Genomic DNA, 57,520 nt, shown 5'->3' on the forward strand with positions numbered 1-57,520 from the left:
GAACTCAGAAGTGAAACGCCGTAGCGCCGATGGTAGTGTGGGGTCTCCCCATGCGAGAGTAGGGAACTGCCAGGCATCAAATAAGTGGAAAGCCCTGTACTGACGTACAGGGCTTTTTGCTGTTTGTAATTTATGATATTTATCCGCTAGCAAACCGCGTCCGGTACCAGCGTCAGCTCGCTTTGCGCGATACCTAACATCTCACGTAATGTGTCGAGCACCAGATTGTGATCGTCACGTTGCGGTGCGCCGGAAACAGTCACCGTACCTATCTGGCAACCGCTGGTCAGGTAGAGTGGATAACTGCCGCCAAAGGCGGCATAGTCGCGTAAATTCAAGCCGTAGCGCTGCTCGAGCGTGGTTTTTCGAGACTGCAACATCAGCCCGGCAGCCCAGGAACTGATGCCAAGAAACGCTACCAGATTACGTTTACGCCGTACCCAGTCAATATTCTCGGCCGTTGCCCCAGGCATTAACGCACTGAACAGGCAAAGATGATTGACGCTAATGTCGATGGCCAGAGCAAATCCCTTGCGTGCGGCTTCACGGTACAATGTATTACCCAGCACCCAGGCATCGTTAGCATCAAAAGTGGAAAAGCGTAGCTGTGCCCGGTGGCTTTCACATAATGCTATCTGTTGGTCCAGCGTCATGATCCATTTCCTCTTATACGCGGTGGAGCTTTTTATCGCTGCTTAGTGTGGCCGCATCTTCCGGCACATGGTCGCATTTCTTCGGCAGGAAGAAGGTCATGGTACCGGCGATAATCAACGATCCCGCCAGTGCACAAACCGCCACGTTTTGCCCGTAAAAGTAGATCATCACGCCTACCAGATAAGGCCCGCAGAACCCGCCGAGGTTACCCAAACCGTTAATCACCCCACGCGCGCTGCCTGCCACTTCCGGTGCCGCAATACGACTCGGAATTGACCAGAACGGGCTGGTCGCCGCTTTCAGGAAGAAGCCGCACATCACCAGCGCAATATAAGCGGCGATGATATTCTCTTTCAGCACCACCGATGCCAGTAAGCAGCCGGCAAAGCAATAGAGTGAAATACGCACCAGGGCTCGACGTTTACCACTGCGGTCACTAAACAGAGAGATCACGTAGATACCGGCAAGGGTGGCGACAAAAGGCAAGATCGCCAGAACACCCACACCGGCCATATTGGCACCGGTGAGATTTTTGAGGATCGTCGGTAGCCAGAGGGTGTAGCCATAATCGCCGGTCTGGTAGAAGAAGTTGAGAATGACCAGCTTCATCAGCCCTGAATTGCGGAATACGGCTTTTACTGGCGCATTGCTTACCGGCTCTTCTGCCAAATGTGCCTGACGTTCGCGAGCCAGCGTGGTCACCAGATATTCACGTTCGCTCGCCGGGAGCCATTTGGCCTCTTCAGGACGATCGCTAATAAGAAACCACCACACTATCAGCACAACAAAGGAGAGCAATCCTTCGATAATAAACAGCCAGCGCCAGTCAAATGCTGCAATAATTGCGCCGGAAACGGGGGCGGTGAGCATACCGCCAAGAGGCGCAAACATCATGACAAAAGCATTTGCCCGACCTACTTCTTTTTCCGGGAACCAGTTACTGACCATGGTCAGCACCACTGGCAACATCCCGCCTTCGGCAACGCCGAGAATAAAGCGCAGCACCAGCAACTGATATTCATGGGTTACAAACCCGGTAGCGATAGACACAATGGCCCATGCCACTAATGACCAGGCAATAAAACGTTTCCCGCTACCGTTTACCGCAATTCGCCCTCCGGGAATTTGTAAAAACAGATAGCCGATAAAAAATATACCACTGGCAACACCGGCCATTTGACTGGTAATACCTAAATCCGTTTGCATACCACCGGGCAAGGCAAAACTAATATTTACCCTGTCCATAAAAGAAATAATGCAGGCAATAAGCATCGGGGCAATAATTCGCCACCAGCGTGTGCCGGGTATTTTATTATTCATATTTTTCTCTCTGTCGTAGAGGGTAGAAATAAGCTGAGTAAAAAATTACGCAATGATATTAGGCAAGGGGGCCTGCGCAAAATAAGCCTCGACGTTGGCATACACCACATCGCTCATTTTTTGTCTGGTTTCATGAGTCGCACTGGCAACGTGCGGTTGCAGTACCACGTTATCGAGAGCAATCAGAGCTGCCGGGACGTTGGGTTCATCTTCATATACGTCCAGTGCTGCGCCGCCGATAACACCTTTTTGTAACGCGCTAATCAGTGCGCTTTCATCCACCAGGGAACCGCGTGCAATATTGATTAACCACGCGTGTTTGGGCATCGCGCTCAATACCGTGGCATCAATAAGCTTCTGATTCTCAGCCCCGGCGGACGCGGCAATCACCAGAAAATCGCTTTCACGAGCAAGGGTATGCAGGTCGGCACACCACTGGTAGTCCAGCCCGGCGATCTTCTGGCGATCGTTATAAAGGATCTCCATGTCAAAGCCACTCGCCCGGCGTGCAATAGCCTGACCGATATTACCCATGCCAAAGATACCAATACGTTTGCTGCTTACCTGGGTTGCCAGCGCAGGGGCGGTGTTAAGCCAGCGCCCTTCACGGACAAATCTGTCGCCCTGGCATAGCTGACGGGCACCTGCCAGCAATAGCCCCATCGCCAGGTCGGCCACGCCCTGCGTCAGCACGCCGGAAGTGATAGTTACCGCGATATTGCGCGAACGGGTGTAATCGAGATCGACGGCATCGGTACCGACACCAAACAGGGCAATCAGCCCAACCTGCGGCAATGCCTGGAGAACATGGTTGCTGACACCAATGTCACCCCGAGTGACCACTGCCTGTATTGTTGATCCCACTTCTTGCAGGAACGCGTCGGCGTCTGGCTGCTCGTACAGGCGGTAGACCGTAAATGCAGTGGAGAGTTTGTCCAGCAGGCTGTCGAGGACGGGAGCAATCAGCAGTACGGTTTGGGTAGTTTGAGTATTCATAGAGTTACCTGTTTGAAAGTTTCAGTACGTCAGATACGTACTATCAAACGGGTTTTTGATTGGTAATTTTGAGATCTGCATCACGCTGAATCGTGTTAAAAAAGCCTGTTACCGTCTACGTGACCGGTACGAACAAAACCTCCCTCCGTGCCCGGCAGTTCTCGACATAAGCACAACAAAAAGCTAACAACTTCAGTCGGCTGGCGCAGCTTCAGATGCTTATCTTATCGTCAGGCGTCAAGGCCGATCGATTTTTTTATCGTTAACAGTTCGTTGATTTTTTTGATTATTATCTTTTTTCTCACTTTGCCTATTTTGTCGTGAGGGGTCAGAACACTCCCCCTTCGCTGGCCGATAATTCGCTCGTTCTCCCCTACGTGGGATCCAGCCATCACTATGCCGATGGAGGACTTTTATCCCGCTAAAGAGCGACTTCTGTAACACCCCCTCTTCAGGTGATCTATACCCTGTCTTTATCGGTATAAATCTGGTGCGCCAGCCCCATCATGCCGGGGTTGATCAATATGTAGATACCCCTGCACCGACTGGCAATAGCTGTCGCTAACTGCCAGAAAACCCACGAGATCCATTCCTGGCTCACACTAAAGGTAACCCCTATTCGTAACATGGATTTGAGTGATCTGTATCACAGTTTGCCGCTGCTAAAAACCGTGAGATAGACAGCACATCATTTGGGCAGGGAATAATCATGAAAGATCTTTTTAGTTTAAACGGCAAACGCATTTTAATTACCGGCTCAGGTCAGGGGATCGGTTTTGTTATGGCTCAGGGACTGGCGCAATATGGCGCGGAAATTATCATCAATGATATTTCAGCAGAACGTGCAGAACAGGCAGCAATGAAATTACGTGATGAAGGCGCAACAGTCTGGACCTCGGTATTTAATGTTACCGATGCCGAATCCGTTGAAAAAAACATAGCCGATATCGAAAATAATATTGGTACCATCGATGTGTTATTTAATAACGCCGGTATTCAGCGGCGTCACCCTTTTACAGAATTCCCGGTTGAAGAGTGGAATGCGGTGATTGCCGTCAATCAGACAGCGGTATTTTTGGTATCACAGGCGGTAGCAAAACGCATGGTGACACGCCAGCAGGGCAAAATCGTCAATATCTGTTCTATGCAAAGCGAACTGGGGCGCGACACCATCACCCCATACGCCGCGGCAAAAGGTGCGGTGAAAATGCTGACGCGAGGTATGTGCGTGGAGCTGGCACGGCACAATATTCAGGTGAACGGCATTGCTCCCGGCTATTTCCAGACGGCGATGACTCAGGCTCTGGTGGACGACAAGGCATTCACTGACTGGCTATGCAAACGTACACCAGCCGCACGCTGGGGCAACCCGCAGGAATTGGTGGGTGCGGCAGTGTTTCTCTCATCAAAAGCATCTGACTTCGTCAACGGGCATCTGTTGTTCGTCGACGGTGGCATGCTGGTAGCAGTGTAAGGAGTAGATGATGGCAGGTCAGTGCGTGATTTTAATGGGCGTCTCCGGCACCGGGAAATCGACGGTAGGGCTGGCGCTGGCACAAGCAATGCAGGCCAAATTTATCGACGGCGACGATCTGCATCCCCGGCAGAACATCCGCAAAATGGCATCGGGCCAGGCGTTGAATGATGACGATCGCCGGCCATGGCTTGAACACATTTCTGATGTCATTTTCAGCCTTGAGCAGAAAAATGAATCTGGTGTGCTGGTCTGCTCAGCGTTAAAAAAACGCTATCGCGACCAGTTACGCCAGGGCAACAACAATGTCCGTTTTCTCTGGCTGAAAGGGGATTACGACTGCGTACTGGACAGAATGCGCCAGCGGCAGGGGCACTTTATGCCCGAAGCGTTGCTGCAAAGTCAGTTCGCTGCACTGGAGCTGCCCGCAGACGATGAAGTGGACATCATTGCCGTTGATATCGCCGCGCCGGTCGCCACCCTTGTGTCGCAAAGCCTTTTACTGTTAAAAAACCATGTTAAGCAGGATGTTCTCTTATGATTATTGATACTTTATCTGCAGGTGCCGTTAACCCGATTTATCCGGCTATTATTCGCCAGACGTTACAGGCGATCCTCGACAAAGCGCCGCATACACTGGCCGCGGGAAAATACCCATTGCAGGGGGACGGCGTTTTCTTCTCCGTTGTTGAAGGGCATACGCGCCTGCTTGCAGAACAGCGCCCGGAGTTTCATCGTCAGTACATTGATATTCATATCGTGCTGACAGGTGAAGAGGTGATCGGTGCAGGGGTAACCGGCTTGCCGCTGGATCTGAGTGAGCCCTTTAATGTGGCAAATGACCTTGGCTTTTGCCATCAGATTGCCAGCGAGACGTTGATCCACCTTCAGCCAGAAGAACTGGCGATAGTCTTCCCGTTGGAGCTGCATCGCCCAATGTGTGCCCTGCAGACACCGGCAGCATTGCGCAAAATTGTGGTGAAAATCGACGCCGCTCTTCTTACTGCGTAATAGCGATCGTTTAAGGGCTGTAATTGGCACTTCTCGCCCCTTGGCTTTAATGGCCGGGGGCGTTTTTTTATAAATATATCTGCAAGAATACCTCGCGAATTTATCCGCCTGCTCCTGATGCTGCCCGTCCTATGGGGATGGACTCAGTTGCAAGTTTGCAGCAAGGATTAAACAAAGGCATAGGGCGTAAAGCGATTTGTTGAGGAGGGCGTTGGCGCTTAATCTTCTTATTTTACTGATTCTTGGTGCGACTCAGAATAGCCAAGGATCATTTCCGCCAGATCGTCTTCCACGGTATAAAAATAGCAGGCGGGAATTTGCATAACCGAAGCTAACCGGCAGGCCAGTTCAAAGTCCGGGGTATGAATACCACGCTCATATTGATTCATACGGGCACTGGCCGTTGCCTCATCTATCCCGGCAAGAATGCCTAACCGTTCCTGTGACAGACCAGCCTTTAAACGTGCGGCTTTTAAACGATGAGGGAGCATGAGGATCCTGATTTTTTGTGTGACTTGTCGAGATTCTCATCTGTGTGCCTTGAAAATATACTAAGTAATACTTAGTATTTGATGTATGTGTTTACTCGGAAACTTCACGGAGAAAGGTATGACACCACATCATGACTGGCATCAGGCAGATATTATCGCCGCCTTGCGTAAGAAAGGCACCACGTTGGCGGCGCTATCGCGTTCGGCGGGGCTCAGTTCTTCAACACTCGCCAATGTGCTTTCCCGTCCGTGGCCGAAAGGGGAATGGCTGGTGGCAATGGCACTAAACGTGCACCCTGCAAAAATCTGGCCCAGCCGTTATTTTGATGCTTCGGGAAGATTGCTTGATAGAAAGGCAAGAGCGGAAAAAGGGAGTGACTAGTGGTGCTTGATTATCGAGGCTGCGATGCCATTACTCCCAGTAAAGGATGCGCAACTTTGACAAAGCCTGCCTGAACAGCATAGATGATCTTCAACCCATTGAAATTAAGGCACTGAGTGAGAAACTAAACGTCAGCCAGCGGGCTTCGTCCTTTATCTCGACATATTCACCAGGTCAAATATCAATCAATATTGATGACAAATCACGCCTCCTGTATATAATGGATATAACTAATATATCCATTTGCTCAGCGAGGTGAATGATGGTAGCAAAAGCGAACACCGTAGGGCGTGAAAACCGATCTTATGAAATCAGAACACTAAGTGGAGATGAACTGCATAATTTAAACACGCATGCAGATTCTGAATATCTGGTTATCGATCTGGGAAAAGTTAAAGACCGTCGGGCAGATTTTAATAAAACAGTGCAAGTGGCGATGAGTGCAGCAATGAGCGCAGTGTTGGCCTCAATGCCGGAGTTTGCACCCAGGAAGAGAAAAGTCAAAGAAGCAAGCTTGCCTCAGGCTGTTAACGAGGCAACGGATGCAACTGACAAACAGGCTCGTGCGGCTCGAAATGCTCTCCGCCGTGAGCAACTTAATGCGCGCATCCTTACCGATTCCGTGTGGTTGACGGCTCGTGAATTATCAGAAAAAGCGAGTTTTAAAAATACTAATCCCAGTGCCGGACCAAACCGCTGGAAGGCTGCAGGCACTATTTTTGCGCTACAGTTGAATGGCAAAGACAAATATCCACAATACGCTTTGGATGAAGGATTTCGCCCGATCCCGGTCGTGAAGCAAGTCATCGCTCTGTTCGGTGAGAAGAAAACCCCCTGGGGTCTTGCCATCTGGTTTGGTTCTGAAAACAGTTGGTTGGCAGGGAAGAAGCCGAAAGATGTGCTGGCTACTATGCCTAAACAGGTATTGTTGGCCGCCCAGGCGGAAGTGGAGGGCGGAACGCATGGCTGATTCAGATGACAAGGATGTTGTCGTGCGCAAGTTGCCGGTCCTTAAGGCTGATTTTCAGGTGAATTTTACAATCTGGGCAGCGGGTAAGCCTATCTATCGGATACATTCAGCTAAATTTACTGCCACCGAATTCAACCCTGGCATCGGTGGTGCGCGATTTAGCCCCATGAGTAATGGTGTGTCAACCTTATATGGGGGAGTGAATAGCGGTGTGGCGGTGATGGAGACTATCTTCCATGACCTGCCTACTCTATCTGTCGATACGCCTTTTGATTTGGGGAAGTTAGAAGGTCTTGCCTATTCGGTAATGACTCCCCGTGATAATCTTTATCTTGTTGATCTCAATCCAAAGACATTGCGGAAAATGGGTGTGAAGAGAGCTGACCTTCTTGATTCGTCAGCAGACCAATATTTGTTCACCCGCGAATATTCTCTGGCAATACATCAGGCTTATCCCGCTGCGCAGGGCTTACAATGGTCTTCTAAACAACACGGTGATACGGCGTTGATGTTGTTTGGTGATCGAGTCAAAGCAGAACAACTTGAGGTCAACATCGAATCGCAATGGGTGTTGGAGTCAGAAAGCGTAATGGCAGTGATAGAAGATGAGGCAGACCAGCTTGGTGTGGTATTCCTGGAGCCACGAGGTGGCAAAGAACCCGATGATAACTAACTGTTCTAACAAGTTTTCCCCCGAATATCTCATGGGGCGGTGCCGCTATATCTCGATCCTGAATACTGTAATTATTACTAAATTCAAGCGCCCGATATAAACCCATCAGGCGCTCCCCCCTTTTATTAATTACTTGTTCACTGCTTATGCCATCTTGTCCGTTCCACTGCGCTTTGCCATTCCTGCCAGCGCAGTTGCAATCGCAGGTGACGTTGCGGGTCGGGCGTAAAGATAATATGTTCCGGCAGACAGGGTCGTAACTGTTCGCTATCAATGCCGAGTAGTGCCTTGCGCGCCAGTAGTGCGGCCCCCATGGCGGATAATTCGGGGATATCGCTGCGCATCACCGGGCAACCCAGCAGGTCAGCCTGATATTGCATCAGCCAGTCATTTTTGGTCGGGCCGCCGTCTACCATTAGCGCCTGCAGGTCAAAGTCGCCATATTGCCGCATAACGGTAATAACGTCGGCAATCTGGTAGGTAATGGACTCCAGCGCGGCACGGATAAGATGTGCCCGCCTGGTGCCCCGGCTTAAGCCGTGGATTAGACCGCGAGCGTTTTCATCCCACCAAGGGGCGCCAAGGCCGGTCAACGCCGGGACAAAATAGACGCCGAGGGTCGATTCCACCGAAGCCGGCAAGCTATTGAGTGCCTGCGTCAGTTCAGCTTCCGGCAGTTCACTTAATCCTGTGCTGTCCGCCATCCAGGCCACTGCATCCCCGGTATGGGGAATATTGCCTTCCAGACCATATACCAGCCGTTCGCCGTCGTGCCAGGCAACGGTGGTGGCCAGCGCGTTAACGTCACACAGTGCGGAATTGACCGGGACCATCACCGAGGAGCCGGTGCCATAGGTGGCTTTTACGCAGCCTTGCGCTCCCAGGCTATGGGCGAACAAGGCCGCATGCGAGTCACCAATCATCGCCATGATGGCAATACCGTCCGGAATGATCTCCAACCCTTTGGTATAACCAAACAGTCCGCTGGATGGACGGATATCCGGCAATGCCGCACGGGGGATCTGGAACAGTTCCAGCATCTCGCTGTCCCATTCACCGCGTTGCAGGTTCAGCAACTGGGTACGCGAGGCGTTGGAGTAATCACAGCAAAATGCTTCACCCTGCGTCAGATTCCACAGCAGCCAGCTATCTACGGTGCCCAGGCAAATCTCGCCCTGTTGCGCCAGAGCCTCGCCATTGGGTACCGACTGAAGCAGCCAGCGCATTTTAGATGCCGAAAACAGCGGGGTGACCGGCAGGCCGGTAGTCGCTTTGATCTGCCCTTCGCGGTGCTGTTGGCGTAGCGACTGGCAAAAATCCGCGGTTCGTGAACATTGCCAGGTTATCGCCGCGCCTAACGGCTGGCCACTGTTACGATACCAACCCACGGCGGTTTCCCGCTGATTACTGATTGCCAATGCCGCCACGCGATCTGCGCCGACGGCGTTAATCGCCTGGGTCAGCACCACCAGCGACGCCTCGAGCAGTTTTTCAGCCGACTGTTCTACCCAGCCTTGATGGGGGGTATCAATGGTCAGCGGACGGGAAAACCTGGCGACAATCTGTCCCTGGCTGTCAAATGCCACGGCTTTGGCGTTGGTGGTCCCTTCATCGAGCGCGATAATAATGTCTTTGTTAACAGACACGATGTTTCTCCCTCATGGGGTGGCCGCTACCCATTATTGATGCAGGTAGGTATTCACGCCGAGATAGCGGTTAAAGGCTTCTTGCAGCACCGCGGCGCTTGCCGAGTGGTTCATGGCCACATGGTGCTCAAAGCCGTTTTGGCAGATCCATGACAGCAGGTTTTCCAGATGCGGAACCTGGATCACGGCGCGGCAGCCAACGGTATCCAGCGGGTCGTCCACCGACTGGCCTTCGCCGACATAGGCTTTAATTTCGCCGGTCAGATCGTCGGTGCTGAGGCGGAAATAGGTCAGATCACCGCTTTTCATGCGCCCATGCACCGCCCCACAGGTATTTTCTTTGCCGACGGTGGTACCAATGATGTCGGCGGTGCCCATATGCGGATTTTCCAGGCTACTGGCGGCAAAGTTACCGCAGTGAAAAAGCACGCATTTGTTGCGATCGTCGCCGAAGTTGTTATTCCAGTCGGCAATCGACGCCGGGCTTAAGTTGCTGCTGGCCAGCGCAAACATCGACAGCGCACCCATCACGTCGACTTCGCAGGCGCTTGGCATCAGTTGGCCGGACATTACGCTCATAATGGAACAGACGTTGATGCCGAGGTTTTCCTGGAGTGATGTCCAGCACTGGATGGCGGTGGTGTCGATATCATTGGCAACCACCCATTCACTGATCACCACAAACAGTTTGGCCATGGTCACCAGTTTGTCGGCCGGAATGCCGCTGGTATCGGCGTTGGCCAGCAAAATGCGGTGTTTTTCATCGACGCGAATATCGTCATCACGCAGTTGTTTGATGCGGGTAAAGATCTCGGAGAGATCCAGGGTTTCCACCGCAATACCCAGGCGTTCAAGCAGTTTTTCACTGTAGCGGACGGTATTAAAACCGGCAGGGCGTGCGCCAATGGCACCGACCCGCACGCCGCGCATACTGCTGACCACACGGCAAATCTGCTCAAAACGTTTGAGGTCTTTTTCAAACACTTCGCCACTCAAGGCGCAAACGTGCTGGGTGGTGAGGGTGAAGGGAATGCCATATTGACGCAGGTTATTACACAGGGAGATTTTGCCGCAGAAGCTGTCGCGGCGGGTGGCCAGCCCCATTTTATTGAGATTATCTTCCTGAGCCTGCACCAGCACCGGCACATTCAGCCCGGAAATACGCAGGGTTTCTGCAATGGCTTTTTCATCGCCAAAGTTTGGCAGTAATACCACTACGCCGTGGATCTCGTCGCGATGCTGACGAAACAGTTCGGCACAGACTTTGGCATCCTGGCGGGTTTCCACGCCGCCCAGTTCGGTTTGCGTGTCGTTAAGCATAATGGTTTTAATACCGAGGCGGTCAAACAGAACCACCGCTTGTTCACGGGCTTCGGCAACCAGGTAGCTGGGGAAAAATCCGCGGTTGCCGATGATGACACCCATAGTCAGTTGTTGAGGAATTCGGGACATTGCTCTCTCTCCGGTAAGATGTTCGATTTATATTTTTTATTGTTGTGCGCGTAACAAGGCGATGGCGTTTTTCACTACGCCCTGGGCGTCAATTTCATGACGGGCTCGGGTTGCCGCGCGGTCGGCGGCAATAGCATATTGGCCATCGGCAATACCCAGTCTGCGCAGCGGAATGGCGCAGCCCGCTTCTGCCAGCACCTCGGCCACTAGGCTGCCGACCCCGCCGTTAATATTGTGTTCTTCTACACTGACCACCGCTTTGCAGCCCTGTAGTGCCGCCAGCAGTTGTGAGGTATTACAGGGACGAATAGACGGTACACTGATCACCGTAGCGTCAATATCGGCTTCTGCCAGGAGTGTGGCGGCGGCAACAATCTCGTGCACCGTCGACCCCATGGACACCAATGCCAGGTCACGCCCTTTGCGCAGCACATCAATATTGCCAGGCACAAAGCGATAGCTTTCGTCGTGCAGCTCCGGCAGGGCCTTACCGTCCAGGCGGATATACACCGGGCCAATATATTCCAGGGCGTAATCAATAATCTGACGGCATTCCAGCGGGCTGGAAGGGGCAAAAATCTGGATATTGCCAAAGCCGCGCAACACCGAAATATCGTCAATGCTATGGTGGGTACTGGCCAGCGGCCCATAGCTTGCCCCGGCGTTCAGGCCGAACAGTTTGACGTTGGTATTGTTGTAGCAAATATCGACTTTGATTTGTTCATTGGCGCGCGAAATCAGAAAAGGCGCAGCGTTACAGGTGACGGCAATTTTGCCGCCAATCGCCAATCCGGCAGCGGCGCCGACCAGGGTCTGTTCGGCAATACCGACGTTGACCAGTCGACCCGGAAATCTTTTCTCAAAGGGGGAAATCTTGGCGGTCGAAGTGGAGTCGGCCACCACCGGCACCAGATCCACGCCGCGGTCTACGGCATCAATAAATGCATTCACCATTACGGTGGCGAGATGTTCGCTGTTACTCATCTTTTAATTCCTCCAGCGCCAGTTCAATTTCTTCACCTTTGGGCACGCGGTGATGCCATTCCGGACGCCCTTGAATAAAGGAGACACCGGCACCTTTGGTGGTATTGGCGATAATGACCATCGGCTTGCCGTTTGGTGTTAATCCTTCGATGGTGGCGACCACATCGGCCATATCATTGCCACGACATTGCGTGACCTGCATACCAAAGGCGCGCCATTTCTCGTCCAGCGGATCGGTATTCATAATGTCTTTGGTTAAACCGGCCAGTTGCAGACCGTTTTTATCGTTAATGATGATCAGGTTATCGAGCTGATAATGGGCGGCCACCAACGCTGCTTCCCAGTTGCTGCCTTCGGCCAGTTCACCGTCGCCGGTGACGACAAATACCCGGCGCTTGCTGTTACTGCGTTTGGCCGCCAGCGCAATACCAACGGCAACCGGCAGACCGTGACCGAGCGCGCCGGTATTCAGCTCAATGCCGGGGGTTTTATGTTTTACCGGATGGCCGGGCAGGTGGGAGTCGGCATGCTGATAGGTGCTCAGCCAGTCGACGGGGATAAACCCGGCTTCTGCCAGTACGCAGTAATAACCGCCTACCGCATGGCCTTTCGACTGAATATAGATATCGCGATCGTCGCTTTTTTGCAGCGCCGGCGAGCAGTTAAGAATGCGGAAGTAGAGTGCGGTAAGCAGTTCTACCTGGGATAAGTCAGCGCCCGTATGCCCGCCTGCGGGGCTTTCGGCGTTTAGCACGATGATGCGCCGGCGAACTGCGCGTGCTTTTTTTTCAAGCTCCTCAACAGAGAGCGAAAACGGATTCATAGTTCACCTCTTGAATGTTTAGTCTAATATGAATATATATTCAGATGGGTTGTGAAAGGACTTCTGAGGAGCGGTTTTATCACTTATTGTTTGCGGTGATAAAGCGCCTTGTGTTACTCAGAATATTTATTCACTACTGATTTATTATTCATGGTATAAAGATATGCCCAGTTTTTCCTTTTGTCTATGGCTGGTGGCGGTCTATTTAGGAAAAAAGCGATCCGGATCTCACAAGAATTGCACGGGGTGGTGAACGTAGCTTGTTATCTATGCATAGGTGAATAAAATATCAGGACAAATTAAGGGGTAAAACTATGTCAAAGCAGGACGAGCAGCGGCTGTTGGTGAAGGTCGCCACACTCTATTACAGCGAAAATAAAAAACAGTCAGAAATTGCCTCGTTACTGCATCTGTCTCAATCCTTTGTTTCGCGGGCACTGACGCGCTGCCAGAAAGAGGGCCTGGTGAAGATCACCGTGGTGCAGCCAACCAATATTTTTGTCCAGTTGGAAAAGGCGCTTGAACAACAATATGGCATTCGTCAGGCCATTGTGGTGGATGTGGGCGAAGACCCGTCCAATGCGCAGATCAAACATGCCATCGGCAGCGCGGCGGCACACTATATGGAGACGCGTATCCGCCCGGAAGACCTGATCGGTATTTCGTCCTGGAGCAGCACTATCCGCGGTATGGTTGATGAAATGCATCCGCAGAATATTCGCGCTGCCGGGGTGATCCAACTGCTGGGGGGCGTCGGTCCCAACGGTAATGTGCAGGCTACCATTCTGACGCAACAGCTGGCGGCGCATCTCGATTGCCCGGCTTGGCTGCTGCCTTCACAAAGTATTGAGCACTCGGTCACCGAGCGTGCGCGTCTGACCAATAGTCCGGATGTGGCTGCGGTGGTGGCAAAATTTGCCGAAGTGGATATTGCGATTGTCGGCATCGGCGATCTTGAGCCGTCGCAGCTGCTGAAGAATTCCGGCAACTATTACACCGAGGATATGCTCAGACTGCTGTCCGAGCGCGGTGCGGTGGGGGATATCTGTCTGCATTATTACGACGCGGTGGGCAATCCGGTGCTGACCCATGACGAAGACCCGGTGATTGGCATGGAGCTGGCACAGATCCGGGCCTGTAACCATGTGATCGCGCTGGCGGGTGGGCTGGAAAAACGTAACGCTATTCGCGGCGCACTGCAGGGCAACTATATTGATGTGCTGATCACCGATTACCCGACGGCACGCAGTCTGCTAAAAGCCTGATTACTGAATGCTCCCTGGTTGGTGACTGGGCTGGTGGGCAACAAAAGCAGCTGCCCGTGAGTTTGATGACAACGTGGTCTGTATCACCGAGATACACGGGCATAGTACACCTGGGGGCGCTCCGGCGGGTAAGCCCGCGACGACCCCAACGGTGTACTCTCCCTAAAAACGGGCGTTGTCAGCCGTTTGACAAGGCGGTTATCTGCCCTGCCAACCATCTACTTTCCTTCCATCACCGCTTTTTGTGCCACCACCGCCGCTTTCTGCTGCATACGGTTTTGCATCTGGTCGATAATCACTGCCACGATAATAACAATACCTTTGATCACCATCTGCCAGAACTCGCTGACGCCCATCATTACCAGCCCGTCAGCCAGAAAACCAATAACAAAGGCACCAATCAGCGTACCGAGGATGGTACCGCGGCCACCGGCCAGTGATGTCCCGCCAAGCACTACGGCGGCGATGGCGTTCATTTCAAAGGCAGTACCGTTTGCCGGATGGCTGGCAGAAAGCTGGGCGGAGACCACAATCCCGGCAATGGCCGCGCAAAAACCGGAGAGGGTATAGACCCAGATTTTGACCTGCCGCACCTTGACGCCGGAGAGTTCGGCGGCGCGTTCGTTATCACCGATAGCATACACATGGCGGCCAAAGGGCAGACGGCGGGCAACATAGGCAATAGCCACTGCCAGCACAATCATGACCCAGATAGCCCAGGGGATGCTAAACAGTGTACCGGCACCGATTTCGTCAAAGCCGGTATTGCCAAGCTGCGGATTGCCCGACAGCCCCGGGAAGGTTTGCCCGTCAGAAGTCAGCATGGCGGCACCGCGCAATACGTACATGGTGCCGAGGGTGCAGATAAAGGGGGCGACATTGTAGCGGGTGATAATCCAGCCATTCACCGAACCGATCAGCCCGCCAATCACCAGCACCAGCGGCACAATGACCCACACGCTGGGGAAAATGGCGATGCCAAACATCGGCAGCACAATACCTTTGGTGATCAGCCAGCCGGCGATCATGCCGCATAAACCGAGAGTGGCGCCAATCGACAGGTCGATCCCGGCGGTGATAATCACAAAGGTGATCCCCAGCGCCAGAAAGGCATTAATGGCAATATGTTTGATCATAATCACCAGGCTGCCGCCCGAAAGGAAGCCCGGCACGGTCATGGTAAAAAAGCCGACAATCAGAAACAGCGCAATAAAGGTGCGCAGCTTAAGCAGGATCAGCAAAACATTTTCACGTGAAAGCGACGAACCTGCCTGTGGTGCAATAGCAATAGATTGTAGTGTTTTCATATCAGAACCCCTGAGCACTTGCCGTTACCAGTGCCGATTCTTCGGCCTGATCGCGCACGATATCGGCAGTAAGTTTGCCGCCGGACATCACCAGAATACGGTCAGATACCGCCATGATTTCTTTCAGATCGGAGGTGGAAAACACCACCGCGATCCCCTGTTCCGAGAGCTCCACCATCATGCGAAAGACATCGGCTTTGGCACCTACGTCTATGCCGCGTGTGGGCTCATCGAGAAACAGGATTTTCGGGTTGGTCAGCAGCGAACGGCCAATCACCACTTTTTGTTGATTACCGCCGCTGAGCGCCTGGATTTCTACCTCGGGTGACGACACCTTGATCGACAAATTGCCGATGGCGCTGGCCACCACGGCCGCTTCCTCTTTATTGGCAATAGCAAAACCGCGCTGCAGCCGACGCCACAGACTGGCGATAGTCAGATTGCAGGCCACCGACGAGATAGGGAAAATTCCCGAACGTTTGCGATCTTCCGGAACCAGACTCATGCCCATACGGATGCGCTCGGCGGTATTTAACCGCTGCGGTACCGGTTTGCTGTCGAGCCACAGTTTGCCAAGGTAGTTGTGTTCGGTGCCGAGCATGCATTCAAACAGCTCGGTGCGCCCGGCGCCCATCAGGCCATAAATGCCGACAATTTCTCCGGCATGGACTTTAAAACTAACGTCATTGACCACTGCGTTCCCCGTCGAATTGACGCAGGTAATATGCTCGGCCTCAAGGATCGGCACACCAAATTGCCGCCCCGGCGTCAGGAAGTTGTTTACCGGATCGCTGCCCAGCATCTGACGCACTATCCACGGCACGTCGATATCACAGACTTTTGCCTCGGCCTGAAATTTGCCGTCGCGCAAAATAGTGATCACATCGCCAATCGTCATTAACTCTTCCAGACGGTGCGAAATATAGATAATGGTGACCCCCTGGCGGGTCAGCTCGCGGATAACGCGAAACAGGATCTCCACCTCGGTTTTACTCAACGCTGACGTCGGTTCATCAAGGATCAAAATATCGGCGTCTTCTGCCAGCGCTTTGGCAATTTCTATCAACTGTTGCTGGCCGACTTTCAGGTTACCGACCATCTCCCGTGGCGAAATCGGCTGATCGAGTCGTTTCAGTAACTCTGCAGCCCGTTTTTCCTGCTCCGCTTCGTTAATCGGGGTCACACCTTTTTGCAGTTCACGGCCCAGGAAAATATTTTCGGCCACACTAAGGTTTTCAAACAGATTGAGTTCCTGATGCACCATGCCAATGCCCAGCGCAGCGGCTTCGCGGGTGTTGGCAATGGTCACCAGTTTGCCGTTCAGCCACATCTCGCCAAGGCTGGGTTGCTGCACGCCGGCGAGAATTTTCATCAGCGTGGATTTACCCGCGCCGTTCTCGCCAATAATCACGTTGACTTTGCCGCGCCAGACGTTGTAATCCACGCTGTCGAGGGCCACGGTGCCGGGAAATAGCATCGACATGCCGCGGGTGCGCAGAATAATGTCATCTACAGGGGTATCGCTCATTACTGTGCCTCCGGTTTGATCTCCAGCAATGCGGCGTCTTCGGCTTTACCACCGTTGAGCGTAACTGCCAGCGTCATGGTGGCTGTTTTGCCCGCCCAGCCTGGGTCCACGTTGGGCAGATGTTTTACCGCTTCGCGAGCATAGGCGCGGGACAGTTGGGCAAATTGCACCTGGTTGGTGAAGTCTTCAAATTTAAAACCGGTGGCATCGCGGATGGCATTGCCGTTGATTACCGGACCTAACTGCACTTTTAGCGGTTGGCCATTCACATTGATTACCAGCTTATGTTCACGTTCGTTGCTGACATCGACGCTCTCGATCTTGCTTGTGAGGCGGACAAAAACGCTTTGCGTGGTCGATGACGAGGATTTCATCTTCGCGCTTAGCGCATTAGCATCCAGAGCCTGTTTATTTGCTGCATCAATTACTCGGGTTTGCCAGGTTTGTTGCGCGATCTGCTGTGGGGTCTGGTTATCGAAACTGGCTTTGGCATTGGGGTCGGCAGGGATAATTGGTTTGCCGTTCGCATCCAGATCCACCACAGTACAGGCCGTCAGCAACAGGGTGGCGCACCCGACAAGTGCAGCACCCCATCGTGTTAACGACATAACATCTCCGCTTATTTAAGGTTGAACATGCTGAGTTTGCTGGCGTTGGTTTCATCAATCAGCAAGCAGTCCATCAACTGTTTCTCGGTCTGCTGAGCTTTGCCGTTTTTCAGAAAATAGTCAGCTTGCTCAACGGCCATCTGCGCCTGTTTCCAGCCAGGCTGGAGCACGGTAGCCTTGATATTGCTGTTTTTGAGGATCGAATCGCGGGTGTAGTCACTGCCATCAAATCCCACCACAATCACATTGGTTTTACCGGCCGCTTTCAGCGCCGCTTCTGCGCCCAGCGCCATGGTGTCATTACCGGATATCACGCCGACAATATCGGGATGGGTTTGCAAAATGGCTTCCATACGGGTGAAAGCTTCGGTCTGACTCCAGTTGGCGGTTTGCTGCGCCACCATTTTCATATCTTTATAGTCATCGAGCACATCGTGGTAACCCTGGGAGCGCACGCTGGCGTTGGTATCAGACTGGCGGCCCAGCAGTTCCACATAGTTACCTTTGTTGCTTAGCAGTTTTGCAAACTTCTGGGCGCCCAGCTGTGCTCCCTGATAATTGTTGGAGACAATTTGCGCAACGGCAATGCCGGTCTTATTAATTTCACGGTCAATCAGGAATGTCGGTACGCCCGCGGCTTTGGCTTTTTCCAGCGGGCCAACGGTGGCGTCTGCCCCGGCGTTATCGAGGATGATGGCTTTGGCTTTGCGGGCAATGGCGGTTTCGATTAACTGGTTTTGCTTGTTCACATCATCATCATGAGATGCAATCAGGGTGGTATAGCCTAGTGCTTTGGCTTTTTCGGCTGCACCGTCGGCTTCGGCTTTAAAGAACGGGTTATCGTGCGAAGGGGTAATGATCGCAATCAGGCCGTTATCGGCTGCAAAAAGCGAACTTGATGCGGCCATCATAGACACGAGTACTGCTGACTTGAGTAGGGTACGGTTCATCTTTTTCTCCACTTTGAATATATATTCAATAATGATTTATTATTCAATGTAACCATAAGACCAGTACCCCAAGCTGTCTATAGTTTATGCAGGTAATTTTTTAAAAGGAGAAAATGATCACAGTTGCAGGGGGAAGGGGGCCTGGTTTGGCGGTAAGTTTGCGGACTGGTGAGAGAGTGGCCGCAATCTGTAGGGTAGGTATCTCCAGGGGATTTTCAGTAGAAGGGGGATCAAATCTTCAAGAAAAGCTGCCTGCTTGCGTAATATGTTGAGTCATGGGCTGCCATTTATATAGCTTCCCTGACCAGCGCCAGAAAAGCCTTTACTGTGGCATTAGTTTCTTCTGTACGACTGAGAAGCATAAGATTAGCCGACAGTGCCTTTTCATTGAATTTTTTGTAAACCACGCCGGGGATCGCCAATTGGGTTAGCGGCTCGGGAACTAACGCGATACCAAAACCGGCGGCGACCAGGGCAAGTACGCTAATTGTGGTATTGGCGCGATAGGCTATCTGCGGTTCAGTCCCCAATATCCGGCGTAAGATTTGATGTAACTTGTCATCAGAGCCTTGTTGATCGTAAAAAATAAAAGGTTCCTGGGCCAGCATTGCCGGGGTTAACACTTTTTTGTCTTTCAATGGGTGGTCGACTGACATTGCTACGACTCTGGACCAACTGCCGATTTGTTCATAGCCTATTGCAGGATCATGTTTATTATTTAAATCTGGGGCGTACCCCAAATCTATGCTGCCTGCCAGGATTGACTCCAGCTGTTGATGGGGGGGCATTTCGCGAATAACTAATTCCGCATCGGGGTAGGCTTTGTGAAAGGCATGCAAATCTGCCATTAATTTACCGGTGAATACCGCATTTCCGGCAAATCCTAAACGCACACAACCGGTTTCCCCCTTTAACGATCGTTGAACGGTTATTTTGGCCTGCTCTGATAATTCAATGATTCGCTGGGCCTCTAACCTCAATACTTTACCTGCTTCCGTCAATTCAACCCGCCGACTTGTTCGTGTAAATAACAGACCCCCCAACTCTTTTTCCAGGGCGGTTATTTGCATGCTCAGAGCAGGTTGCACGATATGCAGTTTTTCGGCGGCGCGTCCAAAATGCATTTCTTCGGCAACAGCTAAAAAATAGCGCAAGCGACGGATATCCAATTTTTGTACCTTTAATCATTAAGTCTGACTGATCGTTCAGATTAATATATTTTTCTTATTAAAACTAACAAGTAAAGTGAGGTCCATCAACCATCATTGTTACTGACATAAAGAGATCCCACTATGCAGCACTATCTCGCAGATCGTTTGCAACTTACTGATTTAATGAATGGCTGGATCTACCGCGATCTCGCTCATTGGGATCAATTGCGCCAATTGTTTCATCGCGACGGGACGATAGAAGTCACCTGGTTTGAAGGGTTATTTAGCGATTTTGTCGATGGCTCAATGCGTATGGGAGGTTCAGATCTGCGCACCAAACATTTACTGGGTTCTCCGGTCGTCACCATCAATGGTAACAAGGCGCTTGTTGAAACCAATGCGGTGATTATTGCTGAAAATGTTAAAACAAACCTGGGTTGCAGCACTCATAACCGGTTTTTCGATCTGGTGGAAAAACGCGACGGAGTATGGAAAATTTTTAGACGGCAAAGTATTTATGATATGGGCACATTTACCTTCCCGCTGGGCGTGGTGGCTATTGATCCAGCTATAGTGGCTAAATACCCTCGTGAGTATGCAGCGCTTGCCTATCTTCTGGAAATGAGCGGTTTCCCCGTTAAACGACTGTTCGCAACTCGTGGCAGTGAGCTGGAAACCAGTATGAAACGCAAAGGGCAGGAATGGTTGATGATGTAAATCTTGGGCCAGCACTGCTGGCTGCCGATAGAGATCTTGAGATTTTCCGGCCAACGTCATCGCAACCCGTTATCCCCAGGGAAAGCAGAGAAAACACTTATTGATACCCACCCTTGACCAATGACAAGGCACACCGGTTGGAAGCTTTTTATAATCAAGATCGTTTGTCTTCTCACTGGTGTGAAAGTATGGATTATCAACTGAACCTTAACTGGCCTGAATTTTTAGAAAAATACTGGCAAAAACAACCTGTTGTCTTGAAAAATGCCTTCCCGAACTTCATTGATACCATCACGCCGGATGAGTTGGCTGGGTTGGCGATGGAAGCAGAAGTCGACAGCCGCCTGGTCAGTCATAAAAATGGTCTGTGGCAGGCGTTCCACGGTCCGTTTGAGCATTTTGATAATCTGGGTGAAACCGGCTGGTCGCTGTTGGCCCAGGCGGTTAACCACTGGCATGCGCCATCTGCTGAACTGGTGCGACCGTTTCGCGTGTTGCCTGACTGGCGTTTAGACGATCTGATGATCTCCTATTCCGTACCCGGCGGTGGCGTGGGACCGCATATCGATCAGTACGACGTCTTTATCATTCAGGGCATGGGTCGTCGTCGCTGGCGCGTGGGTGATAAACTGCCTATGAAGCAGTTCTGCCCGCATCCGGCGTTGCTGCATGTGGAGCCTTTTACGCCGATTATTGATACCGAAATGGAACTGGGCGATATTTTGTATATTCCGCCGGGCTTCCCGCACGATGGCATCACTTACGAAACTGCGCTTAACTACTCCATTGGTTTCCGTGGGCCTAATGGCCGGGATTTAATCAGCAGCTTTGCTGACTATGCGCTGGAAAACGATCTTGGTAATGATCACTACAGCGATGCCGATTTAACCTGCCGTGAACATGCGGGTAAGGTTGAGGAGTATGAAGTTGAGCGTCTGCGCGAGATGATGATTGATGTCATCAAACAACCTGCAGACTTTAATCAATGGCTGGGACGTTTTTTGACGACACCGCGCCACGAGCTGGATATCTGCCCTGCCGAGCCGCCTTTTGAACCGCAGGAGATTGTGGGTGCGCTGATGGACGGCGATGTGTTGACCCGCCTGAGTGGCCTGCGAGTGCTGCACATTGGCGATCGCTTCTTTATTAATAGCGAACTACTGGAAACGGTTGATCCGCAAGCTGCTGATGTCCTATGCCGTTACACCTCGATCGGGAAACAAGATCTGGGTGAGGCGATGAATAATCCGGCTTTTGTTGCCGAGTTAACCGAACTGGTTAATCAGGGCTATTGGTTCTTTAACGAGTAAAAACTCGCTAAAAAGCGGCCTCCTGGCACGTGGATCATCACGCAGTCAGGAGGCCGTCTGTTATCTCTTTCGTCGATCAGCGTCACGGCATAAAACAGCCTCACTGTCGCATAAAAACCACTGTCCAAAACCGGCAAGAAATCATTCCCCTCCGCTGTTTATAGATATCCTCCTTCTCAAACCGTTAAACGATGAGGATCCCGACCTGCTACACTTATTCCCATTGAGTCAAGATTGCACAGATAAGGAATAACAATGGCGAGCACCAAAGCGGTTAGCGCAGGATTACCCGCCGCAACGCGCACCCTGCTGTTGAGCGGGGGCGATGTCGAGCAAAAGCGTAACGAAATCCTGAGCTATTTCAAGCAGACCTGGGAACTGTATGAGAGCCTGTTTGACTGTCTGGTGGATGAACGGGGATACTTCACCAAAGCAATTTCCTTGCGCCATCCGCTGATCTTCTATTATGGCCACACCGCCACCTTCTACATCAACAAGCTGATGGCTGCGGGGCTTATCGATCAGCGTATCGATGACCATATCGAAGCGATGCTGGCGATTGGTGTCGATGAAATGAGCTGGGACGACCTGGATAACAGCCATTATAACTGGCCGTCGGTGGCGGAACTGCATGACTATCGGGGCAAGGTCCGCCGTCGGGTGATCGAGCTTATTGAAAAGATGCCGCTGACGCTGCCGCTGGACTGGCAAAGCCCGGCCTGGGTGATCCTGATGGGGATTGAGCATGAGCGCATCCATCTGGAAACCTCCAGTGTCTTAATCCGTCAGTTGCCTATCGCCTGGGTGCATCCGCAGCCCCATTGGCCTGTCTGCCCACAGGCCAGAACCGATCGCGCGACAGTCCCTGACAATAGTCTGATTTCTCTGCCGGCGATGTCGCTAACTCTGGGCAAAACCGATGCTACTTATGGCTGGGATAATGAGTATGGTCGCCAGGAATGTTATGTGCGCGACTTTCAGGCCAGCAAGATGTTGGTCAGCAATGCCGAGTTTTTTGCCTTTGTGCAGGCCGGGGGATATCAGGATACACAGTGGTGGGACGACGAAGGTCAGGGCTGGCTGGCTTTCTCCCGGGCTGAAATGCCGACCTTTTGGGTCGGTTCGCCAGAAGTTCCGGATCAGCTACAGTTACGTTTGATGGCCGAGGAAGTGGCCATGCCCTGGGACTGGCCAGCGGAGGTCAATCAGTTAGAGTCAGCAGCGTTTTGCCGTTGGAAAGCTGCCCAAAGCGGTCAGTCGGTGCAATTGCCGACGGAAGCCGAATGGTATGTACTGCGTGAGCAGGTAGAGGGCGATCAGCCAGATTGGTCAACGGCTCCTGGCAATATCAATCTTGCCTGGTGGGCATCCAGTTGCCCGGTTGACCGCTTCGCGCAGGGCGATTTCTATGATGTAGTCGGCAATGTCTGGCAGTGGACCACTACGCCAATCAGTGGTTTTGAGGGCTTTAAAATACATCCGCTGTATGATGATTTTTCGACGCCGACTTTTGATGGCAAACACGCAGTTATCAAGGGCGGCAGTTGGATCTCTACCGGCAACGAGGCGTTGAAATCGGCCCGTTATGCGTTTCGTCGTCACTTTTTCCAGCACGCCGGTTTTCGTTATGTAGTCTCCAGCCACCAGGAGCAGTTAAAGGTTAATCCTTACGAAACTGACCAACTGGTATCGCAGTATCTCGACTTTCAGTACGGCGCGGGTTACTTCGGCGTGGACAACTATGCGCGCAAACTGGTAGATCTGGCCGAAGACGTGGTTAATAAGCGTGGATCGGCGCTGGATATTGGTTGTGCTACCGGGCGCGCCAGTTTTGAGCTGGCACGAACTTTCGATAAAGTCACTGGCATGGATTATTCCGCACGCTTTATTGATGTGGCGCTGTCGTTGGTTCGTGGCGAAGAGCGGCGCTATCTGATGCCGGAAGAGGGCGAGCTGGTGGCCTATTGTCAGGCCAGTCTGGCGGCGATTGGCATTACCTCGGAGCAGGCTGCCCGCGTGCAGTTTGTGCAAGGCGATGCCTGCAATCTCAAACCGCAGCAGGAAAGCTACGATCTGGTCTTGGCCTCCAACCTGCTGGATCGGCTTCGCGATCCCCGGCGCTTTCTGCGCGACATTACCCCGCGGATCCTCAGCGGAGGCATTCTGATGATCTCCTCGCCTTATACCTGGCTGGAAGAGTTCACCCCCAAAGAAAACTGGATCGGCGGTATCCGTGAAAACGGTGAAGCGTTAACCAGTTATCAGGCGTTGCAGCGGCTGTTAGCGGGAGATTTCGTGGAAGTGAAACCACCAGTGGATGTCCCTTTTGTTATTCGGGAAACCGCGAGGAAACACCAATATACCCTTGCCCAAGTGACCTTTTGGCGTAAGCGTTAATTGCCAGCCAGCTCAGGATCTTCTGAGCTGGCTATTGCCGCTCTGTTGCTGGCTTCCTCAGGTTTTAATCCTGTTTTCCTCCTACGTAATTATTTTCAGATACGCCAACCCTGGCAACATCGGCAGGGTACCGGCAATGTTAAAAGCAAAAAAATTAGCTCATTCCCTTGTCGGTAAAAGGGGGGCACTAGGGGATACGTTTGCCCCTGCGCCGGAGAAGGGTAAATTTATTTTATATATTAATGTCAATAAAATTCATTGTATTTTTATGTGATTTTTAGCGGATTAAAATATAAGTTTGTTGTTTTTCAGCTTTTGCTTAATAGTTTTAAATTAATGTAGGATTTCATTGTTTTTAATTAAATGCTCATCATTATTTCGCTCATTAATATGAGAAAAAACTGAAAATGTGATAAATTCTTGTGAAGTTACGACGGGGAGTATGGTATGTTTCAAACTAATTTATCACTGGGAGTGATAAATTATGACTGGGAGATTCCTTTAAGCTGTTTAAAGACCAATAGGATACCATACTCTCCTGGTGCACAAACTTAATAAGGATTTTTTATGGGAAGTAATAAGGTGCTTTTGCATGAGGGGGTTTATTATAATTCAATCTATTCTTGCCTGGAGAGTCCTAACGGCGAGATCCATCTTACCCCGAATGAAAAAAAGATACTTGAAATAATACTGGATGGTCGTGGCCGTAAGGATACCATTATTGATGAGATTTGGCGGCAACAGGGGGTGATTGTCAGTGAATCAAGTTATCATCAGTTAGTTAAAATGATTAGGCGAAAGTTTGTTGCGGCGGGATTGCCCTCCTCCTGCCTGAAGACTATTCCAAGATATGGCATAGTCTATGTCAGCGAACCGGCGCTAAAGCCTGATTGTACACCTGAGTTTTGTGATATTAATATGAATCCCTTGGCTGTCGTTGCCGGTTGTGGCGATCAACAGCCCGCAAGGGAAGTGACCGCGCAAGAAGAGGTGAATGCGGTCGGCACTGCGGTGTTTTCTGACAATAAAAAACCAGAACGCAGCGATCAAGGCGGGAAAACTTTAATTACTCCAGAATTAGGTGTCAAAACATCCCCTCTCAAAATATCTTATATTGTTTCTTTTGTGATTTTTATTTGCACGGCTGTAGCGATCCTGATTTTGTTAAATGCTAATGAAACAAAAAATTATTTCGTCATGTCAAAGCAAATCGATAATGTAAACTATTACGTTACGCCTGCAACCAAACTGGCTCCTTCGGTATGGCAGAATGTTGTGCACAGTGTTACTCCCGCGACCAGGGATGTTTATATTGCATCCAATGGCCCTAAAGTCTGGGTGGCGTACTGCGAGAATAATATCTATAAGGATCATGTGCCGTGTACTTACGAACATTTTTCAGTTTACTGATAACGACCATTGTACTCACCATCACGGGATATTTTCTTGTGGTCAAGGTTATATTTGGACAGAAAATCCCGCTCACCCCGTGCACTATGGTGGTAAGCGATGGGAAATTTATCAATGATAACTATAAACGCTATCAATTTAACGGGGTAGTGACGCTTTGGTTAAAAAATAATATGATTACAGTCTTCGGTGTTTATGAGACCAACGAGGGCAAGAAAAAACTGACCCGCAACCTGCTTCTTGATCATGTTAAAACAGAAGGAAATATTGTAACGGGCACGGTTAAGTCGATAAATATTTCACCTTCAGATCAAGTCGATGACAACGGTAACTTCTTCAGCGCCAAGGATGAAAGACTTAATATTCATTTTAAAAAGATAAAGAAAGGCGAATATTTGGTTATGATTAATAACAACTGGATCTCATCCTGTAAAGAAAACTGATAAAGAATAAATTGAGAATCTGTATCTATGATTTCAGGTTTCAAGAAAATTGATGCCTTCGTTGCCGTTGTCGAAAGCGGCAGTTTTGAAGGGGCGTCAATCAGGTTGAATGTAACGGCCTCGGCCGTGTCTCTTAGAGTCCGCTCCCTGGAAATTGAGTTGGGGTTTAAACTGATAACGCGTAAAAGACCCTGTGAGTTGACCGCAGCAGGGGCCAGTATTTATCGCCACGCCTTGCAACTGCAAGAAATTAAAACCAATATGCAAAAAGCACTGGCTCCCTTTCTGGTTACCCCTGACAAAGGCGCCTGACGGTTCTCCGCCATCATTTGGGGCGAAAGTGGCAGGGGGATTCGCCAAAGAATTTTAAAAATGCGCGGCGCATACTCTTTGTGCCTGAAAAGCCACAGTGCTGGGCAATCTTGTCTAACGATAGTCGACCCTGGATAACGTGTTGGCGAGCCACTTCGGCACGTATCTGGGCTACGGCTTTCGCGGGAGATGTCCCGGTCTCCTCTTTAAACAATCGACTAAATTGTCTTGGGCTGAGATTTGCCAGCTCAGCCAGTTGCGTAATGGTTACCGTGTTGCTTAAATTTTCTCTAATATAACGCAGGGAGCGGTTGATCCTGTCGCTGTTACCATGGCGTGAGAAACTTTGTAATATCGCCAGTTGGCTATTGTTTTCATATTTGATAAACATCTGCTCAATAACATTCATCATATGCATGGCTTCTGTCGTTCCCGACTCTTCTTCAATAATGGTTAATATCAGGTCCACCCCAGCCCAGTTACCGCTGGCGGTCCAAATATGGTCATTGAGTATCAGCACCGACTCTTTGTGTAACTTGACTTTCGGCAGCGCCTGACTGAATGTGGAAAGTTGGAAACGTTTATTTTCTGTATCTTGCCTAATCAGCGCTGAAAATGGCGTCAAATAGCCGGATATATTGGCACTGGCGCGCAGTTTGCCAATATATCTCACTTTATGATTGCCATTTGCCTGCTGTAATGCCTTGCGATGGCAGGCCCATGATGAGTTATTAACACCGGGGTTTTCCATGATAATCAAGCTGCTAAGCGTGCCAAGAATGGCATGATTGGTCATTCTTGTTTCCACCGGCAGGTGACACGCACTGTAAACAATACCGCCATCAGGGGAGAGTAATATCAGCTGATATCGCTTGTTGAGAGTATGAGTTGGGTTAGTCAGATCCAGAACAGCCGACAGCCGCGAAAGTGTCAGCATGTTAAATCCACTGGAAATAAAACATCCAATTTTTTTCATTTTTTGTGCTCTAATAAGCCCAAATCATCTGGTGTTAGTGACTGGTAGGGTTATTTTGATTCATTAATTTTAATTAAACTTATTGTTTTTTATTGAGTAATTATATGTTTTACAAAAAGTAATAATAAAATGAAATGAGTGACAACGTCAACATAGGTGAATTAATTAAATATAGGTGCTTGTTAGCTAACAGGAATGTCGTTTATCTATTGTCCAGGTCAACTATGATTTTGAGATGTAATCTGCTAGCTTATGTCTATCCGTAATAATTCGATTTTATTAAATGAAATAGGTGGTGCTTTTAAATGAATTATATTTAAAGTGTGGCATTGCGCAGGTAACCGGTTCTAGAATAGGCATCGTTTTCGTGATAAAAGTAAAAATAGAGATGAATAAAAGAAACGGAAAGGCCGCGACCATTAACGATGTTGCCAGATTATCAGGTGTGACTAATATCACGGTTTCACGGGTGTTTAATACCCCGGAAAAAGTGAAACCCGAGACCCGCTCTCTGGTCATGCGCATGGCTGATTATCTGCATTATGTGCCAAATGCATTGGCGCAGGGGACAAAAAACAACGCCAGCCGAATTATCGGTATTGTAACTGATGATACGTTTAATGCTGTTTATTCTTATGTGATTAATGCACTTTGCCTGATTTCAGAAAAGAAAGGTTATTCAGTGATGATTTTTACCACCCAGGGCAGTCGGGACAGTGAGGCCAAGGCATTGAATACCCTGGTTGGATATAAGGCTGCCGGGATTGTGCTCTCGGTGGTTGATGACTCGCCTGATTATGACACCAGCCATATTCGGAACATTGAGAAATCTTCGACCCGACTCATTCAGTTCGACCGCGAATATGACAGTCAATTACCAGGTGTATTTATCGATAACCTGCAAGCAGGTGAACGGGTCGCCGAGGTCATTAACGCCCGAGGGTTTACCTCGCTGCTGATTATCGGCGGTAAGCAGAGCTCGCGCATTACCCGGCAGCGTATTGCCGGGATCACCGCAAACATAGCCGCTGAGGTGGTGGTCGAGGTGCTCTACGCCGACTACCGTTATGAGAATGCCCGCGCCACCATCGCTCGGCACTTTGCGCAACAACAGAGGAATTATCAGTGCATCGTCGGCATCAACGGTCCTATTACCCTTGGGGCTATCAGCGTCGCTACTGCGCTGAATCTTAAGGGGCTGGCGTTTATCTCTATCGATGCCATTCCCCATGCTGAGGATTTTAATATTTTCTACCCTTGCGTGGTGCATGACTACCAACAGTGGGCGGCGACGGTGGCCGAAAATATGATGTCCGCGATCGAACAGCAGGACTATGAAGCGCGGGTTTTCATGCCGGGCAAACTGAAGAATTTTGACTGGGAATAATTCTCTGTGTAGCCACCAGCGGCAGACGGGCAAATAGCCGCTTGCGCGAGGAGCCAGTCTGGCCTTTAGGGTTGCTTTTCAGCCAACGTAGAGGATATCGGCGAACCTACAGGAAGTGTCCCGCTCGTTAAATGAACGTTTCCAGCGAGATGCCAACAACTGCCGGCAACACTTTTTGAGCGATACATGGCACCGTCGGCTCTTTCCAGCAGTTCTTTCGCTGTTTGTCCATGCCAGGGGTAGAGCGCAATTCCGATACTGAGGGAGACGTACAAGCTGTTATTGCCCAGCAACGAAATGGGTTGCTGCATGCTTTGCACAATATGATCGGCAATGTGGCAGGCTTCTTCCAGGCTGTGTATTGGTGAAAGCAGAATAGCGAATTCATCGCCTCCCAGGCGACACAGCAGGTCACTGTCGCGGATGGTGGGACTGAGTCGCTCGCCAAGGGTCGTGAGTACAATATCGCCCGCCGCATGGCCCAGTGAGTCGTTGATATGTTTAAAGTTGTCAACATCGATAAACAGCAGTGCAAGACTGTTTTCCGCGCGGAGCGGGTTAAAACACTGGTTAAGGGTATCGATAAAAAATGCCCGGTTATACAGGCCGGTCAGTCCATCATGCAGGGCTTTGTGGATCAACGAGTCGTTCTCGATTTTGAGATGATGTTGCCAAGACTCCAGTTCGTTCAATAAGCTGTTGAAGTCACTGCTGAGCTCATGCAGCTCGGCAATAGAGGCCGAAGGTACACGGACATTAAAGGTCCGATTGGCACTGACGTCGTGTGCCACATGGGTAATATGCTGCAAAGAGCCGACGATCCCCGACAACATATGTTTGGATAAATAGAAGGCAATAAGCGCACTTAAGAGCAGCGAGAGCAGCAGGCCGATGAACACTTGCAGCAAAAAACCGATCATGCCGGAACCGTCGGCGGACAGAGTAATCAGCGCCACCGTTTCGCCGGAATGAACAATCGGTAGCGAGACGGGAGCGGGGAACGCCAGATGGCCGACATATTGCCCCAGTTTGTTCCAGGTGGCATTGGCGGGACGCTTCCACTCGGCAATTAGCTCTCCTCCCGGTGAGGTGATGGTGGCCTGATAAAACTCTTCGTTAACGGCGATAATTTTTAAGGCTTCTCTCACTGCGGAGTTGTCATTAAAGACGATGGCGGCTTCGGAAGTGTAGCTGATGGCGCGGGCAATCAGTTGCAGGTTTTTTTCGGTATGGGCACGGATGGCGAGAAGGGCAAGCAAGGTTAACAAGATCCCCGCCAGGCCAATGGCAATCACGATGACCATAAAATGAATACGATTAAGCACCCGGCTCAATGTCGGTCTGGCTTTAGATGGATTATCGGCAGACAGGGAGTGGTTATGAATCATTTAATCCTCCTTTTCCCTGGCCAGCTGTAACACGTTTGGATTCACTCGGACTCCGCTGCGTGACAGGGTATCCCGATTCAATTTGAAGTCGATATGGCCGGGATTGATGATCAAACAAAAAGCATTGGCGAGCGCGCAGGCATCGTCATTTTCGCTGAGGGTCAGGACAGGATGGCCACTGATGCTGTCGTACAAGTCTCGTTGCTGCTCGGTGGTCATTAAACCCGAATAGATAGCATCACAGGATGAGGATAATTTAGCGTTGCTTAACAATTGGGTGCTGACTTCGAGCGTTTTTCCGGTGATATTTTTATTACTGGACACCAGTCCTGCGGCATAAACCACCGGCGGGATCACGCAAAGGCGCAGGGTGTCCGGTGGGGGGCGTGAAGGCCAGATTGAAAAACTTAAAATGCCCAGCACGGTTTTACTTACCAGCTCGGTTTGTGTTGGCTCGGGGGCTACCATCGCAGTTTTCCCCGCTGCCTCGGGCACCCGTGCAGTTTGCGCGTTGGTTTCGGCAAGGCTGAAAATCAGGGAAATAATTAAAAAGAACAATAATCCGATAAACCCTCGCTTGGTGACACGAGCTTTACTGGTAACATCTTTCACATGACGCGTTATTGTCATAAGCGGTTTCTTCTGGTGATTAATTATTTCTGATTAGTCCCAATTAATGTTCAAGATAACTTTAACTACATCTAGGTAGGCCTGGTCAATAAAAAAAGCATTATGGCTGTTTTACGGAGTGTTTAATGTACACATGTTGTCATTATGTTGAATGGATGTAGAAATGGAGGTCCAATTTATTTATTCAGTTAGCTATTTTTCACTAAACTTTGAGTTATTCGTTAAACCCTTAAAAGGAATATAAAGGTATGTCTACATTTTTTATGAACGAGCGCAATGACCTGATTAACGATGTAATTGAGGGCGCAATTTTAACTTCCCCATTTAAAAATCTTGCCAAACTCGATGTTGATGCAGCGATTCGCGTTGTGGTGCGTAAAGATTGGGATAAAAAGAACGTGGCGCTGATCTCGGGAGGGGGATCCGGTCATGAACCAGCGCACGTCGGCTTTGTGGGCAAGGGGATGCTGACCGCCGCGGTTTGTGGCGATCTCTTTGCTTCACCGAGTGTTGATGCCGTGTTAAACGCTATCGTCGCGGTAACCGGCGAAGCCGGGTGTTTACTGATCGTTAAAAACTATACCGGCGACCGACTGAATTTTGGCTTGGCCGCCGAAAAAGCCAAACAGTTGGGGTATAAGGTCGAGTTGGTGATGGTGTCTGATGATATCGCGTTGCCCGATAACAAGCAGCCACGCGGCATTGCCGGTACGGTGTTAGTGCACAAAATTGCCGGCTATGCGGCCGAGCAGGGACAGTCGTTGGCAGAAGTCACCGCATTGGCGGAAAAAGCCATCAAGGCTACCTCCAGCATTGGTGTCGCCATGAGCGTTTGTAACCTGCCGGGTGGCGATGACGAAGAACAGGACGCTGACCGTATCGATGCCGGACACGTGGAATTGGGATTGGGGATCCACGGTGAACCAGGCGTTTCGGTAATCAAAACGCATAATACGCAAAAGATCGTCAAGACGCTGGTGGAAAAGCTGCAACAGGAGATTAAAGGCCAAGGCAAACTGGCTTTGTTGATCAACAACCTGGGGGGCGTTTCCCAGCTCGAAATGGGGCAGATCACCAAAGAGTTGGTCTATTCGCAACTGCAAGACGCAATTAGCTACCTGATTGGCCCAGGTGTTTTGGTCAGTGCACTGGATATGAAAGGCTTTTCGCTGTCGGCCATTGTACTCGACAAAGAGATTGAGACAGCGCTGCTGGCCGATGTGGAAGCTATTGGTTGGCATCGTGCCGTTAAGCTGGAAAAGCTGCCATTACAAAAAGCTGAAAAGGTGACACAAAAAGCGCAGGTCAAGCCTTCTGCCAATGCCGAAGTCGGTAAACGCGTCAAGGTGATCACCGAAACCCTGATTTCGCTGGAAAGTGAACTGAATAAGCTGGATGCCAAAGTCGGTGATGGCGATACCGGATCGACCTTTGCATCCGGTGCAAAAGCGATCCTCGATCTGCACCAGGCCAACCAGTTGCCGCTCAACGATCTTTCTGCGCTGTTCGCCGTGGTGGGCGATCGTCTGGCTACGGTAATGGGCGGATCCAGCGGTGTATTGATGTCGATCTTTTTCACGGCCGCCGGGCAAAAAATCAGTGAAGGCGGGACGCTGGCACAGGCTCTGTTGTTTGGATTGCAACGCATGAAGCACTATGGCGGTGCTGACCTTGGCGACCGCACCTTGATTGATGCCTTGCAACCCGCACTGGAGGCCCTTGATCATCAGGCTGACGATATCAAAGGTGCGGCTGCGGCTGCGGAAAAAGGGGCAAACGCTACCAGCACGATGAAGAAAGCCAATGCCGGGCGCTCATCCTATCTCAATAGCGAAAGCCTCAATGGGGTAAAAGATCCCGGCGCAGTCGCTATCGAAAACGTTTTTGCGGCGCTGGTAAAGTAATCAATTTGCCTTAGCTCGTTTAACGGTTGATTCAGGGGTCAGGTTCAAGCGAACCCTGACCCCTTGCCTGGTCAACCCGGCCATCTGTCCAGCACTATCCCGCGATGCCCGGCTTTGGCACCAAACTCATCCAGCAACGCCTGCACATCGGGATCGATATAGCCGGCGTTATCCTGTTCGACTCTGACTACGCTATTATCCGGGATCTCCGCCAGCAGGCTTTGCAGCCGCGGGTTATGCAGAAAAGTCAGGTTTTGCCGAAAGCGCATGACATAATGATCGTCATAGCGGGTTAGCTGTAGCGCATTGTGGTGGCTTTTATACGTGCTGGCCAACAGTTGCGCCAATAATCCGCCGCTAATACCCACCAACATGCCAAATGCCATAATCCCGCCAATAGTGACCATAAAGGGAAGAAACTGCGCCATGCCCTGTCGCCACTGCGCGGCAAATAATTGCGGTGATGCCAGCTTATAGCCGGTATAGAGCAACACGGCGGCTAAACAGGCCAGGGGAATGGTATTGATCACCGCACTGAAAAACAGGCCGCATAACAGCAGCAACATGCCGTGCAGTAAAATTGAGACTTTGCTGCGCGCTCCGGCGTTGACGTTGACCGAACTGCGCACGATCACTGCGGTGATCGGCAAGCCACCGAACATGCCGCTAAGCAGATTGCCCAGGCCCTGCGCGCGCAGTTCTTTATTCGCCGACGGGGTTGGCGTTTGCTGTTGCAGCTTTTTTAACGCTTCCTGACTAAGCAGGGTTTCCAGACTGGCCACCAGCGCCAGCGTGACCGCCACCATATACACCGCAGGATTGTTCCATGCCCGCCAGTTTGGGCTTTCAAGCTGCGCCATGACCTGCTCAAGACTGTCAAATTTTGGCAACGCAATGCGCGGCAGTTGATGCATATTTTCCGGTAGCAAGCGCTCACCGATCAGCACAGCCAGACTGCCCCACAGCACCGCGATCAGCGAGCCGGGGACATAGGTGAGTAAGCCGATTTTTTTAAAAGCCGGGGTGGTCCACAGCCAGAGGATCAGCAATGCCACGACGGCGATGCCAGCGACCCAGGGAGAGAAATGAAAAGCCGGATCGACAACCATGCCGATAAGCCCCTGCTCACCTTGATAACCTAATGCTACCGGGATCTGTTGGCCGATCAACAACAGACCGATCGCTGCCAGCATACCCTGGATCACGCTCGCCGGGATCAGACTGATAAAGCGCCCGGCCTTGATCACGCCGAGAAGGATCTGCAATACACCCGCCAGCATCAGGGCCAGTAGCAGAGATGAAAAGGACCCGAGGGTTTCCATTGCGGCCACCACAATGGTGACCAGGCCCGCGGCCGGGCCACTGACGGCAAAGCGCGAAGGACTGAGCAACGTGACCATCACTCCGCCGATCACCCCGGTCAGTAGCCCGACAAAGGGCGGCATCCCGCTGGCATGAGCAATTCCCAGGCTCAGGGGCAGAGCCACCAGAAAAAGCACCACACCGGCGGGAAGATCATAACGCAGGTTAGACAGATTCATGATGCTTTCTCCATCGCATACTGATGGATCAGCTGTTTTAAATGGCCGCTGTGCAGATCATAGATACAACCAAACAAATGCAATGCGTGGCCTTGCTGCCAGCGTTGCTGCACCGGAACAGTGGCGACCAGATTGGCAAACTGTTGGCGGACATTGACTTCTACCAACAGGTTTTGTCGGTCGCTTTCCGCTGGCAGATGAAGATGTTCACCCAGTGTCTGGCGCAATAAGGTGATACGGCGCGAAAGGGCGTTATCCTGTGCGGCCAGGGAGATCTCTGGCAGGCTGCTGGCGGCCTGGACACCGCCGCAACCGTAATGGCCGCACAGGATAATGGCAGAAACGTGCAGATACTCGAGGGCGTAATGCAGCACACTTAGCAGATTATCGTCGTCAGCGACCACCATATTGGCGATATTGCGATGGACAAATAACTCGCCGGGATGGCAGCCGGTCAGTACTTCAGCCGGTACACGGCTGTCGGAGCAGCCAATCCATAGCGAGTGGGGCTGCTGCGGTTGCGCGGTTTGCGCAAAGTAGTGCGCATCGTTTTGGCGCTGCATCAGCGCCCAGCTGCGATTGCGGGCCAGTAGGGGTTTTAAACTTGTCACCATTTACTTCTCACTGTCTGGGGGCATCAATGCCTAATGAAAAGATCCGTTACTTACCGGGTAAAGCCTCTTTGTTACGGTTTTTAACAGCGTAGTCGGCAATGACGCAGACGCAACATATGAGAGTTTTCGATCCCGGTCGTATTTTCAGGATTTTTTTATTGACGCAACGCATGTTCATCTCAGGTACTCCGGCGTTTATGGGCATCCCCCGCTATACTTTCGGCCCGGAGTTATTTCCTCGGTAAATTACATTTCTTTGCAAAACGAAAGAGAACTGCCATGCCAGCCAGCCTGATCCAACCCGAACGTAAACTGTTTTCCTATCCGCGCTATTGGGCTGAATGTTATGGCACAGCACCTTTCTTGCCGATGACGCGTCAGGAGATGGATCAACTCGGTTGGGATAGCTGCGATGTGATCCTGGTGACCGGGGATGCCTATGTCGATCATCCCAGCTTTGGGATGGCGATTGTCGGCAGAATGCTCGAGGCTCAGGGCTTCCGTGTCGGTATCATTGCCCAGCCGGACTGGACCAGCAAAGCGGACTTTATGCGCCTTGGCAAACCCAATCTATTCTTTGGCGTTACCGCCGGGAATATGGACTCGATGATTAACCGCTATACCGCCGAGCGTAAACTGCGTCAGGATGATGCCTACACGCCAGGCAACATTGGCGGTAAACGCCCCGATCGCGCGACGCTGGTCTACAGTCAGCGTTGTAAAGAGGCATTCAGTGATATTCCGGTGATCCTTGGCGGTATTGAGGCCAGCTTACGCCGTATTGCTCACTACGATTATTGGTCAGATACCGTTCGTCGTTCGGTGCTGGTGGATGCCAAAGCCGATATGCTGATTTATGGCAATGGTGAACGACCGCTGGTGGAGGTGGCGCACCGTCTGGCGTCCGGTGAGCCAATTGGCGAGATCCAGGACGTGCGTAATACGGCGATTATGCGTAAAAGTGCCCTGATTGGCTGGAGTGGCGTCGATTCTACCCGTCTTGATAAACCGGGACGGATTGAACCGATCCTCAATCCCTATGGCTGCGATCTTCCCTGCGCTGATGGCGCCGCAGCGGCAGAAACACCGGCATTTCCTATTAATGTTCGCGCTCATACGCCCAAGCCATGGGAGAAAACCTATGTCCTGCTGCCCTCTTTTGAAAAGGTTAAAGCAGACAAGGTGCTATATGCGCACGCCTCGCGTATTTTGCATCATGAAACCAACCCCGGCTGTGCGCGGGCGCTGATGCAAAAACACGGTGATCGCTTTGTGTGGATCAATCCTCCGGCGATACCGCTGTCGACAGAAGAGATGGATGGCGTGTTTGCCTTGCCTTATCGCCGCGTTCCCCATCCATCCTATGGCAAAAATAAAATACCGGCCTATGAGATGATCCGCTTTTCGATCAATATTATGCGGGGTTGTTTTGGCGGTTGTTCCTTCTGTTCGATAACCGAACATGAAGGTCGGATCATCCAGAGTCGTTCCGAGGCCTCGATCGTCAATGAAATCGAGCAAATCCGAGATGAGGTCCCCGGCTTTACCGGCGTTATTTCCGATCTCGGTGGACCTACCGCCAATATGTATCATTTGCGATGTCAGTCGCCGCGTGCGGAACAGAGTTGCCGACGCGCATCCTGTGTTTATCCGCAGATTTGTCAGCATATGGACACCAATCACCAGCCGACCATCGATCTTTACCGTCGCACTCGCAAACTGCCGGGGATTAAAAAAATCCTTATTGCCAGTGGCGTACGCTACGATCTGGCGGTGGAGGATCCGCGTTATATTCAGGAACTGGCTGAACATCACGTTGGCGGCTATCTGAAAATTGCCCCGGAACATACCGAAATCGGACCGTTGTCGATGATGATGAAGCCGGGAATGGGCAGTTATCATCGTTTTAAACAACTGTTTGACCAATACTCGGCCCGTGCCGGTAAACAGCAATATTTAATTCCCTATTTTATTTCTGCTCATCCAGGTACGCGGGATGAAGACATGGTCAATTTGGCATTATGGCTGAAGGAAAACCGTTTCCGTCTCGACCAGGTGCAGAACTTTTATCCCTCACCGCTGGCCAATGCCACTACCATGTATTACACCGGTAAAAACCCGTTAGCCAAGGTGGATTACAAAAGTGAAGATGTCTATGTTGCCCGCGGCGAGCGTCAGCGGCGGTTGCATAAAGCCCTGTTGCGTTATCACGCCCCCGAGAATGCGCCCCTCCTGCGTGAGGCATTAACCGAGATGGGGTTACAGCGATTGATCGGCAACCGTGCGGATTGCCTGGTGGCACCAGCAACGGACAATGAACGTCGTTCACACGGCACGAAAGGCAAAGATATAAAGGGCGTGAAATTACAACCGGCGAAAACGCGTTTTACCGAACAAAAGAATAATATCGCCTTAACCGCCAGAAAAAAGCGTGCTTCACGCCCTGATTAAATGTGTTGTAGTAAAAAAATGAGGTCAGCCGGGAGTGAAGTTATCACTATTACAGTGTAAAACTCCCAGGCTCAGACATTATTGCGTGGTTTTTTGGCGGCAGTGGGGCTAACTGCGTTTTTGCTGCATATAAATAGCAGAAGAAAGGGGCTATTTATTTTCTTTTTTTAATGCCATCAAGCGGCAATACTATTGCGATGCCCGGTTAATTTAACTTAAGTTGAATTCCTGTTTTTTTATATCTCCAGACGCTCATCCAATTTATCTGGAGATTTTCACCACCCCATTCGTTTTATCGTCTCAGCTATTACAGGCGATCGGTTCCCAGGCATAAACAATGTTATTACGGCCGATGCTTTTGGCACGATACAACGCACTATCGGCACTGGTGACGGCAGCTTCAAAGTCGGTGTTGTGCAGCAGCGCCACACCGGCACTGAGCGTGACATGGGTCGATACATCGGTATTGAAGTGATGGGGGATTTCCAGCCCCTCCACGCGCCGCTGGATGCGTTCGGCCATGTGCATGGCATATTCCTGATTGACGTTGGCCATCAGCACCAGAAACTCTTCACCGCCGTAACGGACGACAATATCCCGCGAGCGCACTGCATCGCGAATGGCGGTAGCGACACGCACCAGCGCCTGATCGCCCATACTATGGCCATAGTTGTCGTTGTAGGCCTTAAAGTGGTCAATATCCAGCAGCATCACATAGTTACTGCTGTTCCCCTGACTGAATATGGCCTGTAACTTGTTTTGTAATCCGCGGCGGTTATACAAGCCGCTGAGGGGATCGATCATGCTGAGGTCGCTGAATTTCTCTCTTTCATTATAGAGGTTATTGACCAGTTTTTTGGTAAAGGCATCGCTACGTCTGATCATTAATTGATGCAGAGAGAGGCCAATTAAAGGTAAGGCGATAGTAAAGCTTATCTGCAATATATGGAGGAAATCATCTAAAAATAGCACTGCTATGGAGGATGGTGCTGCGTGCAGACAAAAGGCCAGAAAATTATCCGATAGCGCAATGGCACTGATAAAAAATATCGTCAACAGGCTGATTTGCAAATATCCGCTATCGAGCTCACCAATACTGTGAAAACGCAGTGAAATATGCCAGGCCCATAACAACCCTATGGTTATTGAGCATATCTCTAATGGACGGGTATGCCTTTTCTTACTAAAAAAAGAAAGAAGTAAACCGGTTATACAAATAATTGCAATTGCCACCAGCGGAAAGGTTCTGGCAGAACTGCCGGGCACCGGATTAGCCATGGTCACCGGGCCATTCATGATAAATAGAGATGATGCACTGTTCAAAAAAAAGAATAGCAACATAGACAAACGATGCTTGCTTCTCAGCAATTCGTCATAGGAATGAAAAGTCATAAAATTCACTCTATTTAGCTGGTATTGACTTAATAGATAAAAGAATATATTAGCAAGCCTGGTTGGTGATGCTAATAATTTATGCAAGTAATTATTTGCTTGTAAATTAATATGGAGATTTTTATTAAAATTACCACTTTTGTGGTCGGGTGTCACTCGTTGTACATCGCTGCGGGCAAAATGATGCGTAATGAGAAAAATTGCTATATGCTACTGGTTATCATTATCAATTGATTGGGCAGTGTGATGATTACAGCAATGGTTATAGCCTGTGGATTGTGGCTAGTCAGCGGGTGTCTGGGCAAGCGTCTGTCCAGCGGCTGGGGCGTGCTCTTGCCTGGGGCTCTGCTGCCGATGTTGGCACTGGCCAACCTGACGCTGGGGCAACTGCGGGGCCTGGTGATCCTGGCAATGCTTGCCACACTGCTGATGCTGTTTAACAGCAGGTTACGGCACTACCTGTTATTGCCTTCATTTCTGGCATTAGCCGGAGGATTGGCTGCGGTATCGCTAAATTTCAACTGGCGGTAAACAAAAAGCAGGGAGGAGCGAATAAAACGAGAAGAAGGGGGAAGAAGCTTGACGATCATCTGGTGCGAAGAGAGGGACTTGAACCCTCACGTCCGTAAGAACACTAACACCTGAAGCTAGCGCGTCTACCAATTCCGCCACCTTCGCACAAATGATTGCTTTTACTGCGTTGTACCGCTTGTTGACATCAATTATACAATCACAGTGGTGCGAAGAGAGGGACTTGAACCCTCACGTCCGTAAGAACACTAACACCTGAAGCTAGCGCGTCTACCAATTCCGCCACCTTCGCAACGTTCTGCGTTGTACTGTTTTGATGCTTAAGCTAATACTGATGATTGTCTGGTGCGAAGAGAGGGACTTGAACCCTCACGTCCGTAAGAACACTAACACCTGAAGCTAGCGCGTCTACCAATTCCGCCACCTTCGCATCTTGTTTGTTACTGCATAAAAATTAATCAATGCAACAACGACAACCACGGGGGCGAATTCTAGAGATTTTCACGTAGGCGTCAATAGTTATTTCCGTTAATCGCCGCGTTTGTTGCAAAAAACAGCATATTCCGAGCGAATTGCCTTTTCTCTGCCGCTTACTCGGGTTTGTCGTTGGTTTAATGAACGTTTTTTTCCACCGCCGACAAGTGGGCAAACAGCTCAATCAGCCAGTCTAATAGCACTCTAACGCGCGGGGCGAGAAAACGTCCCGGTGGATACATGATATAGAGCGGCATCGGCGGCGGTATCAATTGCGGCAACACTTCCACCAATTCACCGTTTTGCAGTGCCTGACTGACCACGCGTTTCGAGGTTTGGATCAGTCCATACCCCGCCTTGGAGGCAGCGATATAGGCATCTGCTCCGCTGACCGTCAGCCCATGGGGTAGCGTTACGCGCTGGACTTTTTGATTAACCATAAATTCCAGATGCGATTCGGGCGGTTGGTGGGCAAAGAAATAGGCCACCGCCTGGTGCTGTTGCAGATCGGTCAACTGCTGCGGTGTGCCTGTACGAGCCAGATACTCCGGCGACGCACAGGTGGTTTGTGCCAGCATGGCAATCGGCCGCGATTGCAGGTTTTCATTCTCAGTTGGCCAGGCGCGGATCACACAGTCAACCCCCTGATGCAGCAAGTCCACGGCGTTATCATTGGCGCTGACCGTCAGGTTGATATGGGCATAGCGGGCGCTAAATTCCGGTAAGGCCGGCAGCACAATTTCACGGGCAATGGAGTGGGGCATATCAATACGTACATTGCCCACCGGTTGCAGCTTGTGATGGGCAAACAGATTATCCGCCTCGTCGAAGGCGGCGAGCAGTTGTAAACAGCGCTGATAATAGATCTCGCCTTCTTCGGTAATTTTAACCTGCCGCGTGGTACGCAGAAACAGCCGTACGCCCAGGCGCTGCTCAAGGTTTTTCAAGGTGGTACTCACCGTTGCCCGTGGCAATGCCAGGTCCTCTGCGGCACGGCTAAAACTGCCCAATTCCTTGATGCGAATAAAAATCCGCATCGCCTGGATCTGATCCATCTTCTCCGCCTATTGTTTGCGATTTATGAATAGTGTTGCACAAATCGCCCTATTTATCTTTTTTGCTTAAACAACCAGACTTTGTTGCATCACCTCAAGCGTTGCGCCGATGGCGTAGCGATAAATTTGGCTGGAAGGAAAGCAAAATGAAAATGCGTCAATTGGGTCACAAGGGTCCGCTGGTTTCCGCGCTGGGCTTAGGCTGTATGGGCATGAGTGAGTTCTATACCGCGGGAATGGACGACAAAGCCTCACTGGCGACGTTGGATCGTGCGCTGGAGTTGGGGGTAACCCTGTTGGATACCGCCGATGTCTACGGCCCTTACACCAACGAGATATTATTGGGCAAGGCCCTGCAGGGGCGACGCGATCGGGTATTTTTGGCTACCAAGTTTGGTATTGTGCGCGATGCGAACAATCCGCAGGCCAGGGGGACCAATGGTCGGCCCGAGTATATCCGTCAGTCGGTGGAAGGCAGCCTTAAGCGTTTGCAAACCGAGGTGATTGACCTTTATTACCAGCATCGTGCCGATCCGGATGTGCCAATTGAAGAGAGCGTCGGCGCGATGTCCGATCTGGTGCGCGAGGGCAAGATCCGCTATCTGGGGATGAGCGAAATATCGGCGTCGACGCTGGAGCGTGCGCACAAGGTTCATCCTATCAGCGCATTGCAGACAGAGTACTCGCTGTGGAGCCGTGACGTTGAAGAGAGCATCTTGCCAGCCTGTCAGCGCCTGGGCATTGCCTTTGTGCCTTACAGCCCGCTGGGACGCGGATTCTTGACTGGCGCTATCCGTTCACCGGATGATTTCGCGGCCAATGATTTTCGCAGAAATAATCCGCGTTTTCAGGGGGAGAATTTTGCCAAAAATTTGCAGCTGGTGGATAAGGTGGTGGCGATGGCCAGTGAGAAAGGAGTGAAACCTTCGCAACTGGCTCTCGCCTGGGTATTGGCTCAGGGGGAGAACATAGTGCCCATCCCCGGAACCAAGCGGACAATTTATTTAGAAGAGAACATCGCCGCCCTTGATGTCATCCTGAGTGAAGCCGAAATCGCGGCGATGGATGCTGCTTTCCCTGTGCGCGCCGCTGCCGGAGAGCGCTACGGCACAGAGATGATGCGCATTCTAAATAATGCCTGACCCTGTAGGTTTAACGCTTTTTCTTTTTGGTATCACGCGGCGGACGGCCACGGGTAGCCAGATAGACTTTGAAGCGGCCATTTTGCGCCAGCACTTCATGGCTGCCAAAGGTGGCATCCAACAGCGCGGCATAAGGCAAGAAGGCGTTGGCAACAATACGTAGCTGGCCACCGATATTCAGATGGTTTACCGCACCGCGGATCAACTGCTCGGAAGCGTGCAGGCTGGTTTGCAAACCTTCGTGGAACGGCGGGTTGGAAATAATCATATCGTAACGGCCAGTAATGTCGGAATAGACGTTACTGGCAATCACTTCACCCTGCAGGTTGTTGGCGGCCAGCGTGGCACGACTGGCTTCCAGTGCCGCAGCACCGACATCGCTCAGGGTGATTTTCATTTTTGGCGAATAGGTGGCCAGCACCGCCCCCAGTACACCGGAACCGCAGGCAATATCCAGCACTTTGCCTTTTATTGGTTCTTCAAAGCTATTGAGTAACAGCAGGCTGCCGCTGTCCAAACCTTCACGGCTAAACACGCCAGGCAGGGTTTTCACCGTCACTTCTTCAACCATATAGGTCTGCCACCAGGCATCGGCGTCAAACTCGGGCTGCTGGTCCAGGCGACCGTGATACAGGCCACAGCGGCGGGCACTGTCAACTTTGCCCAGTTGGCACAGTTCGCCCAGCATCTCTTCGGCGCTGCGCACTCCACTGCGGTTTTCACCGACCACAAACACGTCGATGCCTACCGGCAGCAGAGACAGCAGATTAAACAGCTGGAATCTGGCTTCCTGTTTGCTCTTCGGCCAGTAGTAAATCAACAGATCACTGCCGGCAACAAACTCGGCGTTGGCCACCAGGCCAAACTGCACATCCTCTTCCATCGAGGCGCTGAGCATTTGCCAGTGATGGTATTGATTGGTGTGCACCCGCACACTTTCGGCCTCGAAGTTGGCGGGTAGGTCGTCTTGCAGGTCGCCAGCAAACAGCACGTGGCGGCCTATAAATTCATCGCTATGACGCAGTAAAACTTCACTGGCCGGGGTTAATGCAGACATCAGATTCTGGCTCCTCAGGTAGATGGCCGGGGATTATATACTCTTTATCCCCCAAGATGCAGGCTTGTTACTTTCACATCTCTGCTTATCTGCCGGTACGCACGCTGTAGACAGTCCGCTGAGGCTTTATTGGCGTGTGCCGGGCGGGTTTGCTAGCATAGCGCGCTATTGGCGTCACCAACGGGCAGGAATAAGCATGGCAACAAGACGTGACTGGTTATTACAACAACTGGGCATTAGCCAGTGGACGCTGCGTCGCCCTACGGTTTTACAGGGTGAAGTGGCCGTTAGTCTGCCAGAGCAAACCCAGCTGCTGATTGTGGCTGAACTGCTGCCCAGCGAAGGTGATGAGTTGATTAACGATGTGATCCGCAGCCTTTGTCTGTCCCCTGAGCAGGTTTACTGTCTGCAACAGGATCAACTGGCTATGCTGCCTGCGGATCTCCACTGTAATACCTGGCGACTGGGTATCCGCGATCCTTTGCCGATCGCGGGTGCCCAGTTATACAGCCCGGCCCTGGCCGAGCTTTCTCAAGACGCTGGAGCCAAACGCGCGCTCTGGCAGCAGATTTGTGAAAATGAACAACATTTCTATCCTGACCTCCGCGGATCTGACGCGCGCCTTTGAGATTGAACAAGCCAGTCACGCCTTTCCCTGGAGTGAAAAGACGCTGGCCAGCAATCAGGGCGAGCGTTACCTCAATCTCAAGCTGGAACAGCAGGGGATAATCGTCGGTTTTGCTATAGTGCAAATCGTATTGGATGAGGCGACGCTGTTTAATATTGCCATCGATCCGGCGTATCAACGTCAGGGGCTGGGGCGGTTATTGCTGTGCGAGATTATCACGCAGATTGAGACGCGGGATGTGTTTACGCTGTGGCTTGAGGTGCGCGCTTCCAACCGCGGGGCTATCGCCCTGTATGAAAGTCTTGGCTTTAATGAAGTCTCGATCCGCCGCAATTACTACCCTGCGCCGTCAGGACGGGAAGATGCCATTATTATGGCCTTGCCGCTAGGCTGAAGGCAGAAAAGATCAGATTTTACTCTGATCTTTTTCGGAGCAAAGCGGCGCGGGTGTCCAGCACCCGCGCCGGTCAGACTTATTTATGGCCGTGCATTCTGTGCCGGGTAACAAATCCCAACACCAGACACATCACAAACACTACAAAATAGAGACCGTTGGCCGTGGCCAGTGCGGCATGGGCACCGCTATTGGCGACGATAGGCCCCGTCACCACAAAGGTCAGCATGGTGCCCACGGTGCCGCAGGTGAGAATAAAATTCACCAGCTTGGGCGAGGAGACCTTGGTTTGTAGTGAGCCGAGGGTAATGATAGTGGTGTAGATGGCGCTGGAGACAAAACCCAGAGCCAGAATGGCATAAACCAGATGTGCCGGGTTATCGGTGGAGATAAACAGATACATCGCTACCGTTGCCAGGGCAGTAAGCAGGGTGACAATACGTTGCAAATCGAAGTAACGCAGCACAAAGCTGAACACCCACATACCAATCATATATGAGGTCCAGAAGTCGCTGACCAGCTTACCCGCCTGATTGATATCCAGGTTGAAGGTCTTGGTGACATATTCTGGCACCCACTGGATAAAGCCCAACTGGCCGAGGATATAGCACAGCGCAGCAATGGACAGAAACAGCACGCCAACGCCCCATTTCTCTTTGGTAACCGGTTGATCGGCGGTTTCGGCTTTGCTGCCCAATACCGGGAACTCTGCCATCAGGGTCAGTACAAAGATCGCCACATACAGCAGGCCGATGCAGGCATACACCCAGTACCAGCCAATACTGCGCGCCAACAGCATGGCGGCAATAATCGGGAAGATCATCCCGGCCATGCTAAAGAAGGAGTCGGTAAACAGCAGACGGGATCCGCGTTGACGCCCTTCATAGAGATGGGTGATCAGAAAGGTGCCGATCGACATGGTGATACCGCTGACCACGCCGAGAATAAACATACATAGCGAAAACACGCTGATACTTTTGCTGATCATCAGGCCGGCCACCGCCAACACCATCAGAATAAAGCCAAAAATCAACTGGCGTTTCAGCGGGATCACTTCCATTAACCAGGCATTAAGGAAAATGGCTATCAGGATCCCGGCATTGAGGAAGGTAAAGGTATTACTCATGCTGGAGACCGGCAGACCGAAATACTCGGCGATATTGCCCATCACCATGCCGGTGACAATGACCAGTGCACCGGTAAGTCCGTAAGAGAAGAAACTGATCCAGGTAAGAAGCAATCGATTACTGTTATTCATGAGATACATCCTTGTGATGTATAGGGGTTGAAACGAGTAAAATAGCGTTTTTCCCGTTGTCTCGGGCACTGTCGCAGCAATACCAACAAGCAAGGGATCGGGTATCAGCGGGGCTGGCACCGGGTCGCGCGGTACAACTTTTATTGGCCGATTATCCAGAAAGGCGCAGGGCAAATATGTGATGGGTTAGGTATTTTTAATGCAAGATGTAAAGTTATGCAAAAAATATATGTGATAAACCTCTCATATCAATGAAAGGTGACGGAATTAAAGCCCGATGCTGGCCGTCAGATAAGGCGATTAACGGCTACTTTTGACCATTGTGCCGGTGGAATGTAAAAGCATTGATTGTCTAACCCTGACAAATCATAGAAAATAGCCGGCTATAACTTTTATTACCGCTTTGCCTGATGCCGTTCTGGCTTAAAATCAATACCGATGCAGGGCGGACAACCGCAGAAACGTGGAAAAACATGTCTCCTAGTGAATACGCCCTCGAAGTCGCCAAGCGCCGAACTTTCGCGATTATCTCGCACCCCGATGCGGGTAAAACCACCATTACTGAAAAAGTGCTGTTGTTTGGACACGCTATTCAGACCGCCGGTACGGTAAAAGGCCGTGGCTCAAGCCATCATGCCAAATCCGACTGGATGGAAATGGAAAAACAGCGTGGTATCTCCATTACCACCTCGGTGATGCAGTTTCCTTACCATGACTGCCTGGTCAACCTGCTTGACACCCCGGGGCACGAAGACTTCTCCGAAGATACTTATCGTACGCTGACGGCCGTCGACTGTTGCCTGATGGTCATTGATGCCGCCAAAGGCGTAGAAGATCGTACCCGTAAACTGATGGAAGTCACCCGGCTGCGCGATACGCCGATCCTGACTTTTATGAACAAACTTGACCGTGATATCCGCGATCCAATGGAAGTGATGGACGAAGTCGAACGTGAGCTGAAAATCGCCTGTTCGCCCATCACCTGGCCTATTGGCTGCGGTAAGCTGTTTAAAGGGGTCTATCATCTCTATAAAGATGAAACCTATCTTTATCAGACCGGCAAGGGTCATACCATTCAGGAAGTACGCATCGTCAAAGGGTTGAATAATCCCGATCTGGATCAGGCGATTGGCGAAGACCTGGCCAAACAGCTGCGGGAAGAGTTGGACCTGGTGATGGGCGCTTCCCATGAGTTCGATCATGAGGCTTTCCTTAGCGGCGATTTGACACCGGTATTCTTTGGTACTGCGCTGGGTAACTTTGGTGTCGACCATATGCTTGACGGCTTGGTTGACTGGGCGCCTGCGCCTATGCCGCGTCAAACCGACGTACGCGAAGTGGCGGCAGATGACGAGAAGTTCACCGGCTTCGTGTTTAAAATTCAGGCCAATATGGATCCGAAACACCGCGACCGCGTTGCCTTTATGCGCGTGGTGTCCGGTAAATACGAAAAAGGCATGAAACTGCGCCAGGTGCGTACCGGTAAAGATGTGGTTATCTCCGATGCCCTGACCTTTATGGCCGGGGATCGCTCCCATGTAGAAGAAGCCTGGCCGGGCGATATTATCGGTTTGCACAACCATGGCACCATCCAGATTGGCGATACCTTTACCCAGGGTGAAAATATGAAATTCACCGGTATCCCTAACTTTGCCCCTGAGTTGTTCCGCCGTATTCGCCTGCGCGATCCGCTTAAACAAAAACAGCTGCTTAAAGGGCTGGTGCAGCTTTCAGAAGAGGGGGCGGTGCAGGTATTCCGTCCGCTGATTAATAACGATCTGATTGTTGGTGCGGTGGGTGTGCTGCAGTTTGACGTGGTGGTATCGCGTCTTAAGAGCGAATATAACGTTGAAGCGCTGTATGAATCGGTTAACGTCTCTACCGCGCGTTGGGTTGAATGTGCGGATGTGAAGAAATTTGAAGATTTCAAACGTAAAGCCGAGATGAATCTGGCACTGGATGGTGGCGATAATCTGACCTATATCGCCCCCACCATGGTCAATTTGAATCTGACCCAGGAACGTTATCCGGAAGTCCTTTTCCGCAAAACCCGCGAACACTGATCGGTTATTTACCGCATCCAGTCATCCGAAGACGGCCTTGTGGCCGTCTTTTTTATTATAAAAATATTTTAAAAATTAAAATATCTTTTACTTTATGGTTATTTATTAACCAATATTTCGCCAGATACCTCAGACTTATCTGTATTACAGGTTAATGAAGCATTCTTTCTACAGTTTTGCTCATGGTCGACTATATTAAATAAACGCACAACGAAGGCAGCAAAAAGCGCTGACCTTTTTAGATAACGTAGAGTGTTGTGCTGCGCGTTTTGATAAGCGCAGCAAAAAATCACAGTAATGCGTTTTTACTCGTCACGACCATGTGGCGTAAAGAGCCTGCAATTTAAGGGCTACCAAACTGTTAAGGAAGAAATCGATGAAAAAGTCCAATTTTGCCTACTCAATGATGGCCGTTGTTCTGGGTACCGCTCTGATGAGTGGAAGTGCACTGGCAGCGACTGTACAAAGCACCGCCAATGATGCGGGCGCCAAAATCGATAGCTCCATGAAAAAAGTTGATAACTACATGGGCGACAGCGCCACCACGGCCAAAGTCAAAAGTGCCCTGGTAGATGATAAAGCGATTAAAAGCACCGACATTTCAGTCAAAACTGAAAATGGTGTGGTGACCTTAAGCGGTTTTGTAGGTTCATCGGCAGAAGCGGAACAAGCCGTTGCCGTAGCGACCAAAGTTGAAGGTGTAAAATCCGTCAGCGACAAGCTGCATACCAAAGACGCCAAGACGCAATCGGTGAAAGGTTATGCTGGCGATACAGCGACCACCACCTCAGTGAAAGCCAAGCTTTTGGCTGATGACATCGTGCCTTCACGTATGGTGAAAGTGGAAACCACTGACGGCGTGGTGCAGCTGTCTGGTACGGTGAAAGATCAGGCTCAGTCCGATCGTGCTGAAAGTGTTGCCAAAACGGTTGATGGCGTTAAAAGCGTCAAAAATGACCTCAAAATCAAGCCTTAATCCTTCCTGGATGCTGTTGCCCGTCCACGCGGTGGGCAACGGTTTTTAGCTGTTCCATGCACGGCGAGTGACCTGTGTTATTCAAAGATAACTGGGGAACACTCTGAGAAATCACTGAGTTTCCATCGCTGTTCTGTTTTTCAAGCTATGTTTAATAAGGTACGACTTAATTTAAATTTTGTACTGATTGTTAAATGTTGCCTGAGATAAAGCGTTATTCAGCGTGCATTTTGATGGCCAAGTTATGTACGAATATTTTAAATAGGGTAAGGAGAAGCTTATGTTTCGTTGGGGTATTATTTTTCTGGTTATCGCGTTAATCGCGGCAGCGCTGGGTTTCGGTGGCCTGGCAGGCACAGCGGCCTGGGCTGCAAAAATCGTCTTTGTGGTAGGTATCATCCTGTTCCTGATCAGCTTGTTTACCGGTCGTAAACGACTCTGACACCATAAAAGATTCTGCTATCAAGGCAGTGGCTGACGTTATGTCAGGCACTGCCTGCTTGTTTGTGGCCCCGGCTGTTTTTAAATGCAGGCGAGTTGGGCGAAAGGCAGCACCGGGAATTAACAGACAGTAACGATTTTCCCCGCACCTTTTTACAACAAAATCACCCATCGTCTAAAGACAGCGTATGCTCATTGGAGAGAGCTATTCATTGAGGGATGGTCGTTGGGATACAGAATACCGGTCACGCTGGGCAATATTGAGCCGCTGGCGTACAAACCCTACAGACCCGGCAAGATCGCGCTGGTTTGTGAAGGCGGCGGTCAGCGGGGCATCTTTACCGCCGGCGTATTGGACGAGTTCCAGCGTGCGGGCTTTAATCCATTCGATTTATTGATTGGCACGTCTGCCGGTGCGCAGAATCTTTCCGCGTATGTCTGCGGCCAACCCGGTTATGCCCGACGCGTAATTACTCGCTATACCACCAGTCCTCTGTTTTTTAATCCGCTGCGTTTTGTTCGCGGTGGCCATCTGATCGACCTCGACTGGCTGGTGGATACCACCACGGCAAATATGCCGCTGGCGATGGAGAGTGCAGAAAAATTGCTGATCGACGGACGCGAATTTTTAATGTGTGCCTGTCGCAGCGATGACTATACCCCCAATTATTTTGCCCCGACGCGGGAGAACTGGCTGCCGGTGATCAAAGCCTCCAGTGCCATCCCCGGATTTTATCGCTTGGGCGTCGATCTTGACGGCATCAGCTATCAGGACGGCGGCATCAGTGACGCTATTCCGGTGGAGGAAGCCTATCGCCGCGGAGCCGATACCATTGTGGTGATCCGTACCGTGCCTTCGGCGATGTTTTATACGCCGCAGTGGATGAAGCGTATGGAGCAGTGGCTTAGTGACAGCAGTCTGCAACAGCTGGTCCATATGATGCAACACCATGAACAAAGCTATCACCGTATCCAGCAGTTTATTGAGAACCCACCGGGCGATCTGCGCATTTTTGAAATCTTTCCGCCCAAGCCATTGGCCAGCCATGCCCTGGGCAGTCGTTTGCCTGCGCTGAATCAGGATTATCATCTGGGGCGACGCTGCGCCCGCTACTTTTTATCTGCGGCGTCGCGCTGGCTGTTGCCGAGAGAGAAAGATTTGCCTATGCCGATTATCACTCCGCGCAAAGTCAGGTCGCGGCGTATTGTAGTGCCTGCGGCTGCGCCCGACATTGAATTACCTTTGAGCACGGCGGCCAACCAGTCGGATTTGATTGTCGCGGACAGCATTGCGCTGGCGGATCTGGATATTGGCCATACTTTCCAGCCGGCTGCCAACAACAGCGAGGATGAGGCAGCGTTGGCGATTGACGGACAGACGGCGCAAGCGGTGCAGAGCGATCTGTTACTGCCGCGAGTCTCAGTGGCCAATAAACCGGTCGCAGAGGATGAAGGAGGCGAGGTATGACGCCGACTTTTGTCGATACCCACTGCCATTTCGATTTTCCCCCGTTTAGCCACCACGAAAGCGCCAGCCTGGAGGCGGCGGCAGTCGCCGGGGTCAGGCAACTGATTGTGCCGACGGTCACCGCTGACCGTTTTGATCCCGTGCTCGCGCTGGCCAACACTTATCCGCAAGTTTATGCCGCTCTTGGTCTGCACCCGCTATATGTCGCCCGCCACCGCGACGAGGATCTGGCATTGCTGGCCGATCGTTTGCAGACGCGTAGCGAAAAGCTGGTGGCGATTGGTGAGACTGGTCTCGATCTCTATATGGATACGCCGCAGTTCGACAAACAGCAACAGCTGCTGCTGGCGCACTTTGCTTTGGCCAGGCAATTCTCTTTGCCGTTGATCCTCCATTCACGACGCACACACGATCCGTTAGCGGCTATGCTGCGTAAAGCGTCATTGCCTGCCACCGGCGTGGTGCATGGTTTTGCTGGCAGCCTGTCACAGGCGCAGGCGTTTGTCGCTCTCGGCTTTGCGATTGGCGTCGGTGGAACCATCAGTTATGAGCGGGCACAAAAAACGCGGCGGGTGATGGCGCAGCTCCCCCTTTCCTCCCTGTTGCTGGAGACCGATGCCCCCGATATGCCTTTACAGGGCTTTCAGGGACAGCCTAATCGACCGGAACGCGCCGCCCAGGTGTTTGCCACGCTGTGTGAGCTGCGGCCTGAATCCCCTGAATCTATAGCTCAGGCGCTGCTGGCCAACACCCGGCGAGTGTTTAATCTCCCTTAGCTTAGGTTGTGTTATTTAAATAACATAATTAGGCTCTGCTCGTTTCACTTCAGCTTAAGATCCCCTTGCTGCTGGCTGACCCGATCTGTTTGCCGCAAGCATCCATTGCCGCTTAATAGCAGGAGTGTGAGCTATTGCCGGTTTTTGCTATCCTGTAGGCCATTGGCTTAGTCGACGCTTTCTAACGCGGATTTTTTCATCTATAAATGTTATTTAAATAACATTTATAGATGGAGTAGAATAAAGACTATGAAGAGTTTTATCTGCAAGCATCCCTTGTCATGTTTCAGGTATACACTTTTACTCAAGCCCTGATCTGAGCGTATGGTCGCTTAAGTGTGATGTAAGTCTCATTTTTATGAGCGCCGTTGCAATCGATTTTCATTTTGTGTGAAATACTGCACATCTGAAAGCCCGCGAACCTGTTCAAATAAGTCTTAACAGGTGGGTGATTGCCCAGTCTGCTCGCCAAAAGTGCCGAACGCCTGTTGTATCTAAAAATACAAGCGTTCTTGACGGTATGCTCGGTTCTGACGGGGTGTCAGAATTGAAAATTGTTGGAGAGATTTTATGACAGATTTAACCGCAGCCGCGCAACGTGCGCTCAAGCTGATGGATTTAACCACCCTTAATGACGACGATACCGACGCCAAAGTCATTGCGCTCTGTCACCAGGCAAACAGCCCGGCTGGACATACCGCCGCGATTTGCATCTATCCACGTTTTATTCCTGTGGCGCGTAAGGCCTTGCGTGAACAGGGCACTCCGGATATTCGTATCGCCACCGTCACCAACTTCCCACACGGTAACGATGATATTGATATTGCGCTGGCTGAAACTCGTGCCGCCATTGCCTATGGTGCCGATGAAGTTGACGTGGTGTTCCCTTATCGTGCCTTGATCGCCGGTAATGAACAGATTGGTTTTGAACTGGTCAAACAGTGCAAGCAGGCTTGTGCTGCCGCTGATGTTTTGCTGAAAGTGATCATCGAAACCGGTGAGCTGAAGCAGGACGCGCTGATCCGTAAAGCCTCCGAGATTGCCATCAAGGCCGGGGCGGACTTTATTAAAACCTCCACCGGTAAAGTGCCGGAAAATGCCACCCTGAAAAGCGCTGAACTGATGATGAGCGTTATTAAAGATCTCGGCGTTGCCCAGTTGGTGGGTTTTAAACCGGCGGGTGGGGTGAAAACTGCCGAAGATGCTGCGCAGTATCTGGCATTGGCCGATCGCCTTTTAGGCCGTGAATGGGCGGATGCCCGCCATTTCCGCTTTGGCGCCTCCAGCCTGTTGGCCAGCCTGCTGACGACTCTTGGTCATCAAGGCCAAAAAACCGGCAGCGGTTACTGATCCTGGTCTGATACAGGTGTCGGCATCATAGCTTCGCCGACACCGATTACCCGGTCCGTGGTGCGGCTTCCTCTCTTTTATACCTACTGGGGTGAGAACTTGGCTTCTGTACAAAAATCCTTTCTGGCTCAGGAAATAATTCGAAAAAAACGCGATGGTCATGCGCTGAGCGAAGACGAAATCCGCTTTTTCATTAACGGCGTGCGTGACAGTCAGGTCTCTGAAGGGCAGATTGCCGCATTGGCGATGACCATCTACTTTAATGATATGGATCGCGAGGAACGTGTTGCGCTGACCATGGCAATGCGCGATTCCGGCACGGTGCTCAACTGGCAAAGTCTTGATCTACAGGGGCCGATTGTCGACAAACACTCCACCGGCGGCGTGGGCGACGTTACTTCCTTGATGTTGGGGCCGATGGTCGCTGCCTGTGGCGGCTATGTGCCGATGATCTCCGGGCGAGGTCTGGGCCATACCGGCGGCACTTTAGACAAATTGGAAAGCATCCCGGGGTTTGATATTTTCCCCGATGACAGCCGTTTTCGGCAGATTATTAAGGATGTCGGCGTGGCTATTATCGGCCAGACCAACTCCCTGGCTCCGGCGGATAAACGCTTTTATGCCACCCGCGATATTACTGCGACAGTGGACTCCATTCCGTTGATCACCGCCTCTATTCTGGCGAAAAAACTGGCCGAAGGGCTGGATGCGCTGGTGATGGATGTCAAAGTGGGGTCGGGGGCATTTATGCCGACCTACGCGCTGTCACAGGAGTTGGCGCAGGCCATTGTTGACGTTGCCAATGGCGCGGGCTGTAAAACCACGGCGCTGCTGACTGATATGAATCAGGTGCTGGCTTCCAGCGCCGGAAACGCCGTTGAAGTTCGCGAAGCAGTGCGCTTTTTGACCGGTGACTATCGCAGTCCTCGTCTCTATGACGTGACCATGGCGCTGTGTGTTGAAATGCTGCTGTCTGGCGGACTGGCCACCGATGACGCCGACGCCCGTCGCAAATTGCAGGCGGTGCTCGACAATGGCAAAGCCGCCGAAATTTTTGGCAGAATGATTGCCGCGCAAAAAGGGCCGACCGACTTTATCGAACATTATGACCGTTATTTGCCCCAGGCCACCCTGAGCAAAATGGTCTATTCAGAAAAGGCCGGGATTGTCACCTCAATGGATACCCGGGCATTAGGAATGAGCGTGGTGGCGCTGGGCGGCGGTCGCCGTCGGGCCAGCGACGCCATTGACTACAGCGTGGGGTTAACCCAGATGTCACGCATCGGTCAGCAAGTTGATACCCAGCATCCGCTGGCGATGATCCACGCCAACAGCGAAGAAGCCTGGCAGCAGGCCGCTGACGCCGTGCGGGCGGCGATCGTATTAAGCGATACCGCCCCCGAAACCCTGCCGGTTATTTATCGGCGTATTGGCTAGACACCGGGGCGGGGTCACGCATTCACCAAAAAGCGGCAGACCATCGCCGTTTGTAACGCGTATTAATGCGCAGGAGAGCAAAAATGAAACGTACATTTATTATGGTGCTGGACTCATTTGGAATTGGCGCCAGTGAAGATGCCGAACGCTTTGGTGACGTGGGTTCAGACACGCTGGGCCATATCGCCCAGGCCTGTGCGCGCGGCGAGGCCAACGTCGGTCGTCACGGACCGTTGCATTTACCCAATCTGACGCGTCTGGGCCTGGCAAAAGCAGCAGAAGCTTCAACCGGACATTTCCCGGAAGGGATGGACGCCAATGCGGAAATCACCGGTGCTTACGCCTATGCCAGCGAGCTGTCATCTGGTAAAGATACGCCATCAGGACACTGGGAAATTGCCGGTGTGCCGGTGCTGTTTGAATGGGGTTACTTCCTCGATCAAACCAACAGTTTCCCGCAGGAGCTGCTCGACAAACTGGTCGCGCGTGCCGGCCTGCCCGGTTATCTCGGCAACTGTCACTCCTCGGGCACCGTGGTACTCGACAATCTCGGCGAAGAACATATGAAAACCGGTAAGCCGATTTTCTATACTTCGGCGGACTCGGTATTCCAGATTGCCTGCCATGAAGAGACCTTTGGCCTTGAGCGTCTCTATGAACTTTGTGAAATCGCCCGTGAAGAGTTGACCGAAGGCGGCTATAACATTGGCCGTGTGATTGCTCGTCCGTTTATCGGCGATAAAGCCGGTCACTTTGAGCGTACCGGTAATCGTCATGATTTGGCCGTTGAGCCGCCTGCGCCAACCATCCTGAAAAAACTGGTGGATGAGAAGGGCGGGCATGTGGTGTCGGTGGGCAAAATTGCCGATATTTACGCGCAAGTGGGGATCACCAAAAAAGTGAAGGCCACCGGTCTGGATGCGCTGTTTGATGCCACTATCAAAGAGATGAAAGCCGCCGGGGACAAGACCATTGTCTTTACCAACTTTGTCGATTTTGACTCCTCTTACGGCCACCGCCGCGACGTGGCAGGTTATGCCAGTGCGCTGGAGCTGTTCGACCGCCGTCTGCCGGAGCTGCTGGCGCTGATGCAAGAGGATGACATTATGATCCTCACTGCCGACCATGGCTGTGACCCGACCTGGCGCGGCACCGATCATACTCGCGAACATATCCCGGTATTACTCTGCGGTCCGAAAGTGAAACCTGGCTCGCTGGGACATCGTGATACCTTTGCCGATATCGGCCAAACGGTAGCCCACTACTTTGACCTGTCGCCGATGGATTACGGAAAATCCATGCTTTAAGGGCGATTTTTTGCGAAAATTCATTTTCTATCGTTATGATTTTACTCTCGCGGTTGTTCCCGCTGTCGGCGCTGGGCCTGCGTGAACAACCGTGCGGGACACCACACTGAACAATAAGGAATGTTAACTATGGCGACGCCACACATTAATGCTGAAATGGGCGATTTTGCAGACGTAGTGCTGATGCCAGGCGATCCCCTGCGCGCCAGGCATATCGCAGAGACCTTTTTGCAGGATGCCGTTGAGGTCAATAACGTTCGCGGTATGTTGGGTTATACCGGCACTTATAAAGGCCGCAAGATTTCCGTTATGGGTCACGGGATGGGCATTCCTTCTTGCTCCATCTATGCCAAAGAGCTGATCACCGAGTTCGGCGTTAAAAAGATCATCCGCGTCGGTTCCTGCGGAGCGGTACGTAGCGATGTCAAACTGCGTGACGTGGTGATTGGCATGGGTGCCTGCACCGATTCCAAAGTTAACCGTATGCGTTTTAAAGACCACGATTATGCGGCTATTGCCGACTATGACATGGTGCGCAACGCGGCAGATGCCGCGGCGGCCAAAGGGATTAAAGCGCGCGTGGGCAATCTCTTCTCTGCCGACCTGTTCTATACTCCCGATCCGCAAATGTTTGATGTGATGGAAAAATACGGCATTCTCGGTGTGGAAATGGAAGCGGCGGGGATTTACGGCGTAGCGGCAGAGTTTGGTGCCAAGGCGCTGGCAATCTGTACTGTCTCGGATCATATTCGCAGCGGCGAACAGACCACGGCAGCAGAACGTCAAACCACCTTTGACGATATGATTGTTATCGCGCTGGAATCAGTATTGCTCGGCGATAAAGACTAAGTCAGAGTTTGGTCGCAATAAACGGGAACCGCAGGTTCCCGTAGGTTTATTTCACGGCTATCTTATTTTTCTTTTGGTCTGGCGCTGCGTTTCAGACTGCGATAGGCGGCCTGCACCGCTTCTTTCTTGGCTTCTTCTTCCGGTGTGACCAGCGGTTTATCTTCCACTTTCTCTTCGGCAATGGCGATCACCAGCGGTTCATTATTATGCGCGGGTAGTTCATCGTCTTCATCGCGCTCTTTGACCCGCGTACTGGCGGTAAGCAGAAACGGCGACTGCTGCCAACGGCTGCGACGGCCCTGCAACAGCGTGCGCGCCAGAATAATACCGATAGCCAGCGCCAGCAGCATCATCAGACGCAGCAGGTTAGTGGTGTTATCCACCTGTTTGGCTTCGGTGGCCAGGACGTGGGTATCAAGGGTCATACGCAGAAAACCGCTGGGTCCGTCTTTATCGCCAATCGGCTGTACAATCTGGTGGTTAAAATAACTGCCGGCTCTTTTACCGTCGAGCGCCAGCCGGTCACGCACCGGTACCGTTTCACCCGAGTGGGCAATCAACGAGCCGTCGAGCTGGTATACACTGGCATCAAGAATGCGGCTGTGATCGGTAAGTTGATTTAAAATAGTGGTAATTTGCGCGATATCCGCGCCATCATTCTGACTGTCCATCAACGGGGCGAGGGAAAACGCCACCTGACGCGCAAGTGTTTGTGTCAGTTGTTCGACCTGTTGCGATCGCGCTAACTGGTGCCCGAGGCTAAAATAAGAAGCCCCTTGCATTAATATAACTAATAAAGCTAAGCAAATCAGTACGATAACCGTGTGATGTCTGCGAAGTTTCAGTTTGGCCACTGCCATTCTGTTTCCTTAAGATATTCGACGACTTTAATGTTGCCAGAAGCGTTAGCGATAGGGTAGCTTGATGCGGCGTTTTATCGCCACCCCTCTGCCTTTAGACAGAGTATTTGCACTTACAGGAGAAATCATGCCAAACAGTCTGACCTATTGCGATCTGCCTTCAGCGATCCATCAATGGCCGGGACTTCCCCTTTCACTCAGTGGTGACGAAGTGATGCCTCTCGATTACCGAGCCGGGCACACAGGCTGGCTCCTGTATGGTCGAAAGCTCGATAAAGTCAGCATCAGTCGCTTTCAGAGTAGCCTGGGCCGCGCAATGGTAATTGTCAGCGCCTGGATGGTCGAAGACTATCAGGTCGTGCGTCTGGCCGGTTCGTTAACGCCGGATGTCGTGCAACTGGCGGAACGCTTTGAATTCGATATTACCCCGCTGCACAAAGTCCCGCATATGCGCACCCCAGGTCTGCTGGTGATGGATATGGATTCTACGGCAATTGAGATCGAATGCATCGATGAAATTGCCAAACTGGCCGGTGTTGGCGAGCAGGTGGCGGAAGTCACCGAACGCGCCATGCGCGGTGAGCTGGATTTTGCTGCCAGTCTGCGCCAGCGCGTAGGCACTTTACAGGGTGCTGATGCCAATATTTTGCTTAAAGTCCGCGAAACGCTGCCTTTAATGCCGGGTCTAAAAACCATGGTTGCCCGTCTGCAAGAGTTGGGATGGCATGTGGCGATTGCCTCCGGCGGCTTCACCTATTATGCCGATTATTTGCGCCAACAGCTCGATCTGGTGTCCATTGCGGCCAATGAGCTGGAAATTTATGACGGCAAGTTAACCGGCAAGGTTGTCGGGCCGATCGTCGATGCTCAATACAAAGCCGATACGCTGTTGGCTCT

The 57,520-nt window shown here is 51.3% G+C and carries 53 protein-coding genes, 3 tRNA genes, 1 rRNA gene and 1 pseudogene (1 of these 58 cut by a window edge); 32 read left to right on the forward strand and 26 right to left on the reverse strand.

Features of this window, described 5'->3' with window-relative positions; genetic code table 11:
* Positions 1–75: ribosomal RNA gene (gene rrf / locus GW590_RS24700) — 5S ribosomal RNA — on the forward strand; the annotation flags it as partial.
* 71 nt (positions 76–146) lie between these two features.
* Here rrf and GW590_RS12210 read toward each other — a convergent pair.
* The 3 genes from GW590_RS12210 to GW590_RS12220 are packed head-to-tail and all read right to left on the reverse strand — an operon-like array spanning position 147 to position 2,970.
* Positions 147–653 (reverse strand): heme-degrading domain-containing protein, encoded by a 507-nt coding sequence (locus GW590_RS12210; RefSeq protein ID WP_169403333.1) that lies wholly within the window; start codon positions 651–653, stop codon positions 147–149.
* A 13-nt stretch (positions 654–666) separates the two neighbouring features.
* Positions 667–1,974 carry an MFS transporter gene (locus tag GW590_RS12215; protein WP_169403334.1) on the reverse strand — a complete coding sequence of 436 codons (1,308 nt, stop codon included), beginning with the start codon at positions 1,972–1,974 and terminating at the stop codon, positions 667–669.
* 45 nt (positions 1,975–2,019) lie between these two features.
* Positions 2,020–2,970: a 2-hydroxyacid dehydrogenase gene (locus GW590_RS12220; protein ID WP_169403335.1), complete on the reverse strand. Its 951-nt coding sequence runs from the start codon at positions 2,968–2,970 to the stop codon at positions 2,020–2,022.
* Between the two features lie 709 nt (positions 2,971–3,679).
* Between GW590_RS12220 and idnO the strand changes: the two genes are divergently transcribed.
* The 3 genes from idnO to GW590_RS12235 are packed head-to-tail and all read left to right on the forward strand — an operon-like array spanning position 3,680 to position 5,455.
* Positions 3,680–4,444, forward strand: a complete 765-nt coding sequence (gene idnO, locus GW590_RS12225; RefSeq protein WP_169403336.1) for a gluconate 5-dehydrogenase — start codon at positions 3,680–3,682, stop codon at positions 4,442–4,444.
* Between the two features lie 10 nt (positions 4,445–4,454).
* A complete protein-coding gene (locus tag GW590_RS12230) occupies positions 4,455–4,985 on the forward strand; it encodes a gluconokinase (protein WP_169403599.1) in 531 nt (176 codons plus the stop codon).
* On the forward strand, positions 4,982–5,455 hold the full coding sequence (locus GW590_RS12235) for a YhcH/YjgK/YiaL family protein (protein WP_169403337.1): 474 nt from the start codon (positions 4,982–4,984) through the stop codon (positions 5,453–5,455). The genes GW590_RS12230 and GW590_RS12235 overlap by 4 nt, the downstream gene beginning before the upstream one ends.
* A gap of 227 nt (positions 5,456–5,682) precedes the next feature.
* Here the strand turns inward: GW590_RS12235 and GW590_RS12240 are convergent, their stop codons facing one another.
* Complete coding sequence (locus GW590_RS12240; protein WP_169403338.1) at positions 5,683–5,946, reverse strand: helix-turn-helix transcriptional regulator; 264 nt, start codon at positions 5,944–5,946, stop codon at positions 5,683–5,685.
* 118 nt (positions 5,947–6,064) lie between these two features.
* Here GW590_RS12240 and GW590_RS12245 point away from each other — a divergent pair, with 118 nt between their 5' ends.
* From GW590_RS12245 to GW590_RS12260, 4 genes and pseudogenes are all read left to right on the forward strand, one after another.
* On the forward strand, positions 6,065–6,328 hold the full coding sequence (locus GW590_RS12245) for a helix-turn-helix domain-containing protein (protein ID WP_169403339.1): 264 nt from the start codon (positions 6,065–6,067) through the stop codon (positions 6,326–6,328).
* A 46-nt stretch (positions 6,329–6,374) separates the two neighbouring features.
* Positions 6,375–6,467: pseudogene (locus tag GW590_RS12250) on the forward strand (helix-turn-helix domain-containing protein); the annotation flags it as partial.
* A 120-nt stretch (positions 6,468–6,587) separates the two neighbouring features.
* A complete protein-coding gene (locus tag GW590_RS12255) occupies positions 6,588–7,298 on the forward strand; it encodes an integrase (protein ID WP_235955940.1) in 711 nt (236 codons plus the stop codon).
* Positions 7,291–7,971 (forward strand): RES family NAD+ phosphorylase, encoded by a 681-nt coding sequence (locus GW590_RS12260; RefSeq protein ID WP_169403340.1) that lies wholly within the window; start codon positions 7,291–7,293, stop codon positions 7,969–7,971. The genes GW590_RS12255 and GW590_RS12260 overlap by 8 nt, the downstream gene beginning before the upstream one ends.
* 137 nt (positions 7,972–8,108) lie before the next feature.
* On the opposite strand, the gene GW590_RS12265 is transcribed toward GW590_RS12260, so the two are convergent.
* From GW590_RS12265 to GW590_RS12280, 4 genes are read right to left on the reverse strand one after another with little or no spacing between them, the layout of a single operon-like run.
* Positions 8,109–9,617, reverse strand: coding sequence for an FGGY family carbohydrate kinase (locus tag GW590_RS12265; protein WP_408014935.1), 1,509 nt, complete (start codon positions 9,615–9,617; stop codon positions 8,109–8,111).
* Positions 9,618–9,650: 33 nt separating this feature from the next.
* Positions 9,651–11,069 carry an L-fucose/L-arabinose isomerase family protein gene (locus GW590_RS12270; protein ID WP_169403341.1) on the reverse strand — a complete coding sequence of 473 codons (1,419 nt, stop codon included), beginning with the start codon at positions 11,067–11,069 and terminating at the stop codon, positions 9,651–9,653.
* Positions 11,070–11,105: 36 nt separating this feature from the next.
* Positions 11,106–12,053, reverse strand: a complete 948-nt coding sequence (locus GW590_RS12275; protein WP_169403342.1) for a transketolase family protein — start codon at positions 12,051–12,053, stop codon at positions 11,106–11,108.
* Positions 12,046–12,876: a transketolase gene (locus GW590_RS12280; protein WP_169403343.1), complete on the reverse strand. Its 831-nt coding sequence runs from the start codon at positions 12,874–12,876 to the stop codon at positions 12,046–12,048. Before GW590_RS12280 ends, GW590_RS12275 begins: the two co-directional genes overlap by 8 nt.
* A gap of 314 nt (positions 12,877–13,190) precedes the next feature.
* Between GW590_RS12280 and GW590_RS12285 the strand changes: the two genes are divergently transcribed.
* Complete coding sequence (locus GW590_RS12285; protein ID WP_169403344.1) at positions 13,191–14,141, forward strand: sugar-binding transcriptional regulator; 951 nt, start codon at positions 13,191–13,193, stop codon at positions 14,139–14,141.
* 218 nt (positions 14,142–14,359) lie between these two features.
* Here GW590_RS12285 and GW590_RS12290 read toward each other — a convergent pair whose 3' ends face one another.
* From GW590_RS12290 to GW590_RS12310, 5 genes are all read right to left on the reverse strand, one after another.
* Positions 14,360–15,448, reverse strand: a complete 1,089-nt coding sequence (locus tag GW590_RS12290; protein ID WP_169403345.1) for an ABC transporter permease — start codon at positions 15,446–15,448, stop codon at positions 14,360–14,362.
* A 1-nt stretch (position 15,449) separates the two neighbouring features.
* Positions 15,450–16,976: a sugar ABC transporter ATP-binding protein gene (locus GW590_RS12295; RefSeq protein ID WP_211186748.1), complete on the reverse strand. Its 1,527-nt coding sequence runs from the start codon at positions 16,974–16,976 to the stop codon at positions 15,450–15,452.
* Positions 16,976–17,584 carry a DUF2291 family protein gene (locus tag GW590_RS12300; protein ID WP_169403346.1) on the reverse strand — a complete coding sequence of 203 codons (609 nt, stop codon included), beginning with the start codon at positions 17,582–17,584 and terminating at the stop codon, positions 16,976–16,978. Before GW590_RS12300 ends, GW590_RS12295 begins: the two co-directional genes overlap by 1 nt.
* 11 nt (positions 17,585–17,595) lie before the next feature.
* On the reverse strand, positions 17,596–18,534 hold the full coding sequence (locus tag GW590_RS12305) for a D-ribose ABC transporter substrate-binding protein (RefSeq protein ID WP_169403347.1): 939 nt from the start codon (positions 18,532–18,534) through the stop codon (positions 17,596–17,598).
* Positions 18,535–18,821: 287 nt separating this feature from the next.
* Complete coding sequence (locus GW590_RS12310) at positions 18,822–19,703, reverse strand: LysR substrate-binding domain-containing protein (protein ID WP_169403348.1); 882 nt, start codon at positions 19,701–19,703, stop codon at positions 18,822–18,824.
* Positions 19,704–19,826: 123 nt separating this feature from the next.
* On the opposite strand from GW590_RS12310, the gene GW590_RS12315 reads away from it, so the two are divergent.
* From GW590_RS12315 to GW590_RS12340, 6 genes are all read left to right on the forward strand, one after another.
* Complete coding sequence (locus GW590_RS12315) at positions 19,827–20,402, forward strand: nuclear transport factor 2 family protein (protein WP_169403349.1); 576 nt, start codon at positions 19,827–19,829, stop codon at positions 20,400–20,402.
* Positions 20,403–20,590: 188 nt separating this feature from the next.
* Complete coding sequence (locus GW590_RS12320; RefSeq protein ID WP_169403350.1) at positions 20,591–21,712, forward strand: ribosomal protein uL16 3-hydroxylase; 1,122 nt, start codon at positions 20,591–20,593, stop codon at positions 21,710–21,712.
* A 255-nt stretch (positions 21,713–21,967) separates the two neighbouring features.
* The gene (gene ovoA, locus GW590_RS12325; RefSeq protein WP_169403351.1) at positions 21,968–24,109 is read left to right on the forward strand and encodes a 5-histidylcysteine sulfoxide synthase; all 2,142 of its coding nucleotides are present in this window, start codon (positions 21,968–21,970) and stop codon (positions 24,107–24,109) included.
* A gap of 567 nt (positions 24,110–24,676) precedes the next feature.
* Complete coding sequence (locus GW590_RS12330) at positions 24,677–25,519, forward strand: winged helix-turn-helix domain-containing protein (RefSeq protein ID WP_169403352.1); 843 nt, start codon at positions 24,677–24,679, stop codon at positions 25,517–25,519.
* 38 nt (positions 25,520–25,557) lie between these two features.
* A complete protein-coding gene (locus GW590_RS12335) occupies positions 25,558–25,962 on the forward strand; it encodes a hypothetical protein (RefSeq protein ID WP_328803070.1) in 405 nt (134 codons plus the stop codon).
* A 27-nt stretch (positions 25,963–25,989) separates the two neighbouring features.
* Positions 25,990–26,274, forward strand: coding sequence for a LysR family transcriptional regulator (locus tag GW590_RS12340; protein ID WP_169403354.1), 285 nt, complete (start codon positions 25,990–25,992; stop codon positions 26,272–26,274).
* 13 nt (positions 26,275–26,287) lie between these two features.
* Here GW590_RS12340 and GW590_RS12345 read toward each other — a convergent pair whose 3' ends face one another.
* Positions 26,288–27,211: a GlxA family transcriptional regulator gene (locus tag GW590_RS12345; RefSeq protein ID WP_211186749.1), complete on the reverse strand. Its 924-nt coding sequence runs from the start codon at positions 27,209–27,211 to the stop codon at positions 26,288–26,290.
* A gap of 427 nt (positions 27,212–27,638) precedes the next feature.
* Here GW590_RS12345 and GW590_RS12350 point away from each other — a divergent pair, with 427 nt between their 5' ends.
* Positions 27,639–28,637, forward strand: coding sequence for a LacI family DNA-binding transcriptional regulator (locus GW590_RS12350; RefSeq protein WP_169403356.1), 999 nt, complete (start codon positions 27,639–27,641; stop codon positions 28,635–28,637).
* A gap of 65 nt (positions 28,638–28,702) precedes the next feature.
* Here the strand turns inward: GW590_RS12350 and GW590_RS12355 are convergent, their stop codons facing one another.
* Positions 28,703–30,025: a diguanylate cyclase domain-containing protein gene (locus GW590_RS12355; RefSeq protein ID WP_169403357.1), complete on the reverse strand. Its 1,323-nt coding sequence runs from the start codon at positions 30,023–30,025 to the stop codon at positions 28,703–28,705.
* A complete protein-coding gene (locus tag GW590_RS12360; RefSeq protein ID WP_169403358.1) occupies positions 30,026–30,655 on the reverse strand; it encodes a YfiR family protein in 630 nt (209 codons plus the stop codon). It lies immediately after the preceding gene.
* Between the two features lie 248 nt (positions 30,656–30,903).
* On the opposite strand from GW590_RS12360, the gene GW590_RS12365 reads away from it, so the two are divergent.
* On the forward strand, positions 30,904–32,559 hold the full coding sequence (locus GW590_RS12365) for a dihydroxyacetone kinase subunit DhaK (protein ID WP_169403359.1): 1,656 nt from the start codon (positions 30,904–30,906) through the stop codon (positions 32,557–32,559).
* A 71-nt stretch (positions 32,560–32,630) separates the two neighbouring features.
* Here GW590_RS12365 and GW590_RS12370 read toward each other — a convergent pair whose 3' ends face one another.
* Together GW590_RS12370 and GW590_RS12375 are read right to left on the reverse strand one after the other, a co-directional pair.
* Positions 32,631–34,100, reverse strand: a complete 1,470-nt coding sequence (locus tag GW590_RS12370) for a SulP family inorganic anion transporter (RefSeq protein WP_169403360.1) — start codon at positions 34,098–34,100, stop codon at positions 32,631–32,633.
* Positions 34,097–34,714 carry a carbonic anhydrase gene (locus GW590_RS12375; RefSeq protein WP_169403361.1) on the reverse strand — a complete coding sequence of 206 codons (618 nt, stop codon included), beginning with the start codon at positions 34,712–34,714 and terminating at the stop codon, positions 34,097–34,099. The genes GW590_RS12370 and GW590_RS12375 overlap by 4 nt, the downstream gene beginning before the upstream one ends.
* 279 nt (positions 34,715–34,993) lie before the next feature.
* Between GW590_RS12375 and GW590_RS12380 the strand changes: the two genes are divergently transcribed.
* The gene (locus tag GW590_RS12380) at positions 34,994–37,165 is read left to right on the forward strand and encodes a YgiQ family radical SAM protein (protein ID WP_169403362.1); all 2,172 of its coding nucleotides are present in this window, start codon (positions 34,994–34,996) and stop codon (positions 37,163–37,165) included.
* Positions 37,166–37,465: 300 nt separating this feature from the next.
* On the opposite strand, the gene GW590_RS12385 is transcribed toward GW590_RS12380, so the two are convergent.
* Positions 37,466–38,557: a GGDEF domain-containing protein gene (locus GW590_RS12385; protein WP_169403363.1), complete on the reverse strand. Its 1,092-nt coding sequence runs from the start codon at positions 38,555–38,557 to the stop codon at positions 37,466–37,468.
* A gap of 246 nt (positions 38,558–38,803) precedes the next feature.
* Here GW590_RS12385 and GW590_RS12390 point away from each other — a divergent pair, with 246 nt between their 5' ends.
* Entirely contained in the window at positions 38,804–39,088 is a 285-nt protein-coding gene (locus tag GW590_RS12390; RefSeq protein WP_169403364.1) for a DUF1435 domain-containing protein, read from the forward strand.
* Between the two features lie 60 nt (positions 39,089–39,148).
* On the opposite strand, the gene GW590_RS12395 is transcribed toward GW590_RS12390, so the two are convergent.
* The 4 genes from GW590_RS12395 to GW590_RS12410 form a co-directional block, all read right to left on the reverse strand.
* Positions 39,149–39,235: transfer RNA gene (locus GW590_RS12395), tRNA-Leu, on the reverse strand.
* Positions 39,236–39,293: 58 nt separating this feature from the next.
* Positions 39,294–39,380: transfer RNA gene (locus GW590_RS12400), tRNA-Leu, on the reverse strand.
* A gap of 51 nt (positions 39,381–39,431) precedes the next feature.
* A tRNA-Leu gene (locus GW590_RS12405) sits at positions 39,432–39,518 on the reverse strand.
* A 181-nt stretch (positions 39,519–39,699) separates the two neighbouring features.
* Entirely contained in the window at positions 39,700–40,617 is a 918-nt protein-coding gene (locus GW590_RS12410; protein ID WP_169403365.1) for a LysR family transcriptional regulator, read from the reverse strand.
* A 146-nt stretch (positions 40,618–40,763) separates the two neighbouring features.
* On the opposite strand from GW590_RS12410, the gene GW590_RS12415 reads away from it, so the two are divergent.
* Positions 40,764–41,759, forward strand: a complete 996-nt coding sequence (locus tag GW590_RS12415; protein ID WP_169403366.1) for an aldo/keto reductase — start codon at positions 40,764–40,766, stop codon at positions 41,757–41,759.
* 10 nt (positions 41,760–41,769) lie between these two features.
* On the opposite strand, the gene rsmC is transcribed toward GW590_RS12415, so the two are convergent.
* Positions 41,770–42,816: a 16S rRNA (guanine(1207)-N(2))-methyltransferase RsmC gene (gene rsmC, locus GW590_RS12420; RefSeq protein ID WP_169403367.1), complete on the reverse strand. Its 1,047-nt coding sequence runs from the start codon at positions 42,814–42,816 to the stop codon at positions 41,770–41,772.
* A 196-nt stretch (positions 42,817–43,012) separates the two neighbouring features.
* Here rsmC and GW590_RS12425 point away from each other — a divergent pair, with 196 nt between their 5' ends.
* Complete coding sequence (locus GW590_RS12425) at positions 43,013–43,444, forward strand: DNA polymerase III subunit psi (RefSeq protein WP_169403368.1); 432 nt, start codon at positions 43,013–43,015, stop codon at positions 43,442–43,444.
* The gene (gene rimI, locus GW590_RS12430) at positions 43,395–43,838 is read left to right on the forward strand and encodes a ribosomal protein S18-alanine N-acetyltransferase (RefSeq protein WP_169403369.1); all 444 of its coding nucleotides are present in this window, start codon (positions 43,395–43,397) and stop codon (positions 43,836–43,838) included. Before GW590_RS12425 ends, rimI begins: the two co-directional genes overlap by 50 nt.
* A gap of 79 nt (positions 43,839–43,917) precedes the next feature.
* On the opposite strand, the gene tsgA is transcribed toward rimI, so the two are convergent.
* Positions 43,918–45,096, reverse strand: a complete 1,179-nt coding sequence (gene tsgA, locus GW590_RS12435; protein ID WP_169403370.1) for an MFS transporter TsgA — start codon at positions 45,094–45,096, stop codon at positions 43,918–43,920.
* A 473-nt stretch (positions 45,097–45,569) separates the two neighbouring features.
* Between tsgA and prfC the strand changes: the two genes are divergently transcribed.
* The 9 genes from prfC to deoD all read left to right on the forward strand — a co-directional run bounded on the left by prfC (position 45,570) and on the right by deoD (position 55,763).
* Positions 45,570–47,159, forward strand: a complete 1,590-nt coding sequence (prfC, locus tag GW590_RS12440) for a peptide chain release factor 3 (RefSeq protein WP_169403371.1) — start codon at positions 45,570–45,572, stop codon at positions 47,157–47,159.
* A 376-nt stretch (positions 47,160–47,535) separates the two neighbouring features.
* Positions 47,536–48,135, forward strand: a complete 600-nt coding sequence (osmY, locus tag GW590_RS12445; RefSeq protein ID WP_169403372.1) for a molecular chaperone OsmY — start codon at positions 47,536–47,538, stop codon at positions 48,133–48,135.
* A gap of 280 nt (positions 48,136–48,415) precedes the next feature.
* Positions 48,416–48,577 carry a DUF1328 domain-containing protein gene (locus GW590_RS12450; protein ID WP_169403373.1) on the forward strand — a complete coding sequence of 54 codons (162 nt, stop codon included), beginning with the start codon at positions 48,416–48,418 and terminating at the stop codon, positions 48,575–48,577.
* A gap of 225 nt (positions 48,578–48,802) precedes the next feature.
* Positions 48,803–50,044: a patatin-like phospholipase family protein gene (locus GW590_RS12455; RefSeq protein WP_169403374.1), complete on the forward strand. Its 1,242-nt coding sequence runs from the start codon at positions 48,803–48,805 to the stop codon at positions 50,042–50,044.
* On the forward strand, positions 50,041–50,820 hold the full coding sequence (locus tag GW590_RS12460) for a TatD family hydrolase (protein ID WP_169403375.1): 780 nt from the start codon (positions 50,041–50,043) through the stop codon (positions 50,818–50,820). Before GW590_RS12455 ends, GW590_RS12460 begins: the two co-directional genes overlap by 4 nt.
* Before the next feature lie 570 nt (positions 50,821–51,390).
* Complete coding sequence (gene deoC / locus GW590_RS12465) at positions 51,391–52,170, forward strand: deoxyribose-phosphate aldolase (protein WP_169403376.1); 780 nt, start codon at positions 51,391–51,393, stop codon at positions 52,168–52,170.
* A gap of 99 nt (positions 52,171–52,269) precedes the next feature.
* Positions 52,270–53,607 (forward strand): thymidine phosphorylase, encoded by a 1,338-nt coding sequence (gene deoA / locus GW590_RS12470; protein ID WP_169403377.1) that lies wholly within the window; start codon positions 52,270–52,272, stop codon positions 53,605–53,607.
* A gap of 83 nt (positions 53,608–53,690) precedes the next feature.
* Positions 53,691–54,914, forward strand: coding sequence for a phosphopentomutase (deoB, locus tag GW590_RS12475; RefSeq protein ID WP_169403378.1), 1,224 nt, complete (start codon positions 53,691–53,693; stop codon positions 54,912–54,914).
* A gap of 129 nt (positions 54,915–55,043) precedes the next feature.
* Positions 55,044–55,763, forward strand: coding sequence for a purine-nucleoside phosphorylase (gene deoD, locus GW590_RS12480; RefSeq protein ID WP_169403379.1), 720 nt, complete (start codon positions 55,044–55,046; stop codon positions 55,761–55,763).
* A 62-nt stretch (positions 55,764–55,825) separates the two neighbouring features.
* Here the strand turns inward: deoD and GW590_RS12485 are convergent, their stop codons facing one another.
* Positions 55,826–56,623: a YtjB family periplasmic protein gene (locus tag GW590_RS12485; RefSeq protein ID WP_169403380.1), complete on the reverse strand. Its 798-nt coding sequence runs from the start codon at positions 56,621–56,623 to the stop codon at positions 55,826–55,828.
* 127 nt (positions 56,624–56,750) lie between these two features.
* On the opposite strand from GW590_RS12485, the gene serB reads away from it, so the two are divergent.
* On the forward strand, positions 56,751–57,520 hold the 5' portion of the coding sequence (serB, locus tag GW590_RS12490) for a phosphoserine phosphatase (RefSeq protein WP_169403381.1). Its footprint extends 196 nt past the window's final position; 770 of the gene's 966 nt are visible here — the first part of the coding sequence; the start codon lies at positions 56,751–56,753; the stop codon falls past the right edge of the window.

The sequence above is a fragment of the Rouxiella aceris genome, from assembly GCF_012933545.1.
Lineage (GTDB): Bacteria > Pseudomonadota > Gammaproteobacteria > Enterobacterales > Enterobacteriaceae > Rouxiella > Rouxiella aceris.

What these genes read in the sequence shown, in the direction of transcription:
- GW590_RS12450 (WP_169403373.1), top strand. Translation starts at nt 48,416, where the DNA reads ATGTTTCGTTGGGGTATTATTTTTCTGGTTATCGCGTTAATCGCGGCA.
- GW590_RS12245 (WP_169403339.1), top strand. Translation starts at nt 6,065, where the DNA reads ATGACACCACATCATGACTGGCATCAGGCAGATATTATCGCCGCCTTG.
- GW590_RS12220 (WP_169403335.1), bottom strand. Translation starts at nt 2,970, where the DNA reads ATGAATACTCAAACTACCCAAACCGTACTGCTGATTGCTCCCGTCCTC.
- GW590_RS12305 (WP_169403347.1), bottom strand. Translation starts at nt 18,534, where the DNA reads ATGAACCGTACCCTACTCAAGTCAGCAGTACTCGTGTCTATGATGGCC.
- GW590_RS12460 (WP_169403375.1), top strand. Translation starts at nt 50,041, where the DNA reads ATGACGCCGACTTTTGTCGATACCCACTGCCATTTCGATTTTCCCCCG.
- GW590_RS12390 (WP_169403364.1), top strand. Translation starts at nt 38,804, where the DNA reads ATGATTACAGCAATGGTTATAGCCTGTGGATTGTGGCTAGTCAGCGGG.
- GW590_RS12230 (WP_169403599.1), top strand. Translation starts at nt 4,455, where the DNA reads ATGGCAGGTCAGTGCGTGATTTTAATGGGCGTCTCCGGCACCGGGAAA.
- GW590_RS12385 (WP_169403363.1), bottom strand. Translation starts at nt 38,557, where the DNA reads ATGACTTTTCATTCCTATGACGAATTGCTGAGAAGCAAGCATCGTTTG.
- GW590_RS12415 (WP_169403366.1), top strand. Translation starts at nt 40,764, where the DNA reads ATGAAAATGCGTCAATTGGGTCACAAGGGTCCGCTGGTTTCCGCGCTG.
- GW590_RS12350 (WP_169403356.1), top strand. Translation starts at nt 27,639, where the DNA reads ATGAATAAAAGAAACGGAAAGGCCGCGACCATTAACGATGTTGCCAGA.
- idnO (WP_169403336.1), top strand. Translation starts at nt 3,680, where the DNA reads ATGAAAGATCTTTTTAGTTTAAACGGCAAACGCATTTTAATTACCGGC.
- osmY (WP_169403372.1), top strand. Translation starts at nt 47,536, where the DNA reads ATGAAAAAGTCCAATTTTGCCTACTCAATGATGGCCGTTGTTCTGGGT.
- prfC (WP_169403371.1), top strand. Translation starts at nt 45,570, where the DNA reads ATGTCTCCTAGTGAATACGCCCTCGAAGTCGCCAAGCGCCGAACTTTC.
- deoD (WP_169403379.1), top strand. Translation starts at nt 55,044, where the DNA reads ATGGCGACGCCACACATTAATGCTGAAATGGGCGATTTTGCAGACGTA.
- ovoA (WP_169403351.1), top strand. Translation starts at nt 21,968, where the DNA reads ATGGCGAGCACCAAAGCGGTTAGCGCAGGATTACCCGCCGCAACGCGC.
- deoB (WP_169403378.1), top strand. Translation starts at nt 53,691, where the DNA reads ATGAAACGTACATTTATTATGGTGCTGGACTCATTTGGAATTGGCGCC.
- rimI (WP_169403369.1), top strand. Translation starts at nt 43,395, where the DNA reads ATGAACAACATTTCTATCCTGACCTCCGCGGATCTGACGCGCGCCTTT.
- GW590_RS12425 (WP_169403368.1), top strand. Translation starts at nt 43,013, where the DNA reads ATGGCAACAAGACGTGACTGGTTATTACAACAACTGGGCATTAGCCAG.
- GW590_RS12320 (WP_169403350.1), top strand. Translation starts at nt 20,591, where the DNA reads ATGGATTATCAACTGAACCTTAACTGGCCTGAATTTTTAGAAAAATAC.
- GW590_RS12300 (WP_169403346.1), bottom strand. Translation starts at nt 17,584, where the DNA reads ATGTCGTTAACACGATGGGGTGCTGCACTTGTCGGGTGCGCCACCCTG.
- GW590_RS12340 (WP_169403354.1), top strand. Translation starts at nt 25,990, where the DNA reads ATGATTTCAGGTTTCAAGAAAATTGATGCCTTCGTTGCCGTTGTCGAA.
- GW590_RS12485 (WP_169403380.1), bottom strand. Translation starts at nt 56,623, where the DNA reads ATGGCAGTGGCCAAACTGAAACTTCGCAGACATCACACGGTTATCGTA.
- GW590_RS12360 (WP_169403358.1), bottom strand. Translation starts at nt 30,655, where the DNA reads ATGACAATAACGCGTCATGTGAAAGATGTTACCAGTAAAGCTCGTGTC.
- GW590_RS12235 (WP_169403337.1), top strand. Translation starts at nt 4,982, where the DNA reads ATGATTATTGATACTTTATCTGCAGGTGCCGTTAACCCGATTTATCCG.
- GW590_RS12255 (WP_235955940.1), top strand. Translation starts at nt 6,588, where the DNA reads ATGATGGTAGCAAAAGCGAACACCGTAGGGCGTGAAAACCGATCTTAT.
- GW590_RS12410 (WP_169403365.1), bottom strand. Translation starts at nt 40,617, where the DNA reads ATGGATCAGATCCAGGCGATGCGGATTTTTATTCGCATCAAGGAATTG.
- GW590_RS12380 (WP_169403362.1), top strand. Translation starts at nt 34,994, where the DNA reads ATGCCAGCCAGCCTGATCCAACCCGAACGTAAACTGTTTTCCTATCCG.
- tsgA (WP_169403370.1), bottom strand. Translation starts at nt 45,096, where the DNA reads ATGAATAACAGTAATCGATTGCTTCTTACCTGGATCAGTTTCTTCTCT.
- GW590_RS12260 (WP_169403340.1), top strand. Translation starts at nt 7,291, where the DNA reads ATGGCTGATTCAGATGACAAGGATGTTGTCGTGCGCAAGTTGCCGGTC.
- GW590_RS12295 (WP_211186748.1), bottom strand. Translation starts at nt 16,976, where the DNA reads ATGAGCGATACCCCTGTAGATGACATTATTCTGCGCACCCGCGGCATG.
- GW590_RS12210 (WP_169403333.1), bottom strand. Translation starts at nt 653, where the DNA reads ATGACGCTGGACCAACAGATAGCATTATGTGAAAGCCACCGGGCACAG.
- GW590_RS12285 (WP_169403344.1), top strand. Translation starts at nt 13,191, where the DNA reads ATGTCAAAGCAGGACGAGCAGCGGCTGTTGGTGAAGGTCGCCACACTC.
- GW590_RS12315 (WP_169403349.1), top strand. Translation starts at nt 19,827, where the DNA reads ATGCAGCACTATCTCGCAGATCGTTTGCAACTTACTGATTTAATGAAT.
- rsmC (WP_169403367.1), bottom strand. Translation starts at nt 42,816, where the DNA reads ATGTCTGCATTAACCCCGGCCAGTGAAGTTTTACTGCGTCATAGCGAT.
- GW590_RS12290 (WP_169403345.1), bottom strand. Translation starts at nt 15,448, where the DNA reads ATGAAAACACTACAATCTATTGCTATTGCACCACAGGCAGGTTCGTCG.
- GW590_RS12275 (WP_169403342.1), bottom strand. Translation starts at nt 12,053, where the DNA reads ATGAGTAACAGCGAACATCTCGCCACCGTAATGGTGAATGCATTTATT.
- GW590_RS12355 (WP_169403357.1), bottom strand. Translation starts at nt 30,025, where the DNA reads ATGATTCATAACCACTCCCTGTCTGCCGATAATCCATCTAAAGCCAGA.
- GW590_RS12280 (WP_169403343.1), bottom strand. Translation starts at nt 12,876, where the DNA reads ATGAATCCGTTTTCGCTCTCTGTTGAGGAGCTTGAAAAAAAAGCACGC.
- GW590_RS12365 (WP_169403359.1), top strand. Translation starts at nt 30,904, where the DNA reads ATGTCTACATTTTTTATGAACGAGCGCAATGACCTGATTAACGATGTA.
- GW590_RS12215 (WP_169403334.1), bottom strand. Translation starts at nt 1,974, where the DNA reads ATGAATAATAAAATACCCGGCACACGCTGGTGGCGAATTATTGCCCCG.
- GW590_RS12375 (WP_169403361.1), bottom strand. Translation starts at nt 34,714, where the DNA reads ATGGTGACAAGTTTAAAACCCCTACTGGCCCGCAATCGCAGCTGGGCG.
- GW590_RS12370 (WP_169403360.1), bottom strand. Translation starts at nt 34,100, where the DNA reads ATGAATCTGTCTAACCTGCGTTATGATCTTCCCGCCGGTGTGGTGCTT.
- GW590_RS12345 (WP_211186749.1), bottom strand. Translation starts at nt 27,211, where the DNA reads ATGCTGACACTTTCGCGGCTGTCGGCTGTTCTGGATCTGACTAACCCA.
- GW590_RS12270 (WP_169403341.1), bottom strand. Translation starts at nt 11,069, where the DNA reads ATGTCCCGAATTCCTCAACAACTGACTATGGGTGTCATCATCGGCAAC.
- deoC (WP_169403376.1), top strand. Translation starts at nt 51,391, where the DNA reads ATGACAGATTTAACCGCAGCCGCGCAACGTGCGCTCAAGCTGATGGAT.
- GW590_RS12240 (WP_169403338.1), bottom strand. Translation starts at nt 5,946, where the DNA reads ATGCTCCCTCATCGTTTAAAAGCCGCACGTTTAAAGGCTGGTCTGTCA.
- GW590_RS12330 (WP_169403352.1), top strand. Translation starts at nt 24,677, where the DNA reads ATGGGAAGTAATAAGGTGCTTTTGCATGAGGGGGTTTATTATAATTCA.